This window comes from Mesorhizobium sp. M1A.F.Ca.IN.020.03.2.1, from assembly GCF_004023205.1.
GTDB lineage: Bacteria > Pseudomonadota > Alphaproteobacteria > Rhizobiales > Rhizobiaceae > Mesorhizobium.
In genome coordinates, this window is the sequence record NZ_RZSV01000008.1 from 1 (window position 1) to 55,279 (window position 55,279).

The following is a 55,279-nucleotide window of genomic DNA, read 5'->3' on the forward strand; positions in this document are numbered from 1 at the left end:
TCTCAAGATGCGGGTGCTGAACGGCGCCCAGACGACGCTCAGCTATCTTGGCGTTTTGGGCAGCTTCGAGCACACATCGGACGCCATGGCCGACCCGTTGCTTGCCACCTTCGTCCGCCGCATGCTGACGGAAGAGACGCTGCCGACGCTGATGCCCGTGCCCGGCATCTCGCCGTCGGCCTATGTCGAGCAAAGCCTTTCGCGCCTCGCCAACACGGCGATCCGCCACCGCAATCACCAGATTGCTACCGACGGCTCGCAGAAGATCGTCCAGCGCCTGCTCAACCCGGTCAGTGATCGCCTGGCTAAGGGCCAAAGCAGCGCGCTGCTGTCGGTTCCGATCGCGGGCTGGATGGCCTATCTGATCAAGGCGTCGTCGCGCTTCGGCCGCGCCTGGCAGGTGTCCGATCCTTTTGCCGAAAAGATTGCGGCCATCGCCGACCGCGTTGGTTCGGACAGCAAGGCCCTTGCCAATGCAATCCTTGCCATCGAAGCCATCTTTCATCCGTCACTTGCCGCCAGCGACATGTTCCATGCAAATGTCGTCACCAGCCTCGATGGTTTGCTGTCAGATGATCCGATGGCCTTTGTCAGACATGTGTGCGCTGACCCAACAGACGGACGGTTGAAGCGACCAGCACGATCTGCATAGTACGAAGCGGGAGGCATCATGAAGCTTGGACTGCTCACGGCACCATTTCCGGATATTGCTCTCGGCGATGTCGCCGACTGGGCGAACTCGGCCGGCTTCGAAGCGCTCGAGATCGCCTGCTGGCCGAAGACTTCGGGCGCCAGCCGCCGCTATGCCGGCACCAGCCATATCGACGCCGCCGGCACCTCCCCCGCGCAAGCCAAGGACATTGCCGCTGAGCTCGCCGGCAAGGGCCTGACGATCTCCGGTCTCGGTTTCTATCCCAATCCGTTGCATCCCGATCAGGCGCATCGCGATGCGGTGATCGATCACCTGAAGAAGGTGATCGTGCTGGCAAGCCGAATCGGTGTCTCGCTCGTCAACACCTTCTGCGGCGGCGACGCCTCGAAGACTGTCGACGACAACTGGCAGGCCGCGCAGAAAATCTGGCCCGCGATCATCGCCCACGCGCGCGAGCACGGCGTCAAGCTCGCCTTCGAGAACTGCCCGATGATCTTCAGCTATGACGAATGGCCGGGCGGACACAACATCGCCTATTCGCCCTATGTCTGGCGCCGGATTCTCGAGGCCTGGGGCGGCGACGTCGGCATGAATTTCGACCCCTCGCATCTCGTCTGGCAGATGATCGACAAGGAACGCTTCATCCGCGAGTTCGGCCCGCACATGCTGCATGTGCATGCCAAGGACCTGATGATCGATCATGATGGTTTGTATGAGCGCGGGATCCTTTCCGCAGGCATAGGCTGGCAGGTGCCACGCATGCCGGGGCTTGGCGACATCAACTGGAGCAGCATCTTTTCGGGCCTTTACCGGGCTGGATATGACGGGCCGGTGGTCATCGAGCATGAGGACCGCCGGTTCGAGGGAAGCGACGAGAAGGTCAAGCGCGGTTTCCTGCTGGCTCGCGACGTGCTGCGCCCCTTCGTCAAATGAGGGGACAAACGGCTAGGCTTCGATCGCTTCGGAGCCCAGGAACTGAAATCAATGTGGAGGAGTACTGAAATGAAGAAATACTTGACCATGGCCCCACTGCTTGCCGGCGCTGCCTTGCTTGCCTCGGTGGGCGTGTCGTCCGCCGAAGGCAAATACACGATCGGCATCTCCAACACCGTGCAGGGCAATGGCTGGCGTGAGGAAATGATCTGCGCCATGAAGGCCCAGGCGCTCGCCTCCGGCGAAGTGGCGAAGCTCAACATCGCCCACCGCAACACCGACGCCGCCGGCCAGCTCGAGGACATCCGCAATCTGATCAGCGCCAAGGTAAACGCCATCGTCGTCAACCCGGCCGATCCGGCCGGCATCAAGGCCGGTCTGGAGGAAGCCACCAAGGCCGGTATCGTCGTCGTCGCTGTCGACCAGGCGGTGACTGAGCCGTCCGCATACATCATCTCCAACAACCAGGAACAGTATGCCTATCTCGGCGCCAAGTGGCTGTTCCAGCAGATGGGCGGCAAGGGCGAGGTGCTGTACATGCGCGGCGCCGCCGGTGCTTCCGCCGACAGCGACCGCGACAAGGGCTTCAAGAAGGCGCTGGCCGAATTCCCCGACGTGAAGGTCGCGCAGGAAGTCTTCACCGGCTGGCAGCAGGACCAGGCCAAGCAGCAGATCCTGTCCTTCCTCGCCACCGGAACGCCGATCAACGGCATTTGGACCTCCGGCATCGACAACGTCATCGTCGACGCTCTGGTCGAGCAGCAGGCGCCGATGGTGCCGGTTGTCGGCGCCGACAATGCCGGCTTCGTCGGTCAGTTGAACACGGTCAAGGGTCTGGTCGGCGCTGCCGTCACCAATCCCGGCTCGATCGGCGGCGCCGGCGTCACGCTCGCACTGCAGATCCTCGACGGCAAGAAGCCGGCGCAGCAAACCGTTCTGGTCGAGCCGCAGCTCTGGGAAAATGTCACGGAGGAAGGCAAGGCCAAGCTGAAGGCGGCCGCCGACCCGTCGCTCAGCCCCGAATGGCCGGTCTCGATCTCTATCCCGGACTGGACCACCTACACCAAGGAGCAGATCGTCGCCTGCAAGGGTCCGGGCGAATAGTCGCCTGAGCGACTTCAACTTCGCAGATTTCGCAAAAAGCATCCGACGGTTTTTGCGATAAGGAGCTGCGACAGATAAGGTCGCCGGGACGGCAGGTGCGAACCTGCCGTCCTTGGCGCTTGATGCGAGAACGCTGGTTTTGACGACGAACGAATTGCCGAACAATACATTGCTGGACGCCACCGGCGTGGCGAAGAATTACGGCGCGGTGTCGGCGCTGCGTGACGCATCATTATCGGTGCTGGCGGGCGAAGTGCATGCGCTGATGGGCGCCAACGGCGCCGGCAAGTCGACCCTTGTTAAGATCCTGACCGGTGCGATCCCGGCGGATGCCGGCCGCATCCTGATCCGCGGCGAAGCTCGCGATGTCCGCTCTCCGGCCGCCGCGCGTCGCGCCGGCCTGCTGCCGGTCTACCAGGAACCGGCGCTGATCCCTGACCTCGATGTGCTTTCCAATCTCAGGCTCACTGGCACGCCGGTCGAGCTGTTCCGCGCCTGGGTGCGCGAGCTCGGCATTCCGAACCTCGACATACGCGAGACCGCGCGCGACATTCCGCTGGCCGTCCTGCGTGTGCTCGACCTAGCGCGCGCGCTCGCCGCCGAGCCCGACGTTCTGCTGCTCGATGAGATGACGGCCGCGCTGCCCGCCAACCTTGCCGAAAAAGTGCTGGAAGTCGTGCGCCGCCAGGGCGACAGCGGCCGCTCGGTCATCTTCATCTCGCACCGTTTCGTCGAGATCTCGGCGCTGTGCGACCGAGCCACAGTGCTGCGCGACGGCGCAACCGTCGGCGTGGTCGACATCGAGCCCGGCGTCGAGGAAAAGATCGTCGAGATGATGCTTGGCGCCCGTATCGAGAAGACCAGCGTCGCCGCGGCGCGCACGGCAAGCGAAGCGCCGGTCGTGAAGGACAGCCACCCTCGGCTTTCGGTCCGCAACCTGCAGCTCGGCACGAAGCTGCATGACGTCTCTTTCGATCTCGCCAATGGCGAGGTGGCCGGCGTCGTCGCCCTCGAGGGCCAGGGCCAGGACGAGCTCTTCGCCGCCCTTGCCGGCTCGATCCGCCCGGCCGGCGGCACGATCGCCGTCGATGGCGCGCCGGTGAAGTTCTTCCATCCAAGCGATGCCATCCAGACCGGCCTCGCTTACGTGCCGGGTGACCGCACGGAGGCTTTAGCCATGCAGCGTTCGGTGCGCGAGAACATCGCGCTGCCTTTCAGCGCTGCGCTGCGCAAATGGGGACCGATCAAGGTGCGCCGGGAGCATATGGTGGTTTCAAGCGCTATCGCCCGGCTGCAGATCGACACCCGCGCACAGGGCGAGGTCCAGCGCCTTTCCGGCGGCAACCAGCAGAAGGTGACGATTGCCCGCTGGATCGCGGCAGATGCCCGCACCATCCTCTGCTTCGACCCGACGCGCGGCATCGATGTCGGCACCAAGCAGGAAATTTACAAATTGCTGCGCGAGCTCGCCGGCCTCGGCAAATCGGTCCTCTTCTACACATCCGAGCTGGAGGAAGTGCAGCGTGTCTGCGACCGCGTCATCGTCATCTTCGGCGGCCGTGTCGTCGACACCTTCCCGGTCGAGCTCGCCGACGAGCCGGCTCTGATGCGGGCCGCCTACGGCCTGCCGCGCGGCGCCAGGGCCGATGTCGGCATCCTTGCCGATGTCAGGCCAACGTCCGACGCGGAGACCACGCCATGATGCGCTTTCTGCGCCGCCAGGGCTGGGTCGCCGGCCTGCTCGCCCTGCTCGTATTCCTGTTCGTCGTCACCAAGCTGATCCAGCCGGGCTACGGCAGCGGCGACTTCGGCTCGCTGGCGCGGGCGGTTCTCCCCTACGCCTTCGCCGTCGCCGCGCAGACTGTGGTGGTCATCGCCGGCGGCATCGACCTGTCGGTGGCCGCCATGATGGCGCTGACCAGCGTCACCGCCGCCTCGATGATGAACGGCGCCAGCGAGGAATATGCGTACTTCGTCGTGCCCTTCGTGCTGGCCATGGGCCTTGTGCTCGGCGCGCTGAACGGCCTCCTGATCGTGGTGACCCGAGTGCCGGATATCGTGGTTACTTTAGCCACGCTCTTCGTTCTGCAAGGCGCGGCGCTTCTGGTGCTTGACGCGCCCGGCGGCGCAGCCGCCGAGTGGCTGAAGGCCACCGTCGTCGGCACCATGCCGATCCCCGGCCTGCCCGATTGGGCCGATGCCTGGGTCCCGAAGGCGCTGGTGCTGCTGCTTGTCTGCCTCTTCGTCATCTGGATCCCGCTCAGGCGCTCGCGGCTTGGCCTCTCCATCTACGCCATCGGCAGCAACGAGCTCGCCGCCTTCCGCAGCGGCGTGCCGGTGGCCCGCACCAGGATCGTCGCTTACGCGCTCTCCGGCCTGTTCGCAGCACTTGGCGGGCTGTCGCTCACCATCAGCACCGGCATCGGCGCGCCGATCCCCGGTCCCTATCTGCTGGCCAGCGTCGCGGCGGTGGTGCTGGGCGGCGTCGCGCTCGGTGGCGGCAAGGGTGGGCTGCTCGGGCCGATCATCGCCGTCTTCGTGCTCAGGCTGGTGCGCACCGACCTGACGCTTCTGGCCATCGATCCCAACGTCACGGCCATCATCGAGGGCGCGATCATGGTCGCCGTGGTGATGTTCGGCGCCTTCATCACCATCCGGGGCCGCCCGGCAGGAGCAACACCATGACGAACAGCGCGACCATGCCCCAGCCGGTCTCGCTCGGCCGCCGCCTGAAGCGCTTCATGGCGGACCGGCCGCTCATTCCCCTGATCATCCTGCTCGTCATACTGGTGCTGATCCTGCAGGTTCTTCGCCCCGGGATCGTCAACGAGCGCTGGATCGCCAACACCGCCAAGTTCGCCATTCCGCTGGCAATCCTCGCCGGTTGTCAGACCATGACGATGCTCACCGGCGGCATCGACCTCTCGGTCGGCACGGTGGCGACGATGAGCGCCTTCATCATGGCGACGCAAATCGTCAACCAGGATCCGACGGTGGCTTTCATCCTCGCCATGCTGCCGGCGGTGCTAATCGGCCTCGTCAACGGCGTCGGCGTCGGCGTCTTCCGCGTCCATCCGCTGATCATGACGCTCGGCACCAGCCTGATCGGCACCGGCTTCCTGCAGGTCTACCAGCGCACCGTGATCGCCTCCGGCGCCAAGATTCCGGATTTCCTCAACTGGCTCGGCACCGGTCTCACCTACGGCTTCCCCAACGCGCTCTTCCTGTTCGTGCCGGTGGCGGTGCTGATCGTCTTCACCTTGAACCGTACAGGCTTCGGCCGCCTGCTCTACGCCGTCGGCGACAATGAGCGCGCTGCACGGCTTTCGGGCGTCCGCTACTGGCAGGTGATCACGGCGCTCTATGTCATCTCCAGCCTGCTCGCCGGCATCACCGGCCTGCTCTATATCGGCCTGATCAAGGCGCCCTCGCTGTCGCTCGCCGAGCCGCTGGTGCTACCTTCGGTGGCTGCCGCCGTCATCGGCGGCACCTCGATCTTCGGCGGCCGCGGCGGCTATATGGGAACCATTGTCGGCGCGCTGATCCTGACCGTGCTGACGACGCTGCTCACCATCCTGCATATGCCCGAAGGCGGCCGCCGCATCCTCTTCGGTTCCATCGTGCTGTTCGTGACCGCGGCCTATTTGAGGATCATCGAGGACAGGTAACAGGGGAAGCTATGCCGAGGCGTTGATTAGCTTGCCGCGCGCTGCGGCATGTATGGCCACAACAAGGTCTTTTTCGTCGAACGGCTTGCCGACGAGCGCGACATCGAGGGGGCGCTCCACGATTTTCTCCGCATCCGCATAGCCGGTGATCATAACCGCGGGCCAGCCGGCACGCAGATTGCGGGCAAACCGGATCACGTCTATGCCCGAGATAAGGGGCATGGCAAAGTCGGTGACGATCACGTCGAATCGATCCGGCTCTCTCTCAATGGCCGCAAGCGCTTCGGCTCCGCCGGAGGCCCCTACGACCTCGAAGCCGGACTGCCTGAGCGACATGGCCGTCATTTCTCTCAAGGAGTGGCTGTCATCGATGAGCAGAACGGTCAGTGATCGTTCGCCAACCGCCGTGGCGCGCTCCGCGTCGACGGCCTCGACAGCCTCTGCGCCGGCAACAGCGATAGCCTCGGTGACATCCTGCGGCTGATTGGATCGGGGCAGCCACAGTTCTATGATGGTGCCGCGGTCCACCTCGCTCTCTATCCTGAGCGTGCCGCCCGACTGCTTGGCGAAACCATAGACGGTGCTGAGACCCAGCCCCGTGCCCTTCCCGATCGGCTTGGTTGTGAAAAACGGCTCGACCACCTTGCTTATCATGTCGCCGGCAATTCCGGTCCCGGTGTCCTCGACAGCGACCACCACATAGTCGCCGGCCGGCAGTTCGTCGCCCGCGTGGCCGACGCTGCGGTTGCTCGTCCGGACGAGAACCGTGCCTCCCGAAGGCATTGCGTCTCGCGCATTGAAGATGAGGTTCATCAAGGCGAGCTCGAGCTGCGCCGCATCCACATATACGGGCCATGTGTCGTCACTCACCAGCCACTTGAAGCGCACGAGGCCTCCAAGGACAGGGGCAACCAACCCGTTCATCGTATCCCCAAGGCTCGACAAGGGTACTGCCACGGGCTTCAGGTCCTGGCGTCGCGAAAAAGCGAGCATGCGCTGGACGAGATCCCTGCCTTGCCCGGCGGAGCGGCGTGTCATGTCGAGGATCTTGGTAGCGTTGCCGTCCAGCGTCAGCTGTCGCTCGAGCAGGCTTAGGCCGGAAAGGATCGCCGCGAGGAGATTGTTGAAGTCATGGGCGAGTCCGCCGGTCAGTTTGCCGATCGCATCGAGCCGCTGCGACTGCAGCAGCTGGCTCTCCAGGCGGCGTTGCTCTGTTATGTCTTGCATGGTGCCAAGCAACTCGAGCCCAGCGTCATCTTTGGAAACCACGCCCCGATCGAAGAAGATGCGATATTCATCATTGGCGCACCGCCAGCGAAATTCGCAGCCATAGGACCCCGTCTCGCATGCCGCCGAAAGCGACCTGGTTACCTCCTCGCGATCGTCGGGGTGAACCCGGCTGAGCCCGAAATCCGGATGCGACAGGAAACGGCTCGGCGGGAACCCTGTCAGCCGCTCGACGCCTTTCGAGACGTAGCTTGGGGCGAAAGGCGCCTCAGCCGAGCGGGCATGAAAACAGATCGGAAGCGAGGCAAGAATCGCCTCCTGCCTTGCTTCCGAATGGCGCAGCGCCCGCTCGGCATCGAGTTTGTCCGACTTGGCCTTCAGCGCCTGTTCGAGCAGCCGCTGCTCCCGCGCCGCGTTTCGCTCGATCTCGCGCGTCTTCTCATGAAGATCGACGAAGACCATAACCTTGGAGCGAAGCATCACCGGGTCGAACGGCTTGAACAGGTAGTCGACAGCGCCGACGTCATAGCCGCGCAGCATATGCGCCTCTTCCTTGCTGATCGCAGTAAGGAAGATGATCGGCGTGTTTTTCGATCGTTCACGCCGGCGGATCAGCGTGGCCGTCTCGTAGCCGTCGAGGTTCGGCATGAGCACGTCGAGCAGGATGACGGCGAAATCTTCCTTGAGCAGGAAGCGCAGCGCTTCCTCACCCGACTGGGCGCAGACGACCTCGCCGACTTCGCCAAGCACCTCCGCGATGGCAAGCAGATTGCGTTCGTCATCATCGACCGCGAGAACGCGTGCCCGCAATCCTTCGACCGGTTCGCTTCTTTCTGCCTCGATCGCGGCCATTCCTTTTACCTGCCGGAGCGCTTTCAGATGGCGGTCATCAATGCCGGCGCGAAGGGCTCAGCCCGCGCTCGCGCGCGACCGATCCAAACCCGCAGCAACGCAAGCAGCAGATCGAGGTCGACCGGTTTGGCGATGTAGTCGGATGCGCCGGCGTCCAGGCATTTCTGACGGTCGCCTTTCATCGCCTTGGCGGTAACCGCGATCAATGGGATGTGGGCTATCGCCGGCATGGCCCGAATCCGACGCATGGTCTCGTAGCCGTCCATTTCCGGCATCATGATGTCGATCAAGGCGACATCGACGTCGGGTGTTTCTTCGAGCAACGCGATGCCGTCCCGGCCCCGTTCGGCATGCTGCACATCAATGTCGTAAGTCTCCAGCACGCTGGTCAACGAGTAGATGTTGCGAATGTCGTCGTCGACGATCAGAACCTTGGCGCCGGCGAGATCGGCATTGTCGACCTGCTCGGTGGCCAAGATCTGTTCGCTCTGCGTGTCGCTTGGCAGTGCCGCCGAGATCAGGAGCCCGAGTTGGCCGAAGTTGTCGGCACGTGGGACATCGCCTAGTGCCGGATGCAGCGCGACCTGCTGCAGAAACGCGTCCGGGTGCGGCGTGAAGAACAGCAGGCGCGGTAGAGCGTCGCTGAACTGAGACACGATTTCGTCGAGCATCTGGGCGTTGTCCTTGGCCGAACGCCCAAACCCGAAAACAATCGCGTCATACGCGGCGGCGCCCACCTCGTCCGCGTTGGCGGCGACACGACCGACCGCGGTGACCGAGGTGATGCCATCGCGGATGGCTTCCACCAGGGCCAGGCGGCGCTCGGGGTCGGGATCGGCGATCAGCACGTTGCGCTGCACCCTCAGGTTCCGCGAATGGATTTCCTCGAAAACGCGGGCGAGCTCGCCGGCCGAAACCGGCTTGCTCGAAACGCTTGCAGCGCCCCTGCGCGTCAGCACTTCGAGATCTTCGGCGCCGGAGATGACATGGATCGGAATGTTCCTGGTCTTCTGGTCATGCCGCAGAAGGTCGAAAAGCACCCAGCCGTCGATGTCTGAAAGGCCGAGATCGAGCGTGATCGCATCGGGCATGAGCTTGCGGGTGAGTGCCAGCGTGCCGGAGCCGGCCGTTGAAAGCACCCCCTTCAGCCCGGCGGATCGAGCAAGACCGAGCAGCAGCCCTCCGAAGGTCGGATCGTCCTCGACAATAAGCACCACCCTGTCCGAGGGGTTGATCGAGTCACGATCGTCGGCCAGTTCTGGGGTACCCGAAGTATCTGCTGGCTGGACGCCCGCCGCGATGACGTCGGCAGGCGAAAGCTCGATCGGCGCCGCCAGGCTGCTGCTGCGCGGGCCGTCGAAGGGGATGACCAGGGTGAAGGTCGATCCCTTGCCTGGCTCGCTTTCGACGCGTAGCTCACCGCCGAGCAGCCGGGCGATTTCCCGGCTGATGGAAAGGCCGAGGCCAGTGCCGCCATATTTGCGGCTGGTCGTGCCGTCGGCCTGCTGAAAGGCCTCGAAGATAAGCTTTTGCTTGTCTTCCGGAATGCCGATCCCGGTATCGGTAACGGCGATCGCCAGCGCCCGGGGGCCCGCACCGTTCTTGCGGCCGGTTCTCTCGGCATGGATGTTCAGGATCACCTCGCCGTTGGAAGTGAATTTGAAGGCATTGGACAGCAGATTGAGCACGATCTGCTGCAGCCGCTTTTCGTCCGTGCGGATCGTCTCAGGCAGGGCTTGCTCGATCTTGATGGTGAAGCCGAGCCCCTTGTCAGCCGCAAGCTGTCTGAAAGTCCGCTCCATATGCTGGCGCAGGTGTGCGAGCGGCATGTCGTTGATTTCGATCGACACCGTGCCGGACTCGATCTTGGAAAGATCCAGTATGTCGTTGATGAGGCTGAGCAGGTCGGTACCTGCCGAGTTGATCGTACGCGCGAAATCGATCTGCTTGTCGTTCAGATTCCCCTGCTGGTTTGTCGCAAGCAGATTGGACAGGATCAAAAGCGAATTTAGCGGCGTCCTCAGCTCGTGACTCATGTTCGCCAGGAATTCGGATTTGTATTTGGAGGTCAGCGCCAGCTGCTCGGCCTTCTCCTCCAGAGCCCGCCTGGCCATCTCGATCTCGAGATTCTTGTTTTCCACCTGCTTCTTTTCATTCTCGAGCAGTTGCGCCTTTTCCTGCAGCTCCTCATTGGTGGCGTGAAGCTCTTCCTGCTTCTTGGTGAGCTCGGTCTGACGCGACTGCAGTTCGGACGTCAGAAGCTGCGATTGCTTGAGAAGCCCTTCCGTGCGCATGGTCGCGGCGATCGTGTTGAGCACGATACCGACCGATTCCATGAGCTGCTCCAGGAAAAGGCGGTGCGTATCGCTGAACCGGCTGAACGAAGCCAGTTCGATAACCGCCTTGACCTCGTCCTCGAACAATGCCGGCAGGACGATGGCGCTCGCCGGCGGGGCCTCGCCCAGGCCGGAGGTGATGCGCAGGAAGCTCGATGGGACGTCATCGAGCATGATTGCCCGTTTGTCGGCGGCGCACTGCCCGATCAGGCCTTCGCGGAAGTCGACCCGTTGGCGGACGGTGGCCTTGCCTTCGGCGGCGTAGGACGCGGCCAGTTCCAGATAGGATTCTTCCTCGTCGCGATTGGTGACGTAGAACAGGCCATATTGCGCGTTCACCAGCGGCGCGAGCTCGGAAATGATCATCCGCGAAACCGTGGCAAGGTCCCGCTCGCCCTGCAGCATGCGCGAGAAACGGGCGAGATTGGTCTTCAGCCAATCCTGCTCGGCATTCTTCAAGGTCTGGTCCTTGAGGTTGCGGATCATCTCGTTGATGTTGTCCTTCAGCGCCGCGACCTCGCCGGAGGCCTGCACGCTGATCGAGCGGGTGAGGTCGCCCTTGGTCACCGCGGTCGACACTTCGGCGATGGCCCGGACCTGGGTCGTCAGGTTCGCCGCCAGCTGATTGACGTTGTCGGTCAGGTCGCGCCACAGGCCGGCGGCGCCCGGCACCCTGGCCTGGCCGCCGAGCTTGCCCTCGATGCCGACCTCGCGAGCCACGTTGGTCACCTGATCCGCGAAGGTCGCCAGCGTCTCGATCATGCCGTTGATCGTGTCCGCCAGAGAAGCGATCTCGCCCTTGGCATCGACCGCAAGCTTGCGCTTCAGATTGCCCTGGGCAACCGCGGTGACGACGTCGGCAATGCCGCGCACCTGGTTGGTCAGATTGGTCGCCATCAGATTGACGTTGTCGGTCAAGTCCTTCCAGGTACCGGCCACACCCTCCACCCGAGCCTGACCGCCGAGCTTGCCTTCGGTGCCGACTTCGCGCGCCACGCGCGTCACCTCGCCGGCGAACGAGTTGAGCTGGTCGACCATGGTGTTGATGGTCGACTTCAGCTCCAGGATCTCGCCTTTCACATCGACGGTGATCTTCTTGGACAGGTCGCCTCGCGCCACCGCTGTGGTAACTTCTGCGATGTTGCGAACCTGACCGGTGAGGTTCTCGGCCATCGAGTTGACGTTGTCGGTCAGGTCCTTCCAGGTGCCGGCGACGCCGCGCACCTGTGCCTGACCGCCGAGCTTGCCTTCGGTGCCGACCTCGCGCGCCACGCGCGTCACTTCCGAGGCAAAGGAGTTCAATTGGTCCACCATCGTGTTGATGGTGTCCTTGAGCTCCAGGATTTCACCGCGCACATCGACCGTGATCTTTTTCGACAGATCACCGAGTGCGACGGCGGTCGTCACCTCCGCAATGTTGCGCACTTGGCCCGTGAGATTGGCGGCCATGGCGTTGACGTTGTCGGTGAGGTCCTTCCAGGTGCCGGCAACACCGCGCACCTGCGCCTGTCCGCCGAGCTTGCCGTCGGAACCCACTTCGCGGGCGACGCGCGTCACCTCCGAGGCGAAGGAGTTCAACTGATCCACCATCGTATTGATGACGTCCTTGATCTGCAGGATTTCGCCCAAGGCGTCGACGGTGATCTTCTGGGTCAGGTCGCCGGTGGCGATTGCGGTCGCGACCTTGGAGACGTCGCGCAACTGCACGGTCAAATTGCCGGCCATCGCGTTGACATTGTCGGTCAGATCCTTCCAGGTGCCGCCGACGCCCTCGACATGCGCCTGACCTCCCAGTTTGCCTTCCGAGCCCACTTCGCGCGCCACGCGGGTGACCTCCGACGCGAATGAATTGAGCTGGTCCACCATGGTGTTGACGGTGTTCTTCAGTTCGAGGATTTCGCCCTTCACATCGACGGTGATCTTTTTCGAAAGATCGCCCCTGGCAACGGCCGTGGTCACATCGGCGATATTGCGCACCTGCCCGGTCAAATTGGCGGCCATCAGGTTGACGTTGTCCGTCAGGTCCTTCCACGTGCCGCCGACTCCACGGACTTCAGCTTGGCCGCCCAGCTTTCCCTCGGTGCCGACCTCGCGTGCCACGCGGGTGACTTCCGAGGCGAAGGAGTTCAGCTGGTCCACCATCGTGTTGATGGTGTTCTTCAGCTCCAGGATCTCGCCCTTTACATCGACGGTGATCTTCTTCGAGAGGTCACCCAGTGCCACCGCGGTAGTCACTTCGGCGATGTTGCGCACCTGACCGGTAAGATTCGCCGCCATGGAATTGACGTTGTCGGTCAGGTCCTTCCAGGTGCCGGCGACACCGCGCACCTGTGCTTGGCCGCCGAGCTTGCCTTCCGTGCCGACCTCGCGCGCCACGCGCGTCACCTCGCCGGCAAATGAGTTGAGCTGATCGACCATGGTGTTGATGGTCGATTTCAGTTCCAGAATTTCGCCTTTCACGTCGACGGTAATCTTCTTGGAGAGGTCGCCCAAAGCCACCGCCGTCGTCACATCGGCGATGTTGCGCACCTGGCCGGTCAGGTTGGCGGCCATCAGGTTGACGCTGTCGGTTAGGTCCTTCCAAGTACCGCCAACGCCCTCGACACGGGCTTGGCCTCCGAGTTTGCCCTCGGTGCCGACCTCACGCGCGACGCGGGTCACCTCCGAGGCGAAGGAGTTGAGCTGGTCCACCATCGTGTTGATGGTGTTCTTCAGTTCGAGGATCTCGCCCTTCACGTCGACGGTGATCTTCTTCGACAAGTCGCCAGATGCGACAGCCGTGGTCACCTCCGCAATGTTGCGCACCTGGCTGGTCAGGTTGGTCGCCATCGCGTTGACATTGTCGGTCAGGTCCTTCCAAGTGCCGGCCGCCCCCCTGACGCGTGCCTGACCGCCCAGCTTGCCTTCGGTGCCGACCTCGCGCGCCACACGCGTCACCTCCGACGTGAAGGACGCGAGCTGCTCAACCATGGTGTTGACGATTTTACCGATGCGCAGGAATTCGCCACGAAGCGGCCTGCCGTCAATTTCCACCATCATGGATTGGGACAGATCGCCCTTGGCGACCGCGCCGATGACGCGGGCAACTTCCGCGGTGGGCTGCACCATGTCCTCGATCAGGTCGTTGACCGAACGGACGCTCGATTCCCAGCTGCCTTTGGCGTTCCTCACATGGCCGCGTTCGCCGATGCGGCCGTCCTTGCCGACGACCCTGCTCAGCCGCGCAAATTCTCGCGCCATCTGGTCGTTCAACTCGACGATCTGATTGAATGTGTCGGCGATCTCGCCGTTCAACCCTTCATAAGAATTCTCGATGCGGACGGAGAAGTCACCGTTTCGAAAGGCTTTGAGGGCGTTGAGTATCTGACGGGAATCGAATTGTTCCTTTGACGAACGAGAAACGCCCACACTCCCCTCCGCGCCTGCCCCGACAGCTATATTAAGCCGAGGGCCAGAACGCATCGCGGCCTGTTTGGTTCCGTGCCTGTTTGAACAGGTGGTTAATCAGATGTGGCGAAGCTTGCCGCAGAGACGCTCAGGCCGGATTCTTATGCAGCCGAACTGCCCGGCTCTTCTTCTCCGGCATTCGGATCGCCCGGGGCCGTTGCCCAGGCGAGCTCGACCAGCGTCACCGTGCGGCGGCCAGCACCGTCGATCTGGCACACGATCAGCCCCTGCTCCTCGATGTAATCGAGCAGGCGCCGGGCGCGACGCAGCGAATGCGAGCCATAAGCGCGGGCGATCGCCGCGTCGCTCGGACAGGGCCAGCCTTCCTTCGCCGCCCTCGCGATCATCATGAACACGCCCTGCATGTCCTCCGGCAGAAGCGATGCGCGCACGGAGACGTCGCGCCACGCGTCGTCCTCGGCGATGTCCGAGCCGACGCCGGCGCGGGCGCGCGTCAGCATGCGTCGGAATTCCGAAAGGTCGGGCACCACCGAAGCGAGTCCTTCGATCCGGCAGCGGACCACGAACTCCTGATAGAGCACGCCGATGACGCGGAATCCGGCATCGGGCTCAGCCAGGATGGCGCGCAGGATACGGTCCATCCGTCCGCGCCGCTCGGCGAGGTCCTCGGCGCTCGGCTGCGTCTCGGCCGGCTCGGGGCGGATGTCGAGCGGCGCGGCCTTGGCAGCCATAAACTGATCGAGCAGGTCGGGCGACGGCCGGCGCTGCGGCCGGATCGCCTCCGGCGGCGGTGCCGCGAGGATGATGGCGCGCGCATCTTCGAGCGTCGCTTCGGGCAGCGGCATCAGCCGCGGCGTGCCGTTGCGCGGGCTCGTCTCGGTCGATCCGATCCGCACGCTGAGCGGGCGGCGCGACAGCGCCGGACCGAGCGCCATGAAATGCCCGCGCTCGAGGTCGCGGAAGGCTTCCGCCTGCCGCCGCTCCATGCCGAGCAGGTCGGCGGCGCGCGCCATGTCGATGTCCAGAAAGGTGCGGCCCATCAGGAAGTTGGAGGCCTCCGCCGCGACGTTCTTGGCGAGTTTCGCCAGCCGCTGCGTGGCGATGATGCCGGCGAGCCCGCGCTTGCGGCCGCGGCACATCAGATTGGTCATGGCGCCGAGCGAAAGCTTGCGCGCCTCATCCGAGACCTCGCCTGCAGCAGCCGGCGCGAAGAGCTGCGCCTCGTCCACCACCACCAGCATCGGATACCAATGGTCGCGCGCGACCTCGAACAGCCCGCCAAGGAAAGCTGCGGCGCGCCGCATCTGGTTCTCGGCATCGAGCCCTTCGAGGTTTAGCACCGTCGAGACGCGGTGGATGCGCGCTCGCTCGCCGGCCGCCTGCAGGCCGCGCTCGGTATGATCCTCGGCGTCGATCACCAGATGGCCGTAGCGCTCACCGAGCGAGACGAAGTCGCCTTCGGGATCGACGATGGTCTGCTGCACCCAGGGCGCGCTCTGCTCCAGCAGCCGACGCAGCAGATGCGACTTGCCCGAGCCCGAGTTGCCCTGCACCAGCAGGCGGGTCGCCAGCAGCTCCTCAAGGTCGAGGGCCGCCGGCGCGCCTGCCGACGTCTGCCCCATCTCGATCGCAACCGTCATATTCTCGACTCGGATAGTCTCCCTGCGCGGGAGGGACTTAGCAACCGGCGTGCGGTGCGTCGAGCATGGCCCAGGGCCTCGGCGCGGTGTTCCACATCTAACGGCAGGCCATCGACAGCTGAACTGGTCCGACCACCATTTCGCTGGCGCAATCCCCCGATCAGCGTATCATCCCTTGAGGGAGGGGTTCATGGCAGGAGGAGGCTTATGAACGTCGCTGCGGGGGTGCCCGTCATAGACCTGACGGTGCAAGACATTGTTTCGTCTGCTCTTTCGAAATTTCGCGCCGGCGACACTGTTTCGACCCGGGCAATGCTCGATGCCATCCGCCAATCGGACCCCGCCTGCGGAGACAGCGACGACCATCTGGTCGAACTGATCGTCATGGCCGCTGTTGGTAAGACCATGGGCGTCGTCTTCGATCACCGCTCGCCCGACGAGCGGTTGCCGCGCCTGTCCTAAACCTCGTTGCGCTGAAAAGGATTAGGCGAGGCGCTGTAAATCCTTGTTTGGGGCATGTCGGTGTCCCAGAACGTGCGCACGTCCGGGCGACATGCATTAGCTTCCCAGCGGATGCGGCATATAACCGACGAAGCCGGTGATCTTCCAGCGCCCGCCGACCTTGCGGCAGAAGTAGAGCGTCTGCCATTTCAGGCGGTCGACGCTGCCGTCGGCCTTGGCGATCGAGCCGTCGAACTTCTTGTGCAGCACAGCACGATCGCCGTCGACGTCGATGTCGCGCAGATTGGTGACGCGGAAAATCGCCTCGCGTAGCGGCTCGGCGAATTCCGTCGCGGCTGTTTCCTTGGCCTGCCGCAGCCATTCGTCGCGATAGATTTCCAGCTTGGGAAACTGCAGCCGCCAGGCGTCGGCATTGGGCAGGAAATGCGCATGCATGCCGAAGAAGCTCTCGGCGATGAAGTCGTCCTCGACCAACGACCAATCCTGGCCGAGGAAGGCGTCGATGTCGCGCCGCACCAGCATTTCCCACAGCGCATGGCGATCGGCATCGCCTTCCGGAAACGGATTCTTGTCAAAGGTCATGCTGGCTCTTCCCCTTGCGTTCGATCAGCAACCCACCGGTCGCATCGCCGGTTCGGGGTGCAGGATGCTCACGATTTGTAATAAAGCAACATGAATTTCCGAAAAATGTTGCTTTCCGACATTGCCTCTTGGAGGATCACCTCTACAAGCGTAGACGGCTGCAAGAACGGTCCTTACGCTCGACAACAGGAGATTCATTTGCCCAAGCAGTGCTTCGGAAAGTCGCATGTCCCGCTCTCGCCTGCCGTCCGCGCCGGCGATTTCGTCTATGTCTCCGGCCAGGTGCCGGTGGGCAGCGACGGCCTGGTAGTCAAGGGCGGCATAACTGACCAAGCCGAGCAGGTGCTGCAAAACGTCAAGGCTGCGCTGGCGCTGGCCGGATGCACCATGGACGACGTGGTGAAGACCACCGTCTGGCTCGAGGACGCCCGCGATTTCGGCGCCTTCAATACGGTTTATGCCAGGCACTTCCCGAATGACCCACCGGCGCGCACCACCGTCGAGTCGCGCCTGATGATCGACATCAAGATCGAGATCGAGGCCGTCGCCTACCGGCCGGTCTGATCGCGGCCAGACAGCAACGGAGGCGCGGAATGCAGTTCGATCTGTTGATCAAGGGCGGCCGTGTGATCGACCCGGCTTCCGGGTTGGATGCGCCGCGCGACATCGCTGTCGCCGATGGCCGAATCGCCGCCATCGAAGCGACCATCGATAGCGAGACCGCCGGTGAGGTCGTCGACGCCAGCGGCTGCATCGTCACCCCCGGCCTCGTCGATCTGCACAGCCACGTCTACTGGGGCGGCACCTCGCTCGGTGTCGACGCTGACCGGCTCGCCGCCAAGAGTGGCACCACCACCTTCATCGATGCCGGCAGCGCCGGCGCCGGCAATTTCCTGGGGTTTCGCCGCCATGTCATCGAGCGTTCGAAGGTCCGCATCCTTGCCTACGTCAACATCTCGTTTGCCGGCATATTCGGCTTCGCCGAGACGGTATCCGTCGGCGAATGCAGCGATCTCAGGCTCTGCGAGCCGCGCGAGACGGTGGCCGCGGTGCGCGAGCATGCCGCTGTCGTCGTCGGCGTAAAAGTCCGTTCCGGGAAGCACGCCGGCGGCACCAGCGGCATCGCGCCGGTCGACCTCGCGCTCGAAGCCGCGGACCGAGCCGGCCTGCCGCTGATGGCGCACATCGACGAGCCGCCGCCCGGCCGCTCGGAAGTGCTGCCCAGGCTCCGCCGCGGCGACATCCTCACTCACTGCTTCCGGCCGTTCCCCAACGCGCCGGTCTTCGCTTCGGGCGCGGTGCGGCCGGATATGCGGCAGGCGCGCGAGCGCGGCGTCATCTTCGACATCGGCCACGGCATGGGCTCCTTCGACTTCGAGGTGGCGAAGGCGATGCTGGCGGAAGGGCTGGCGCCGGACGTCATCTCGAGCGATGTGCATCTCTACTGCGTCGACGGCCCTGCCTTCGATATTCTCGTCTGCATGTCGAAGCTCATGGCGCTCGGCATGCCGCTGGTCGAGGTCGTGCGCGCGGCAACGCAGCGCCCGGCCGATGCGATCGCCAGGCCCGAGCTCGGGGCGCTTAAAGTCGGCGGCATCGGCGATGTCGCGGTGCTGAGGCTGCAGCCTGGCCGCTTCACCTTTGTCGATGCGGTCGGTGCGTCACTCATCGCGGACCAGCGGCTGGTCTCGAAAGGCATCGTGATAGGCGGCAAATGGTGGCGGAACGAGGCGCCCGACCATAATGAGACCGAGCGCTTCGAGGCCCATGCGCACCATACGCATGTCGAGGTTGCGGCCAGGCACTTCGGGCGCTGATTGGCTCACCGTCGCCAATTGCTCGGCTCGCCATAGACAGGCGTCGCAATCCCCTCCATCCGCGCCTTGAGCTGCAGCGCCACGAATTTCGAATAGAAGCGCGACAGCGCGAGATTGCCGCCGTGTAACCATAGCGCCTCCTGGGCCGTCGGCTTCCACATGTTGCGCAACTCGCCCTGCCACGGGCCGGGGTCGCCCTTAACGCCGGAGCCGAGACCCCAGCACGGGCCGACCTTGTCGGCGACCTCGCGAGAAACGATCACTGCCACCGTCTCGTTCATCGACTGGTAGCCGGTGCAGGAGACGATCGCGTCGACCGCCAGCTCGCTGCCGTCCTCAAACAGGATGCCGGTCGGCGTCAGCGATTTGATGCCGACGCCGCTCTTCACCGCGATCTCGCCGTTCAGGATCAGCTCGCAGGCGCCGACATCGATGTAGTAGCCGGAGCCGGTGCGATAGGCTTTCATAAGCAGTCCGGTCTCGTCCTCGCCGAAGTCGATGGCAAAGCCGCTGTCGCTGAGGCGCTTGTAGAAATCCGCGTCGCGCTCGCGGATGACGTCATAGAGCGCCCGCTGGCCTTTTGGGACCAGCGCGAAGGGTGTCGAAGCCACGATCATGTCGGCCTTGTCGGTGGTGATGCCCCGCGCCAGCGCCTTTTCCGAAAAGATCTCGAAGCCGACCTCCATCAGCGTGTCCGACTTCACCACCGTCGTCGGCGAGCGCTGCACCATGGTGACCTTGGCGCCGGCTTCCCAGAGGTCGACGCTGACATCGTGGCCGGAGCTCGCCGCGCCGATCACCGCGACGTGCTTGCCGCGGAATTTCTCGCCGGTCGAGTACTGGCTGGAATGCAAAAGCTCGCCTTTGAAGCTGTCCGCGCCAGGCAGATCGATCTGCCGCGGCGGCCCGTAGGCGCCGGTGGCGAACACGATGTGCTTCGGCTTCAGCGTGATGCGCTCGCCGGCGCGATCGACCACCACCGTCCAGAGCTTTTCGGGCTCGTCATAGGCCGCACTGATGCATTTGGTGGCGACCCAGTAGTTCAGCTCCATGACGCGGGCATACATTTCGAGCCAATCGCCCATCTTGTCCTTGGGCGTGAACACCGGCCAGTTTTCCGGGAACGGAATGTAAGGCAGATGGTCGTACCAGACCGGGTCGTGCAGCACGAGCGAGCGGTAGCGGTTGCGCCAGGAATCGCCGGCGCGCGCGTTCTTCTCGACGATGAGGGTGGGAACGCCGAGCTGCCGCAGACGGGCGCCGAGCATGATGCCGCCCTGGCCGCCGCCGATCACCAGGCAATAGGGCTGCTCGTGCACGCCGAGCTCACGCGCCTCGCGCGCTCTTGCTGCCGCCCAGGTCTCGCGTTCGGGATCGGCCTTGTGGCGGATGCCGAGCGGCCGGGCAGGCCCCTTCTGCTCCTCGAAACCCTTGAGCTCGCTCATCGCCGTGAACAGCGTCCGGCAGCGGCCGTCCTTGAGCCGCAGGATGCCCTCGCCTCGCGCCACGGCCGTCTCGAAGCTGAACCAGGCCTCGATGACGCCGTCGGCGACGCTTGACTCCCCGGACAGGCGCCAGTGCGATGGTTGCGTCGAGGAAAGCGTCGCCTTGAGCATCTCGCGGACCGCCGGTTGGCCCTCCATGGTCTTGATGTTCCATGTGAAGGTCAGCAGATCGCGCCAGTAGCAATCGTCCACGAAAAGGTTCGTCGCCGCCTCGATGTCACCCGCCTCGAGCGCGCGGCCGAATGTGCCGAGCCAGGTTGCCGCCTGTTGCGATGGTGCGATGTCGAGCATTGATGTTCGTTTCCCCTGAATTGCGCAGATCATAGCCGCGTTGCGGCTTTTCTCAGTCGCCGAGCGGCTCCATCTCCTTCCCCGTCCGATGGATCTGGGCGTTATATTTGATGCGGCGCACCGTCTCGCGCGCCGGGCCGTCGAGCTTGTAGGCGGACGCGACCGCGAGCAGGTCGATGGCCACAAGAAAGGCGTAGCGCGAAGCTGTCGGCTTCAGTGTGTCGGGATATTCGGGAACCGCCATCGTCAGCTGGACATCGCAGACGCGTGTCAGCTCCGTGTCCGGCGCGGTCACGCAGATCGCGTCGGCGCGATAGTGCTTGGCAAGCTCCACCGCCTCGATCACCTCCCGGGTACGGCCGGTCGCCGATATCGCGATCACCACATCGCCCGGCTTCAGCGTCGAAGCCGTCATGCGCATCAGATACGGATCGCATTGCGCGCTGATGGTGATGCCATAGCGAAACAGGCGATACTGCGTCTCTTGCGCCAGCGCCGATGAGCTGCCGCCAAGTCCGAATACCGTCACTTGCCTGGCCTTGGCGATCAGCTCCGCCGCTTTCTGCAACTGCCCTGGATCGATCTGCCGTTCGGCCTCCTGCAGCGCGCGGCGCGCTTCGCCGAACACGGCGTTCCAGAACGGCATGCCGCTGTCGCCGTTCGTGGGTTGCGGCTTGGTGCTAAGATAAAGCGCGCCGACGACGAGGCTCTGCGCCAGCTTCAGCTTGAAGTCGCGCACGCCGTCGCATCCGATGGCGCGGCAGAAACGGGTGACCGTCGGCTCGCTGACCTGGGCGCGCTGCGCCAGCGCGGCATTCGATGCATCGACGGCATATTTGACGTCGTCGAGCACGACGTCGGCGACGCGACGCTCCGCCGGCCGCAAGTCCGTGTAGCTGTCCTTCACCTGCGAAATGATGTCGGGGAAGCGCCTGACATGATCATGCCGGCCGTCATCCGCGTCGGAAATCCGCAGCGCCTGGCTGTCAGCTTCGGTCATTGGCCGTCCTTCTCTGCCGTTTCTGGACCACCATATTTGTGATTATCCGCCGGCTGGCCATAGGCAATCAACCGAAGTGAGTATGTAGGAAAGTAACACACACTGCAAGCGCATCAAAACACAGGGGAAATCAGACGCTTATACAAGCTTTGGTCGATTTCGACAGCACCAGATCTTTGCCCGCCGCTTGACAGTAAAGTAGGATAGTTACAGACTGATTTCGCGGACAGAGGGGGCTCCGGCAACCCAATCACGCAGTCTCCGAGGGGAGCATGAATACCGGCAGCGCAAGAACGCCGAAGCTCGGCGTGCAGGCAGCGAGCAAGGTTTATACCACGGCCTCCGGCGATCTTCTCGCCCTGGACCGCTGCAGCCTCGACGTGCACGCCAACGAGATCGTCTCCATCGTCGGCCCCTCCGGCTGCGGCAAGACCACGCTCTTGTGGTCGATGTCGGGTCTGCATCGTCTGACCAGCGGCGCGATACTGCTTGACGGCAAGGAGGTCACTGGCCCGCGTCCCGAGATCGGTATCGTCTTCCAGGAAGCGAACCTTCTGCCCTGGCGCAATCTCGACGCCAACATCAACTTCCCTTTCGAGATCAAGGGCGAGAAGCCCGATCGCGCCTGGATCGCGCATCTGCTTCATCGCGTCGGGCTCGACGGCTTCGGCGGCAAGTTCCCGCGCGAGCTTTCCGGCGGCATGCAGCAGCGCGCGGCGATCGTCCGCGCGCTGGCGCTGAAGCCTTCCGTGCTCTTGATGGATGAGCCCTTCGGTGCGTTGGACAGCTTCACCCGCGAGGAGATGAACCGCCTCGTCGAGGAGATCTGGCTCGATACTAAGACGACCATTGTTTTCATCACCCACAGCATCGAGGAAGCGATCTTCCTCTCCGACCGGGTCGTGGTGCTAACCGCGCGGCCGGGACGCGTCGCCAAGGTCTACGACGTGCCGTTCCCGCGCCCGCGCTCGCTGGAGATCATGGCCACCAAGGAGGTCTTCGACCTCACCAACCGCATCAAGATGGACATCGTCGGCGAGCGCCGTCCGAGGGCGCAGGAGCAGTTGCAACACAAGAGCGCTGAAATCGTGAGGATCAGGCCGTGAGCGGGGGCGACGCCATTCCGGAATTCTCCAAGGCCAAGTCCGGCGACGGCCAGGATGTCAGCCTCACCAACCTCTCCGCCTTCGCCGGCGGCCCGGGCGTCAAGTCCGGTGCCGAGGTGGCCGCGATTCTCGTCGTCGCGGCGGTGATCATCGGCGGCATCGAGCTGGCGCTGCGCATCTTCCACGTGCCGCAATACATCATGCCGCCGCCGAGTGCGATCGTTTACGCTTTGTTCGACGAGTTCCCGCTGATCGCGCCGCATCTCGGCTACACGCTGGTCGAGCTCTTCTCCGGCTTTGCCATCGGCGCCGTCGTCGGGCTGGTGATGGCGGCGGTGATCACGCAGTTTCCCTTCGCCGAGAAGATCGTCGCGCCTTACATCTTGATCCTCGTCACCACGCCGATGCTGGCGCTGGTGCCGCTTCTCATCCTGCGCTTCGGCTTCGGCTACACGCCGCGCATTATCGCGGTAGCTTTAGCCGCCGGACCGATGGTGATGATCAATGCCGCGACCGGGTTCCGGCGCGTGGACAGCGCCAAGATCGCGCTCGCTCGCTCCTATGGCGCGAGCACCTTGCAGATCTTTTGGAAGATCCGCGCGCCGATGGCGCTGCCGATGATCCTGGTCGGGCTGATGATCGGCGCGATCTTCGGGCTCCTCACTGCGGTAGGTGCCGAGATGGTCGGCGGCGGCTTCGGCCTCGGCAACCGGCTTACCTCGTATTCGTCGATGATCCAGATGCCGCAATTCTTCGCGGTGGTGCTGATCCTGTCGACGCTCGGCATCCTGATCTACGTGCTCTTCTTCCTGATCGGCAAGAAATGGGCGAGCTGGGAGGCATGAGCGCGGACGGATGAGATCGCCCGGGAGACGGGCGAAGGCAAGGGCAAGCGATCGATAACGGCAATCAACAAAAGGGGAATGCCATGACCAACGAAAGCTTATTCAGTACGGCGACAAGAGCGGGCATCAGCCGCCGCTACTTCCTGCAAGTGACGGCCGCCGGCGTCGTGACCGCCACCGCGCTCGGCGCATCGGGTCTGAAAGCCAGCGCGGCGGCTTATGAAAAATTCACCTGGATTTCGCCGCGCGGCACGCTCGAAGTGCTGGACGACTATCCCTACTGGTCGGCCAAGAAGGCCGGCTATTTCGGCGACCTCGCCACCGACATGCAGCCGGGTCCGTCTGACGGCACCGCGACGGTCAAGTTCGTCGATGTCGGCCAGGCCGACATGGGCTTCCCCTCGCCCGGCGTCTTCTCCTTCGCCATCCAGAACGGCATGAAGCTGAAGTCGGTGTTCCACATGGGCGCGCGCGACACCTTCAGCATCGCCTTCCGCAAGGGCCAGGGCACCAAGAACCTGAAGGACCTCGAAGGCAAGACGATCCTGCTCGGCTCCGCCGCTTGGCAGGCGATCGTCGATCCGCTGCTTGCCGCGCAGGGTGTCGACATCAAGAAGGTGAAATATGTCGAGGCCGGGTGGCCGACCTGGGGCACCGCGCTCGCCGGCGGCCAAGGCGATGCCGCACTCTCCTGGGAAGGTCTGCGCGCCGAATGGATCGCCAAGGACCTCGACTTCGAATATTGGCTCGGCGTCCAGAATTCCAAGCTTCCGGCCAACACCTTCGTCGTGCGCGCCGCCGATCTCGAGGATCCCGACAAGAAGGCCTTCCTCGAAAAATATCTGCGCGGCTGGGCGATGGGCCTCGAATTCGGCTACCAGAACCCGCGCGCGGCCGTCGAAACCGTGTTCGAGCAATTCCCGACCTTGGCCAAGAACCTTGGCCCTGAGCTCGGCACCACCTCGATCCTGCAGCAGATCAACGTCTTCCGCGGTGACATGGACAAGCGCAGTGGCTGGGGCTCGCACGACATGGCGAGCTGGCAGGGCTTTTTCGACGAGATCCTGAAGATCGGCCAGATCACCGCGCCGGTGAAGGCCGAAGACGTCTGCACCAACGACCTGATTCCGACCGCCAACGACTTCGACAAGGCGAAGGTCAAGGCCGATGCCGACGGCGTGAAACTGTCGGAAGGCTTTGCCGCGCTCGACGTCGAGAAGATCAAGGCGCACCTGTTCGATTCCGCCGTCAAGTAAGGCGGGCGCATTGACCATCGGGCGGCGCCTGATGCCGCCCGAGCTACTGTTCAAAGAGCATTGGGGAGGCTGACATGGCCGACAAAGTAAAAATCCTGGTGGTTGGTCTGGGCAATATGGGCGCTTCGCATGCGAGCGCCTATCACCGCTCCGACGGCTTCGAGATCGTCGGCATCATGAGCCGCACCATCAAGAGCAACAAGAAGATCCCGAAGGAGCTCGCCGGCTATCCGCTCTATGAGGATTTCGACTTGGCGCTGAAGGAGACCAAGCCGGACGCGGTCTCGATCAACAGTTGGCCGAACACGCATGCCGAATACGCGCTGAAGGCGATCGCCGCCAACTGCCATGTGTTCATGGAAAAGCCCCTCGCCACCAACATCGCCGACGCCGAGAAGGTGGTGGCCGCCGCGCGGGCCAAGAACCGGAAGCTGGTTCTGGGCTACATCCTGCGCGTCCACCCGTCCTGGATCAAATTCATCGAGGTCGGCAAGACGCTCGGCAAGCCCCTGGTGATGCGCCTCAACCTCAACCAGCAGAGCAGCGGCAGCGCCTGGCACTGGCACAAGAACCTGATCGACTCGCTGATCCCGATCGTCGACTGTGGCGTGCACTATGTCGACGTCATGTGCCAGCTGACCGGCGCCAAGCCGGTGCGCGTGCACGGCATCGGCGCCAAACTCTGGGCCGAGGCCGACAAGCAGAACTATGGCCATCTGCACGTCACTTTCGATGATGGCTCGGTCGGCTGGTATGAAGCCGGCTGGGGCCCGATGATGAGCGAGACCGCCTATTTCGTGAAGGATGTGGTCGGCCCGAAAGGCGCCGTTTCGATCGTCGCCGGCCAGTCCGCAAGCAGCGCCAAGGAAGCCGAGGAGGTATCGGATTCCGCCGACATCGACCGCCACACCAAGACCGACGCGCTGAAGATCCACTACGCGCAGGTCGATGGCGACAAGAACTTCTCGAAGCCCGACGAGATCGTCAGCATGGAGGACGAGCCCGGCCATCAGGAGCTTTGCGACCGCGAGCAGGCCTTCTTCCTGCGCGCCATCCGTGAGGACCTCGATCTGACCGAGCAAATGGATGCCGCCGTCAACAGCCTGCGCATCGTTTTAGCCGCCGAGCAGAGCATCGCGGAGAAGCGGACCGTCGAGCTGACCTGAAGCTTCCGGTCAGCCTGCCGCGCAACCTCACATCTAGCCGCTTCGCGGCTGGGCAGTCCGCCGGCGGCGTGCCGATCGGCATGCAGCCAGTCGGCCGCTATGTAGCGCTCTCCACGCAGTTGGAAGAGGAGATGCCGTGCAGGGACCGGCGGCCGGCCAACCAGCTTCCGGATCTTTGGAACAGCACGTTGCCGCCGCCTTCATCCCGTGGCGTCAATTTCCTATAAGATTCCTATTTCTTTGGTCCCCGCCTCGTCTCGAACCCTTATGGCGGTCGGGTCCATATTCCCCTCGAAAAACACTTTCATCGCCGTCGCCGCCAAGGTGACGGGCGGTCCTGTGCAATTTTGAACTCGACCGTGTCGGGGTGCAAAAACAAGCCGAAACAAGGAATGCCTGCAATGGACCTCGTTGTTCTCGGGATGGGGATTTTGTTCTTCGTCCTGTCCTTAGCTTACGTCAAAGCCTGCGACAGAATCTGATCGAAGGGTCTTACAATGCTTTTCGACTACGTCCTCGGCGGCGCGGTGACCTTGTTCTTGCTTGCCTACCTCACCTACGCCCTCATCCGCCCAGAGCGCTTCTGATCGGCATACGGAAAGTCAGTTCATGACACTCAACGGCTGGATACAGATCCTCGTCTATTGCGGGATCCTGCTTTTGCTCGTGAAGCCGCTCGGCGGCTACATGCACCGCGTCTTCAAAGGCGATCGTACGTTGCTGTCGCCCGTGCTTGTCCCGATCGAGCGCGGCCTCTATCGCCTCGCCGGGACAAGCGAGAAGGAAGAACAGCACTGGGCCGCCTACGCCACCGGCATGCTGCTTTTCAACCTCGCCGGTTTCCTCGTGCTTTATGCCTTGCAGCGGCTGCAGGGCGCGCTGCCCTACAATCCCGCCGGGATGGCTGCGGTCGAACCGGAGCTCGCCTTCAACACCGCGGCGAGCTTCGTCACCAATACCAACTGGCAGAACTACGGCGGCGAAAGCACGATGTCCTACCTCGTGCAGATGGCCGGCCTCACCGTCCAGAACTTTGTTTCGGCCGCCACCGGCATTGCCATTGCGATCGCGCTGATCCGCGGCTTTGCCCGCGCCTCGGGCAAGTCGATCGGCAGTTTCTGGGTCGACCTGACCCGCTGCACGCTTTACGTGCTCCTGCCGGCCTGCATCGTGCTGACGCTCGTCTATGTGTGGCTCGGCATCCCGCAGACGCTTGGACCCTATGTCGACGCCACCACGCTGGAAGGCGCCAAGCAGACGATCGCGCTCGGCCCAGTCGCCTCTCAGGTCGCCATCAAGATGCTTGGCACCAATGGCGGCGGCTTCTTCAACGCCAATGCCGCGCATCCTTTTGAGAATCCGGACGCCATCTCGAACCTGATCCAGATGCTGTCGATCTTCGCGCTCGGCGCCGGTCTCACCAACGTCTTCGGGCGGATGGTCGGCAGTGAGCGCCAGGGTTGGGCCATCCTTGCCTCGATGGGCGTGCTGTTTCTCGTCGGCGTCATCGTCTGCTACTGGGCCGAGGCCGCCGGCAGTCCGCTGGTGCATGCGCTCGGCATCGACGGCGGCAACATGGAAGGCAAGGAGACGCGCTTCGGAATTGCGTTGTCGGCGCTGTTCGCGGTCATCACCACGGCCGCCTCGTGCGGCGCCGTGAATGCCATGCACGATTCGTTCACCGCGCTTGGCGGCATGATCCCGCTGATCAACATGCAGCTTGGCGAGGTCATCGTCGGCGGCGTCGGCGCCGGCTTCTACGGCATCCTGATGTTTGTCGTCATCGCCGTCTTCGTCGCCGGCCTGATGGTCGGCCGCACACCGGAATATCTCGGCAAGAAGATCGAGGCCAAGGAGGTCAAGATGGCGATGCTTGCCATCCTCTGCCTGCCGCTGGCGATGCTGATCTTCACGGCTATCGCCGTGGTCCTGCCGAGCGCGGTGGCCTCGATGGCCAATGGCGGCCCGCACGGCTTCACCGAGGTGCTCTATGCCTATACGTCGGCGGCCGCGAACAACGGCTCGGCCTACGGCGGACTGACCGGCAACACGCCCTGGTACAACATCACCATCGCGATCGGCATGCTGATGGGCCGCTTCCTGGTCATCATCCCGGCTTTGGCCATCGCCGGCTCGCTGGCCACGAAGAAGACCCTGCCTGCTTCCGCCGGCACCTTCCCGACCGACGGCATGCTGTTCGTCGGTCTCCTGGTCGGCGTGATCGTCATCGTCGGCGGCCTCACCTTCTTCCCGTCGCTCGCCGTCGGCCCGATCGTCGAGCATCTGGCGATGATCCTCGGACAGACTTTCTGAGATGACCATGCCCTGGTTCAACAACATACGTCGGCACGATCGTCACCAATCCGGTGACGGAACGCCCGATGACGGAGGGGACGAGAAGCCTCGTCCTTTCCCGACGCTCTCCACCTTCCTCGGCATGGCGGCCGTGCTGTTCGTGCTGTGGCTGCTGGCCTCGGGCCTTCCGCATCTGTTGCCGAAGACCGAACACCCGGCGCCATCCAACATCACCGATACCGGAGTCCTGAAATGAGCCAGTCCAAATCCGCGAGCATTCTGGATGCCAGCATCCTGATGCCCGCCATTGGCGGCGCTTTCCGCAAGCTCGATCCGCGCACGCTGATCAAGAACCCGGTGATGTTCGTCGTCGCCATCGTCTCAGCACTCACCACCGTCCTGTTCGTCAAGGATGTCATCACCGGCGGCGGCGATCTCGGCTTCACCTTGCAGATTATCATCTGGCTGTGGTTCACCGTGCTGTTCGCCAACTTTGCCGAGGCGGTGGCCGAGGGACGCGGCAAGGCGCAGGCGGACTCGCTGCGCAAGGCGCGCACCGAGACCCAGGCCAAGCTGCTCGTCAACGCCGAGGATCGCGGCAAGTTCAAGTTGGTGCCTGGCACCCGCCTGAAGGTCGGCGACATCGTGCTGATCGAAGCCGGCGACATCATCCCTTCCGACGGCGAGGTGATCGAAGGCGTGGCTTCCGTCAACGAGGCGGCAATCACCGGCGAATCCGCGCCTGTGATCCGCGAATCCGGCGGCGACCGCTCGGCCGTCACCGGCGGCACGCAGGTGCTGTCCGATTGGATCCGCGTGCGCATTTCCGCCGCCTCCGGCCAGACCTTCCTCGACCGCATGATCTCGCTGGTCGAAGGTGCGGAGCGCCAGAAGACCCCGAACGAGATCGCGCTTAACATCTTGCTTGTAGGCATGACGCTGATCTTCGTCCTGGCCACCGCGACCATCCCGAGCTTCGCCTCTTATTCCGGCGGCTATATCCCGGTGACGATCCTCGTCGCTTTGTTCGTGACGCTGATCCCGACCACGATCGGCGCGCTGCTTTCGGCCATCGGCATTGCCGGCATGGATCGCCTGGTGCGTTTCAACGTGCTTGCCATGTCCGGCCGCGCCGTCGAGGCTGCCGGCGACGTGGACACGTTGCTCCTCGACAAGACCGGCACCATTACGCTCGGCAATCGCCAGGCGACCGAGTTCCATCCGGTGAAGGGTGTGTCCGAACAGGAACTGGCCGATGCTGCTCAATTGGCCTCGCTGGCTGACGAGACGCCGGAAGGCCGCTCGATCGTGGTGCTGGCGAAGGAAAAATACGGCATCCGCGCCCGCGATATGGCGACCTTGCATGCCACTTTCGTGCCCTTCACCGCGCAGACCCGTATGAGCGGCGTCGACATCGACGGCTCGTCGGTGCGCAAAGGCGCGGTCGATGCCGTGCTAGCCCATGTCAATCAAGCAACAGTCGCAAGCCATGGCACGCGTCCGACAAGCGACACCATGCGCGACCTGCAGGCCAGGGCCGACGAGATCGCCCAGGCCGGCGGCACGCCGCTGGCGGTCGAGCGCGACGGGCGCCTGCTCGGCGTCGTCCACCTCAAGGACATCGTCAAGGGCGGCATTCGCGAGCGTTTCGCCGAGTTGCGCAAGATGGGCATCCGCACGGTGATGATCACCGGCGACAATCCGCTGACCGCAGCGGCCATCGCGGCCGAAGCCGGCGTCGACGACTTCCTGGCCCAGGCGACGCCTGAAAACAAGCTGTCGCTGATCCGCGAGGAACAGGCCAAGGGCAAGCTTGTCGCGATGTGCGGCGACGGCACCAACGATGCGCCGGCGCTCGCCCAGGCCGATGTCGGCGTCGCCATGAACACCGGCACGGTCGCCGCGCGCGAGGCCGGCAACATGGTCGACCTCGACAGCGATCCGACCAAGCTGATCGAGATCGTCGAGATCGGCAAGGCGCTGCTGATGACGCGCGGTTCGCTGACCACCTTCTCGATCGCCAACGACGTCGCCAAGTATTTCGCCATCATCCCGGCCATGTTCGCCGTGTTCTACGTCGCGCCCGGCCAGTCGGTAGGCCCGCTGCAGGCGCTCAACATTATGCATCTGGCGACGCCGCAGAGCGCCATTCTGTCGGCGATCATCTTCAACGCGCTGATCATCGTCGCGCTGATCCCGCTGTCGCTGAAGGGGGTGAAATACCGCGCCATCGGCGCCGGCGCGCTGCTCACCCGCAATCTTCTCGTCTACGGCCTTGGCGGCATCATCGTGCCGTTCGCCGGCATCAAGGCGATCGACCTGATCGTCACGGCTCTTGGCCTGGCATAGGAACCCATTCCGATGTTCAAGCAACTCAGACCCGCTATCGTCATGATCGTTTTCTTCACGGTGCTGACCGGCCTCATCTATCCGATCGGCATGATCGGCATCGCGCAGGCGCTGTTTCCCAGGCAGGCCAATGGCAGCCTGATCGAAAAGGATGGTAAGGTTATCGGCTCCGAACTGATCGGCCAGGCCTTCGCCAGCGACCGCTATTTCCACGGGCGGCCCTCGGCCGCCGGCGACGGCTACAACGCCGCCTCCTCCGGCGGCTCGAATCTCGGGCCGACCAATGCGAAGCTGATCGAACGTATCAAGGCCGACGCCGACAGGCTGAAGGCTGAGAACCCGAACGCACCGGTTCCGATGGATCTCGTCACCACGTCTGGCAGCGGCCTCGATCCCGACATCAGCCCGGAGGCGGCCTATTTCCAGGTGCCGCGGATTGCCAAGGCCAGGGGCATCGATGAAGCCAAGGTGAAATCGCTTGTCGACGGCCATGTCGAGGATCGCGAGCTGGGCTTCATGGGTGAGCCGGTGGTCAATGTGCTGGCCCTCAACATGGGGCTCGACGATCTCAAATAATCAGCACTCGCAGCGGGGATCGACACGATCCCCGGTGCAATCCATGATTGGACTTGATGCCGGACGACAGGACCAACTTCGAGAACAGACCTTCTCCCGACGCGCTGCTCGAGCACGCGGAGCGGGAGGGCCGCGGCCGTCTGCGCATCTTCCTTGGCGCGGCGCCCGGCGTCGGCAAGACCTACGAGATGCTGTTGGCAGGCCGCGCCCGGCGCGCCGACGGCATCGACGTCGCGATCGGCGTCGTTGAAACGCATGGCCGCAAGGAAACCCAAGCGCTGGTCGAAGGCTATGAGGTGATCCCGCGCCGCGAGGTCGAATACAGGGGCCGGGTCCTTGACGAGATGGACATCGACGCCATCCTGAAACGGCGGCCGGAGCTGGTTCTGATCGACGAGCTCGCGCACACCAACGGGCCCGGCAGCCGTCATCCCAAGCGCTATCTCGATGTTCAGGAAATCCTGTCGCAGGGCATCGACGTCTACACCACGCTCAACATCCAGCATGTCGAAAGCCTGAATGACGTCGTGGCGCAGATCACCCGCGTCAGGGTGCGTGAAACCGTTCCGGATTCCATCATCGACGAGGCCGACGACATCGAGGTCATCGACCTCACCCCGGACGACCTGATCAAGCGGCTGCATGAAGGCAAGGTCTATTTCCCGCAAACCGCTCAGCGCGCGATCGAGAACTATTTTTCGCCTGGCAATCTGACGGCGCTTCGCGAGTTGGCGCTGCGACGCACCGCGCAGCGCGTCGATGAACAGCTCCTCAGCCATATGCAGTCCCACGCCATTCCGGGACCGTGGGCGGCCGGCGAGCGGGTCCTTGTCTGCGTCGACTCGCGTCCGGACGGGAGCGCTCGTATCCGCTACGCGCGCCGGCTCGCCGATCGCCTGCGGGCGCCATGGACGGCGCTGCATGTCGACACGCCTCGCCTGGCCGGCATGTCCGAAGAGGACAAGGACCGGCTGGCAACAAATCTGCGCCTTGCCGAACAGCTCGGCGCCGAGGTCGTGACCATCCCGGGCCAGAACGTCGCCCAGGATATCGTGCGCCATGCGACGGCGAACAACTTCACCCATATCGTCATCGGCAGGCCGACCCGCTCGCGCTGGCGGGAATTGATCGAGGGCTCGCTCACCTATGACCTGATCCGCAATGCCGGCGACATCAGCGTCCATGTCATTTCGGGCAAGGAGCGCGATGCCGACATGCCGTCGGCACGGGTGAAGGCCGCGTCCGAGCAGAAGCCCTTCCAGATCTGGCCCTATCTGTTCTCGACGGCCTATGTCGCCGGCGCGGTGGCCGTCAGCTCGATTCTCGATCAGTTCCTCGATGTCCGCAATCTGGCCAGCGTCCTGCTGCTGGCGGTGCTGACTTCTGCGGTGACGTTCGGACTCTGGCCGGCGCTCTACGCTTGTTTCCTGAGCGCGCTCGCCTTCAACTATTTCTTTCTCGAGCCGCGCTATACGTTCACGATCAGGGATCCGGAGAGCATCGTTGCCTTCGCGGTCTTTCTCGTTGTCGCAGTCATCGCCAGCAATCTGACGGCGCGCGTCCAGCGCCAGGCGGTCGCCGCCCGCTCACGCGCGCGAGCCACGCAGGACATCTACTCGTTCTCGAAGAAGCTCGCCGGCGCCGGCACGCTTGACGACGTGCTGTGGGCCACCGCCTTCCAGATCGCCTCGATGCTGAAAGTGCGCGTGGTGCTGCTTCTGCCCGAGAATGGAACGATCACCGTCAAGGCCGGCTATCCGCCGGACGATACGCTCGCCGAGGCTGACATCGCGGCGGCCCGCTGGGCCTGGGAACATGATCGCCCCGCCGGCCGCGGCGCCGATACGCTGCCCGGCGCCAAGCGCCTCTATCTGCCCTTGCGAACAGGCCGGACAGCGGTCGGCGTCGTCGGCCTCGACAACGACAAACAGGGCCCTTTGCTGACCCCCGAGCAGCAGCGCCTTCTCGACGCGCTTGCCGATCAGGCGGCGGTCGCCATCGAACGCATCCAGCTTGTCGCCGATGTCGACCGCGCCAGGCTGGCGGCGGAAGCGGACCGGCTGCGCACGGCGCTGCTTACCTCGATCTCGCATGACCTGAAGACGCCGCTGGCCGCCATCATGGGTGCCGCCGGCACGCTGCGGGAATACGCGGCCGCCCTTCCCGAAGAGGACCGCGCGGAACTCCTGTCGACGGTGGTCGACGAATCGGAGCGGCTCAACCGCTTCATCGCCAATCTGCTCGACATGACCAAGATCGAGTCCGGCGCCATGGAGCCGAACTACGCCCTCCATTATGTCGGCGATATCGTCGGCTCGGCGCTCGATCGCGCTCGCAAGATCACCGGCGAGCACCGCATTAACACCGACATTCCGCCGGACCTGCCGATGCTGCGCCTCGACCCGGTGCTGTTCGAGCAGGCGCTGTTCAACCTCCTCGACAATGCCGCCAAGTATTCCGCGCCCGGCTCGACCATCCGCCTGCAAGGCTGGGTCGACAACGGCTCCGTCATCCTGCAGGCCATGGACGAGGGACCAGGCATCCCGCCCAACGACCTCGAACGGATCTTCGACACCTTCTATCGGGTGCGCAAGCGCGACCAGGTCCGCGCCGGCACGGGTCTCGGCCTGTCGATCAGTCGCGGTTTCGTCGAGGCCATGGGCGGCAGGATCTCGGCGACGAACCGTACCGACCGGCCCGGCGCGATCTTCACCATCCGCATGCCGGTGCCGCAGGAAATTCCGGACCTTGCCGTGGCCAAAACGGATGACGCCGCATGACCGGTCAGAACGTCAGCATCCTGGTCGTCGACGACGAACCGCCGATCCGCAGGCTGCTTCGGGTCGGCCTCGGCAGCCAGGGCTATGCCGTATCGGAGGCACCGAACGCCAAGGCAGCGATCGAGCTCATGCAGGCGCAGCGGCCCGACCTGATCCTGCTCGATCTCGGCCTCCCGGGGATGACGGGCCTCGAACTGCTCGGCAAATGGCGTGACGACGGCCTCGACATTCCGGTCGTCATCCTGTCGAGCCGCACCGACGAGGCCGGCATCGTCCAGGCGCTCGAGATGGGCGCCGACGACTATGTGACGAAACCCTTCGGCATGAACGAGCTCGTCGCCCGCGTCCGCGTGGCGCTGCGCCACAAGTTCCAGCAGCAGGGCGAGAAGCCGGTGTTCCAGGCCGGAGACCTTTCGGTCGACCTGGTGAAGCGCATCGTCAAGGTAGAGGGTAAGGAAGTAAAACTGTCGCCGAAGGAATACGATATCCTGCGCATGCTCGTGCAGTATGCCGGCAAGGTTCTGACCCATCAGTTCCTGCTGAAGCAGATCTGGAACGAGTCGACGGACGTGCAATATCTCAGGGTCTATGTCCGCCAATTGAGGCAGAAGATCGAGAAGACACCGGACCAGCCGCGCTACATCATCACCGAGACCGGCGTCGGCTACCGTTTGCGCGAGGTCGATTGAAGGAACCGGCGGGCATCATCAAACCGATCGAGGCTGTGCCGAGATCGGTCGCTTGAACCATGGTAGATCCGCACAAACATCCTATATTACGGCAAGGTTTCTGTTTTTCGTGCGGGAAGGAAGCGATGTCGCATCCTCGGCTATCGGCGGCTTTGATTGCCGCGGCTTTGTCGACTGCCGCCCTTTTGGGCGCGGCTTCATATGCCTCCGCGCAGGTCGTCATCCCCACAGACCGCAACGCCCTGATCCAACATAACGAGCTGCAGGCGCTCCGGAACCAGCTGCAGCGACGACAGTTCCAGCAACAGCAGCAGCTTTACCGCGAGCAGGACCGGCAGATCGTTCCGAAGGCTCGCCCTGAAGTGCCGATCGTCAAGCAGAATTGCCAGTCTCGGGTGATCGGCACCACGATTTCGCGCGTCTGCCGCTGACATTTTTCTTTTTTGGGTTTACTTAGCCGACTTACTGTCGGCAGCGAGCCGCCTTGCATGGGCGGCGGTTTTGGGATTTGCAGGAGCGAGATTTTTGCCGTGCGGATAGCGTACGGCAGGAATGCGCTTTGATCGGATTTTGGGATGGCAGCAGCCAAGAAGAAAGCAGTACGCAGGGCAAAGAAGGGAGAGCGGATCCGCCAGGTGGCGGCCATCCCCTTTCGCCTACGCGGCGACGGCCAGCTTGAAGTCTTGCTGGTCACCTCGCGCACGACCAAACGTTTCATTGTGCCCAAGGGCTGGCCCATGAAAGGCAAGAGCGGGCGCAAGGCGGCCGCGATCGAGGCCCAGGAAGAGGCGGGCGTGCTGGGCAAGGCGCTGAAGCAGCCTGCCGGCGGCTACTCCTATTGGAAGCGCATGGCCAGCCGTTTCGTCCGTGTCGACGTGGTCGTCTACCTGCTCGAGGTCAGCGAGGAGATGGCCGACTGGCGGGAGGCCGTGAACCGTCAGCGGGCTTGGCTGCCGGCGGCCGATGCGGCCCTGCTGATCGACGAGCCCGAGCTTTCCACGCTGCTGAGGGATTTGACGGCCTTGGTGACCGATCCGGCGTAAGACGATGGCCTGGCGCAATTCCACGAAAGTGTGACACGGCATCCGTCAGGAATTCCGTCACAACAAAATGGATGGAATGGTTCGCCGTTTTCCGTGGAACGGTGAAACGCTCTAATCGGAGTCGCCAGGAAACGGCCGTGCCGGGGTGCCGCTATAAGCCCACAGCCATTCTTTGGGCAGAGGTCCCTTGTTGCGGTCGCTCTCCTGTGATTGCTCCCAGGCATGCGCCAGTATGCCTACCGAGCGCGACAGCACGAAGAGGCCGCGCGTCAGTGGCGGCGGGAAGCCAAGCTCGCCATAGATGACGGCCGTGGCGCCATCGATGTTGAGCGGGATCGTCTTGCCCTTGCGTGTCGCCACCTCCGCCTCGATCGCCTCGGCAATGTCGGCAAAGCGCCCGCTGACGACGCCGCGACCGGCGAAGTCGCGCGTCAGTTCGATGAGGCGTGGCGCCCGCGGATCGATCGGGTGGAAGCGATGCCCGAGGCCGGGCACGTAGCCCTTTTCCTCGGCGAAGAACCGGTCGAGCCGCGCACTCACCGCTTCGGCGAGGCTCGCGCCACCATCGATTGCGGCGGCGATGTTGCCATAGAAGGAAAGCGCCTGCTCGCCGGCCCCGCCATGCACGTCCCCCAGCACATTGATGGCGGAGGCCATGGCGTTGTTGATGCCGACGCCGCAGGTCGCCGCCATGCGCGCGATCGCGATCGACGGCGCCTGCGGGCCGTGGTCGACGGCGGCCCCGAGCGCGATGCCGAGCAGCGCCGCCTGATCGTCGCCCGGCAATTCGCCGCGCAGCATAAGCCAGATCATCGCCGGAAAGCTGACCCGGCCGATCAGATCCTGGATCTGGTAGCCGCGCAGCCGGATCACGCCGGGCTGCATCTCGATGATGCCGGTCCGCCACCACTCCTCGCCGCGGTCGCGGCCGGTCTTTTTGTCCGCGCTCATGCCCGCGCCCTCCCCTTGCCGCGCGCCGGCAAGCTGGCGAACACGTCGTCCATATGCGCGCCAAGACGTGGCGGAGGGCCGGCTGGCACGGGAGCCGCACCGTCGACCATAAAGCCGCCGCGCACCACCGTGAGCGGGTTGTCCATTCCCGGTATCTCCTGGAAGCGCGTCGTCATGCGGCGCTCGATGACCTGGCGTTCCTGCAGCACTTGCGGGATCGTCAGCACCCGCCCGGCCGGCACGCCGGCGCGGTTGAGCTTTTCTTCCCAGACCGCCGCAGGAGCGCCGGCAAGCGCGTCCTCGATGAGCGGCTTCAGCGCTGCCCGGTTCCCTTTGCGCGTCTCGCGTTCGGCGAAGCGCGGATCCGAAGCCAAGTCTGGGCGGCCGATCAAGCCGCAAAGGATCACGAACTGCTCCTGCTTGTTGGCGGCGATGTTGAGCAGGCCCTCGCCGGTGCGGAACGCGCCGGAGGGCGCGGCCGTCATGTTCTCGTTGCCCATGGCTTGAGGCTGGACGCCCGCCGTCAGATAGTTCGACACCGGCCATCCCAAGGCCGACAGCGTGCATTCGAGCATCGACACGTCGAGGAAGGCGCCTTCGCCGCTGGTCTTCTGCCGCACCAGCGCCGCAGCGATGGCGAAGGCCCCGACCAGTCCGCCCAGCGTGTCGGCGACCGGATAGCCGACGCGCAGGGGCGCCGTTTCCGGCGTGCCGGTGATGCTCATGATCCCGGACAGCCCCTGGATGATCTGATCATAGGCCGGGTTGCCACGCATCGGGCCGGTCTGGCCGAAACCCGATATCGCGCAATAGACGAGGCTTGGCCTAACCTCCTTCAGCTTCTCGTGGCCGAGGCCGAGCCGATCCATCACGCCCGGCCGGAAATTCTCGACCAATGCGTCCGCCGTTGCGACCAGGTCGAGGAAGCGCTCGCGGTCGGCCTCCTGCTTCAGGTCGAGCACCACCGATCGTTTGCCGGCGTTCTGCGCCAGGAAGGATGCACCCATGCCGGCTTTGTTGAGCTCCGGCGAGGCGCCAAGCTGGCGCGCGAGATCGCCGCCCGGCGGCGCCTCGACCTTGATGACGTCGGCGCCGAGCAGCGCCAGCTGGTAGGCGCAGTAAGGACCTGCCAGCACATTGGTGAGGTCGAGGACGCGTATGCCTGAAAGCAGGTCTGTCATGATGCTCCAGATCGGTCAGGCATCGCCCGGCACATGCTCTGGTCCGCGCGTGCGCCGGCGTTCGATCCAGGCCCAGATATGCGGGCCGACCAGACCGATGAAGGCGAGCGTTAAAAGCGTCAGCGAGAGCGGGTGCCGGTAGAACACCGTCCAGTCGCCATTGGCGATCGTCATCGCCCGGCGGAACTGCGTCTCGGCGAGCGGCCCGAGGATCATGCCGATGATGACCGGCGCCGTCGGAAAATCGAAGCGGCGCATCAGGAAGCCCGCCGCGCCCAGCAGATAGAGGATGATGAGATCGATCGGCGACTGCGAGATGCCGTAGGTGCCGACGGTGGCGAACACCAGAATGCCGGCATAGAGCTGCGGCGCCGGGATCTTGAGCAATCGTACCCACAGGCCGATCAGCGGCAGGTTGAGGATGACGAGGATGACGTTGGCGATGAAGAGACTGGCGATGAGGCCCCAGACGAGATTGGCCTGCGTCGTCAACAGCAGCGGTCCGGGATTGATGCCGTAGCTCTGGAAGGCCGACAGCATGATCGCCGCCGTTGCCGAGGTCGGGAGGCCAAGCGTCAGCATCGGCACCAGCACGCCGGCAGCCGACGCGTTGTTGGCAGCCTCCGGCCCGGCGACGCCTTCGATGGCGCCGACCGTGCCGAACTCCTCCTTGTGCTTGGAAAGCTTCTTTTCGATGGCATAGGACAGGAAGGTCGGGATCTCGGCCCCGCCGGCGGGCAGGGCGCCGATCGGGAAGCCGATTGCCGCGCCCCTGAGCCACGGCTTCCACGAGCGCGCCCATTCGGAAGCAGTCATGTAGAGCGAGCCCCTCAGCGGCACGATCTCGTCCTTCCCGGCATAGCGGCGCGAGGCCACGTAGAGAGTCTCGCCGACCGCAAAGAGGCCGACCGCGACGATGATGACGTCGACGCCGTCGAGCAACTCGCCCATGCCGAAGGTGAAGCGCGGCTGCCCGGTCTGCAGGTCGACGCCGATCATGCCGATGACGAAGCCGACGAACAGGCTGGTAAGCCCACGCACAGAGGACGAGCCGAGCACCGCCGAAACGGTGATGAAGGCGAGCACCATCAGCGAGAAATATTCCGCCGGCCCGAAAGCCAGCGCCAGCTTGACCACGATCGGCGCCAGGAAGGCGACGCCCAGCGTGCCGAGGGTCCCGGCGACGAACGAGCCGATCGCGGAAGTCGCGAGCGCCGCGCCGCCGCGGCCCGAACGCGCCATCCGGTTGCCCTCGAGCGCGGTGACGATGGTGGCACTTTCGCCCGGTGTATTGAGCAGGATCGACGTCGTCGAGCCGCCATACATGGCCCCGTAATAGATGCCGGCAAACAGGATGAAGGAAGCTTCCGGCGCCACCTGGTAGGTGATCGGCAAAAGCAGCGCGATGGTCAGCGCCGGCCCGAGCCCGGGCAGCACGCCGATCGCGGTTCCGAGCGTCGTGCCGAGCAGGCACCACAAGAGATTGGTCGGCGTGAAGGCGACCGCAAATCCGTGCGCGAGATAACCGAGCGTGTCCATCGTCCTCAGCCCCTTCCCATGCCGACGAGGGCGCTGATCAACGCGTTGAGCTGGTTCTCGATCAGGCCGGCCCCGATGTTGACGCCGAGCGCTCTGGCGAATCCGAAATAGGCAGCCAGCGCCAAGATCAGGCCGAGCAGCGCATCGCGCAGCGGATGCCGGCTGCCGAAGCCGAAGCAGACCAGCACGAACATGATCACCGAGGCGGCTGTGAAGCCGAGCGGCTGGATCAGCACGAGATTGGCAACGAGCCCCGCGACCACGAAACCCATCGCCTTCCAATCGGTCGGCGTCTCCTTTTCCTCGTCCGGCTGCCAGCCGCCACGCAGGGCGGCAACGATGAGCAGCAGCGACAGGATCACCATGCCGGCCATGGTCATGTAGGGGAAGACCTTCGGGCCGACCTTGGAATAGAGCGGCGAAACCGGGATCGCCAGGGTCTGCCAGGCAACGGCCCCGGCGCAGGCAAGAAGCCCGACGCCGATCAGCAATTCGGGTATGGCAAGGCGCGGCGGTGACGCCTGCTGGTCGCTGGTGCTCATGATCTCCTCCCCGGAAGCCGGCCTTACACTGCCGGCTTCGCCGCAGTTTCATTGAACCGTCGCATGTCCGCTGTCTCGAAGAAGGCGATGCAGCCTCCTTCGAGATCAGGCAGGAGGCGATCAGGCGAGGCCGAGATCCTTGAGGATCGCGCCGATGCGTGTCGTGTCCTCGGCGACGAACTTGGCATAATCGTCGCCGGTCAGCAGAATCGGCGTCCAGTTGCGGTTCTTGCACTCGGTCGCCCAGGCCTCGCTCTTGGCCATGGTCTCGACCATCTTGATCATCGCCGCCTTGTCTTCGTCGGAAACGCCGGGAGGTGCAAAGACGCCGCGCCAGTTGAACAATTCGACGTCGATGCCGGCCTCTTTCAATGTCGGCGCGTCGATGCCTTCCTGGCGCTTGTCCGACGAGATCGCCAGCAGCCGGAGCGCGCCCGCCTTGACCTGCTCGGAGAATTCGCCGTAGCCGGAAATGCCGGCCGCGACCTGGTTGCCGAGCAGCGCCGACAGTGCCTCGCCGCCGCCGGCGAACGGCACATAGGACAGGTTGGCGGCAGGCACGCCGGCCGTCTTGGCGATCAGGCCGAAAAGGATGTGGTCGGAACCGCCGGCCGAACCGCCGGCCACCGGAACCTTCGTCGGATCCGCCTTCAGCGCCGCGACGAAATCATTGGCCGTCTTGAACGGCGAGGCTGCCGGCACCACCAGCGCCTCGAACTCGCCGGTGAGGCGCGCGATCGGCGTCACTTCGGTGAGATTGTTGGCGGCCTTGTTGGCGATGATGGCGCCAACCATGACCATGCCGGCAACCATCAGCGCGTTGCCCTTGCCCTTCCACTGGTTGACGAATTGCGGCAGGCCGACCGTGCCGCCGGCGCCGCCGACATTGGTGATCTGCGAGCCGGAGATCAGCTTTTCGGAGCGCAGCACCTGATCGATCGTGCGCGCGGTCTGGTCCCAGCCGCCGCCGGGGGCCGCCGGCACGAAGATTTGGATTTGCGGGGCGTCCTGCGCAAAGGCGGGTCCGAAATGCAAAGCCGCGAAGCCGGCGGCGGTGGTCGACAAGAATCTGCGTCTGTTCAGCATGGGATTCCTCCAAATCACGACACCTCCTCCGGTGCCTGCCAAGACGTGGCCTGAATTAAGACCCGCATTCGAGTTCAAGCATTTGTTACCGCGTTCTGTCAACGGGAATGCCATTCTGCTGGACAGAACGCATAGGATCGGACTAAATCCGCATGTCCAGGGTCATTCCCGGATGGGCGACCACGATGAAATCGTCACCGCAATGACAGACCTCCCTCCAAGCCAGGCTCCGGCCGACGGCGTTGCCGCGCTCGACCGGGCAATCGCCATCCTCGACGCGTTCACCATTGCCGACCGGTCGCTCGGCCTCGCCGAAATCGCGGCCCGAACCGGTCTCTACAAGAGCACGATCCTCAGATTGGCCAACTCGCTGATGCGCGGGCAATTGCTGGAGCGCCTGGAGGACGGACGCTATCGCATCGGACCGGCGACCTTCAGGCTTGGCGCGCTTTACCAGCGCTCGCTCGTGGCGATGGATATCCTGTTGCCGATCATGCGCGATCTCTCCGAGCGGAGCTGGGAAAGCGTCGCCTTCTATGTCCGCTCGGGCGACGTGCGCACCTGTCTCTACCGAGTCGAGTCCAAGCACCCGATCCGTTACACGATACGGGAAGGTGACGTGCTGCCCTTGCTGGTTGGTTCCGGCGGCCGGGTGCTGGCCGCTTTCTCGGGAGAGCAGGGCGAGCCTTACGAGACGATCCGGAAAACCTATAGTTACATTTCAATCGGTGACCGCGATCCGCAGACTGCCGGCATCTCCGCCCCTGTCTTCGGGCCGGGACGGACACTGCTCGGCGTGCTCACGCTCGCCGGTCCGAACACGCGGGTCGACGCGGCCTTCCTCACCCGCATGAAGCGGCCGCTGCTCGAAGCTGCCGCCCGCGCCACCCGCGCTTTTGGCGAAGATGCATCCATGCTGGATGCGGCAAGCCTCGACACGCCGCCGGAGCCCACAACGGATCCGGGTTTTGGCGAGCATCAAATTCGAGTTTCCGGCACGCAGCAGGCCAATGTCGCCGAGCTTCGGGCAGGTGGACGCTCAAGCGACGGTTAGCTCTTGCCAATCGCGTCCCTTGGCACCAATCTCGGCTCGAAGGGCCGCTCATCGGGTGGATGGCGGCGCGATAGGTTTTGCCATGACCCGCGATCAGATGCTCGCCCATCTCCGATCCGCCGACGCCGCGGCGCGCGAGGCGGCGGCGCACGGTCATCATCCATTCGGTGCGGTGCTGGTCGGCCCCGACGACGCCATCCTCATGCGCCAAGGCAATATCGACACCGTCCATCACGCCGAAACCGAACTTGCGCGACGCGCGGCGACTGCCTATTCGCCGGAGTTTCTCTGGACCTGCACGCTCGTCTCAACCGGCGAGCCCTGCGCGATGTGCACCGGAACGCTCTACTGGGCCAATATCGGCCGGCTGGTTTACGGCTTCGAGGAGACCCAGCTTCTGGCGCTCACCGGCGATCACGCGGAGAATCCGACGATGAGCCTTTCTTCGCGCGCCGTGCTCGACTCCGGGCAGAAAAAGATCGAGGTGTTTGGCCCCTTCCCCGAAGTCGCGGACGAGCTGCTCGCACCACACCGCGAGTTCTGGAAGCGCTGACGCGGAAGCGGATGTTGGGGACGGGTCCGCAAGGATAGGGTGACCCAGTCCGCCCTAAGCTTCCGCCCTCTAGGCTCTGCTTGACTCACACATATCTCACTGGTTATACGTCAATCAATAGCCATTGAGTTATCAGTCCAGATGACGAACGCACACGATATGCTGTTCCGGACGCTTGCCGATCCGACAAGGCGCGCCATCTTCGAGCGTCTGTGCCGGCAAGGCGAGCAGACGGTCGGCGCGCTGACGGCTGAGGCCGGTGTCTCGCAGCCGGCGGTGTCGAAACATCTCGGCCTGCTCAAGCAAGCCGGACTGGTGCGCGACCGCCACGAGGGTCGCCAGACCCATTACAGCGCACAGCTTGGCGCGCTGGCGCCGCTAATGGATTGGACTCGCGATATGGCCGGGTTCTGGGAGAGCCGGTTCGACGATCTCGAGGATCTGCTGCAGAGGATGGATTAATGAACGATATGCCGGCCGGAACGCGCTCCGTTATCGTCGAGCGCGAGATTCCCTATCCGCCGGAAAAGATCTGGCGGGCACTGACCCAGCCGCATCTCATCGAGGAGTGGCTGATGAAGAACAACTTCAAGCCGGTCGTAGACCACCGTTTCGAACTGAGCGCGGACTGGGGCGGTGTCGAGTGCCAGGTCCAGACAGTCGAGCCAAACAAAACGCTTTCCTACACATGGGACACCAAGGATCTAGAGAGCGTCGTCACATGGACGCTCACCCCGACCAGCGCCGGCACTCGCCTGCGCATGGAGCAGACGGGCTTCCGGACTGACCAGGAGCCGTATTTCCGAGGTGCGACCGTTGGCTGGCCGAGGTTCTTTTCGGCCTTGGAGCAGGTGCTTTCGCGGATCGAGTGAGGGCGGCAATCTCATCCAGATGACGCAGCCTGGCGCGCTGGTAAGCCCAGCGTTCATTGGATCTTTCAGAGGAGGAAGCATTGGACTGGAGCAAGTGGATCAGGCAGTTGCATCGCTGGCTGTCGATCATCTTTACCGTGACCGTCATCGCCAACTTCATCGCCATGGCCTTGGGCGAGCCGCCCGCCTGGGTGGTCTATTCGCCGTTCCTGCCGCTTTTCCTGCTGTTGTTCAGCGGCCTCTACATGTTCGTGCTGCCCCATGCCGCAAGGTGGCGCGGTGAGCCGGCGCGCGAGCGCGCCGGACCGGCCTGATGGCAAAAGCGAAATCGGCAAAGGTTGCAGCCAGGCCGTCGGGGGAAAAACCCGTCCTGCTTTCGGGCGGCAACCCGCAGATCGCCAAGGGGTATGGTGACGCTCCCGTGCAGGCCTATATCGCGGCGATGCCGGGTTGGAAGAGCGAGCTAGGCCGCCGGCTCGACCAACTCATCATGCAGGCCGTCCCCAACGCGCAGAAGGCCGTCAAATGGAACTCGCCGTTTTACGGCATGGACGGCGAAGGCTGGTTTCTCGGCATTCATTGTTTCACCAGATACGTCAAAGTGGCCTTCTTTCGCGGCATGTCGCTGACGCCGGTGCCGCCCGGCGAATCCAAGAGCAAGGACACGCGCTATTTTCACATCCATGAGGACGACCAGCTCGACGAAGCGCAATTCGTCTCCTGGGTGAAACAGGCAAGTCAATTGCCTGGCGAACGAATGTAAGCGCATTATCGGTCACTCACGGTCCGCCCGACGAGGCATCATGGCGATCCGTCTAGCGGGTGTTGAAGGAGGACACATATGGAGAAAATCGGCGTGCAGGAAAGCAAGTCTCCTTCCGAGCTGATCGATGGCCGTATCGCGGAATTGGGCGATTGGCGGGGCGAGATGCTCGGCCGATTGCGCGCCCTGATTAAGGATGCCGATCCGGACGTCACCGAGGAATGGAAGTGGCGCGGCGTGCCGGTCTGGGAGGACGCCGGAATGATCTGCACCGGCGAGACCTACAAGGCCGTCGTCAAGCTGACCTTCGCCAAGGGCGCCGCGCTGCCGGACCCCTCACGCCTCTTCAACTCCAGCCTCGAAGGCAACACAAGGCGCGCCATCGATTTTCGCGAAGGCGAGGAGATCGACCAGGAAGCGTTCAAGGCTCTCGTGCGAGCAGCGGTGGCCCTGAACAGGTCCAAGGCCAAACGCTGATCCGAGAAGCGCGTCAGCACCGGAGGCGGACGAGCCCGGCATTGCCCTCTAGGCTGTTGCCCCTCCGGCCCACCGCTCCAGCAGGATCGTCGGCTTGTCGTGATAGGTGGTCCGCAGGATTTCGCGATAGCCGTTCTTATCTGCAACCTTGAGCGAGGCGCCATTTTCGGGATCGATGATGCAGACGGTTCTGGCTCGCCCGAACGCCTCGTCACCCCAGGCGACGATGCGCCCGACGACTTCGCTTGCAAGCCCCTGGCCATGCGCACCCGAAGCTAAAGCCCAGCCGGCTTCCGGCACGCCTTCGATCGAGGGCTCGATCTCGCGCTTCAGATCATGGAAGCCGGCCTCGCCGAGGAAGCGGCCAGTCGCCTTGTCCTCGATCGCCCAGAACCCATAGCCAAGCAGCGACCACAGCCCGGCATGGCGCAGGAAACGCATCCAGCTTTCCTCGCGGGTGCGCGGCTTGCCGCCGATGAAGCGGGTGACCCCCGGGTCCGCCCACATCGCGACATAGGTCTCGAAATCGTCGAGCCGGTGCGGCCGCAGGATGGTCCGCGCCGTCTCGAGGATCGGCACCCCGGCTTCCCTTGCAACGCTCATCGCAGTCCTCTCCTTTGAGCGGCAGCGCTTAGCAAACCTGCACGTTCGAACAAGGGCCAGGATCGCCCGGGGCATCCTCCAGCGACGCAAGTAGATGAGCGCGGTCATTGACCGGCTGACATTTCGGCGTGTGGGATTCTCGACAGGCGATGCTAGTCTTGGGACGAAGCTGATTCAGCGATATCGCGGCGCCGTCTGAAAACGAGGAAAGATAATGGACACCACCGACCTTCTGCTGGCGATCGCCCATCATCTTCTGGTGTTCTCGCTGGCCGGCATCATTGGCGCCGAGTTCGTGCTGGTGCGCGGCGGGTTGGGGGCGACGACGCTCAAGCGCGTTGTCGGCATCGACCGCCACTACGGCATCATCGCCGCGCTGATCGTCATCATCGGCATCTGCCGGGTGTTCTTCGGCCTGAAAGGCTGGGAGTTCTACGTCTTCAACTGGGTGTTCTGGGCAAAGATGATGGCCTTCATCATCGTCGGCCTGCTGTCGATCATCCCGACCGTGCGCTTCATCTCCTGGAGCAGGCAGGCGAGCGGCAATCCATCCTTCTCGGTTCCGGCGGCGGAGCTCGCCTCGGTGAAGAACTATGTCCGCGCCGAGGGCTTCATCTTCCTGCTCATCCCGGTCTTTGCGGCGGCGATGGCGCGCGGCTACGGTTATTAGAATAGAACCGAGGAAGAGCAGGGATCGGGCAGCAACCGGCATCCGCCAACGTACCGTCGTCAGATGTCGACATCCCGCGATCCATCATCCGACCCAGATCTTTTCCATCCATCTTGCGGGTGATTTGTAGATAATCGCGGTTTGCCGTTTGAGTCCGATTGCAATCTGCTAGCCTGCACTAGTTGCTATTGCATCCACAGCCGTCGCCGAGAGGAATTTCGCGCGGTGGCTGGAGGTTCATACTCTGGGAGGAAGTCACAATGAGAAAATTTGTTGCCGCTCTGGCTGCCGCAGCGGCCGTCACGCTTTATCCGTTCGCCGCGGGCGCGCAGACCTATCCGGAACGCACCATCACCGTTGTGGTGCCGTTTGCGGCCGGCGGCCCGACCGACACGGTCACACGCCTCATCGCCGAAGCCATGTCGAAGGATCTCGGCCAGCAGGTCATCGTCGAAAATGTCGGCGGTGCCGGCGGCACACTGGGCGCGGGGCGCGTCGCGAAGGCTGACCCGGACGGTTATACGCTGCTCCTCCACCACATCGGCATGGCGACCAGCGCGACGCTGTACAGAAAGCTCGCATACGACACGCTCAGCGCCTTCGAATATGTCGGCCTCGTCACCGAGGTGCCAATGACCGTCGTCGGCCGCAAGGACCTTGAGCCGACCGATCTGAAGGGACTGGTCGAGTACGCCAAGGCCAACAAGGATACTGTCACCGTCGCCAATGCCGGGATCGGTGCGGCCTCGCATTTGTGCGGCATGCTGTTCATGAGCGCCATCGGTACGCCGCTGGTCACCGTGCCCTACAAGGGCACCGGCCCGGCCATGACCGATCTTCTTGGCGGCCAGGTCGACATGATGTGCGACCAGACGACCAACACCACCAAGCAGATCCAGGGCGGCACGATCAAGGCCTATGCCGTCACCTCGCCGGAACGCCTCGATGTGCTGCCGGACGTCCCGACGACGACGGAAGGCGGCCTTCCCGAGGTGCAGGTCAGCATCTGGCACGGCCTCTACGCACCAAAGGGTACGCCGGCCGAGATCACCGGACGCCTGTCGAAATCGCTGCAGGTCGCGCTGAAGGATCAGAACGTCGCCGCCCGCTTCGCCGAACTCGGCACCAAGCCGTCGCCCGAAGCCGACGCGACACCGGTGGCGCTGAAGGCCAAGCTAGAAAGCGAGATCGGGCGCTGGAAGCCGATCATCGAAGCCGCCGGCCAGTACGCCGACTGAGGTTTTGGACGGGGCGCGATCGGCGCCCCGTTTTTGCTTCGGCCCCGTTTTGCGTTGCAACGGCGCGCCCGGGGTGCGCACCTGAGAGGAACGTGATGAAGCCCTTCGCAATCGACACGACCAACGGCATATGCGCCGCGCTGTTCATCGCCTTCGGCGCATTTTTCGCGCTGCAGTCGCTCGGCCTCGAAATCGGCAGCGCCTTCCGCATGGGACCGGGCTATTTCCCGCTGGTCCTGGCGATTGTGCTGCTTCTGCTCGGCGTTATCATCCTCGTCCAGGCAGTGCGCTTCGAGAGCGAGGCGATCGGCCACATTGCGTGGCGCGGCATGCTGCTCATCCTCCCCGCTCCGATCTTCTTCGGCCTGACGGTGCGCGGTCTCGGCTTCATCCCGTCGATCTTCCTGACGGCGCTGATCGCATCCTTTGCCAGCGCCCGCATGAAACCGCTGACCGCGCTCGTGTTGTCGGCCGGCCTGACGCTGTTTGCCTCACTCGTCTTCAGCTACGCACTCGGCCTGCCGTTTCGACGCTTTGGCCCGTGGCTGCCATTGTGAGGAGACGACCATGGAGCTCCTCGCCAACTTGGTGCTCGGCTTTTCGACGGCGACATCGCTGACAAATCTCGGTTTCTGTCTGATCGGCGTCCTTCTCGGCACGCTGATCGGCGTCCTGCCCGGCATCGGCGCCACCGCAACCATCGCCATGCTCTTGCCGATTACGTTCCAGATAGGCGACCCGGTTTCCTCTCTCATCATGCTCGCCGGCATCTATTACGGCGCGCAATATGGCGGCTCCACCACCGCCATTCTCATCAATATGCCCGGCGAATCCTCGTCAGCCGTCACCGCAATCGACGGCTACCAGATGGCAAAGAACGGCCGCGCCGGGGCGGCACTCGCGATCGCTGCGATAGGCTCGTTCTTTGCCGGCACGGTGTCGACCTTCCTGGTCGCCATCTTTGCTCCGCCGCTGACGGCGATGGCGCTGGAATTCGGCGCGGCCGAGTATTTTTCGCTGATGGTCGTCGGCCTCGTCTCGTCCGTCGCGCTCGCCCACGGCTCGATAGTCAAGGCGCTAGCCATGGTTGTGCTCGGCCTGCTGCTCGGCATTGTCGGAACCGACATCTATACCGGCACGCCGCGCTTCACGCTCGGCATCACGCAATATGCCGACGGGCTGAATTTCGTCGCGGTAGCGGTCGGCGTCTTCGGCGTTGCCGAGATCCTGCGCAACCTCGAGAACGAGCATGAGCGCTCCGTGCTGATCCGAAGAGTCTCCGGCCTCATGCCCACCAGCGAGGATTTTCGGCGCATGGCCGCGCCTATCATGCGCGGAACGATCATTGGTTCGGCGCTCGGCATCCTGCCGGGAGGCGGCGCGATCCTTGCAGCCTTTGCCTCCTACACGGTCGAAAAGCGCGTATCGAAAAACCCGGGGGAGTTCGGCAAGGGCGCCATCGAAGGGGTCGCCGGGCCGGAATCGGCCAACAATGCCGGCGCGCAGACCTCCTTCATCCCCATGCTGACGCTTGGCATTCCGGCCAATCCGGTAATGGCGCTGATGATCGGCGCGATGATCATCCAGGGCATCGTGCCCGGCCCCAATGTCGCGACCGAACAGCCGGAGCTGTTTTGGGGCATCATCGCCTCAATGTGGATCGGCAACCTGATGCTGATCATCCTCAACCTGCCGCTGATAGGGCTTTGGGTGAAGCTCCTTACGATCCCCTATTACGTGCTGTTTCCGATCATCATGGCGTTCTGCTCGATCGGCGTCTACAGCGTCAACACCAATGTTTACGACCTCTACGCCGTCGCCTTCTTTGGATTGCTCGGCTACCTCCTGACCAAGCTGCGCTGCGAACCCGCGCCACTGCTGCTCGGCTTCGTGCTCGGCCCGTTGCTTGAGGAAAACTTGCGTCGCGCCATGATTCTGTCGCGCGGCGACCCGAGCACCTTCGTGACGAGACCGATCAGCGCCAGCCTGCTCTTCATCGCGCTCGCCGTGCTCGTCATCGTCTTCCTGCCCGCGGTCAAGAAGAAGCGTGAAGAGGTGTTTGTGGAGGAAAATTAAGTCATTGAATTTGCGTTGCGATTTTTGAATTCGGCGTTTTGGCCGCAGGCGCCGTCGGCTGGCGCTATCCGCTACACTCTGCCTAGCTGACACCAATCGCTCGGTCCTCAGTTTCGTCGAGCGGCGCGAGCTCGATCAGCGGCGCCGGCAGGTCGGTGGTCTTTTCCTTGGACTTGCAGATATCGGCGATGACACAGACCGGGCAGTCGGGCTTGCGCGCCTTGCAGACATAGCGGCCATGCAGGATCAGCCAGTGATGGCCGTGCCGCATGTATTCGGCGGGGATGACTTTTAAGAGCCCCTGCTCAACCTGTTCGGGCGTTTTGCCGGGCGCCAATCCAATACGATTGCCGATGCGAAAGATATGCGTGTCCACCGCCATCGTGTGCTGGCCGAAGGCGACGTTGAGCACGACATTGGCGGTCTTGCGTCCCACGCCCGGAAGCTTGACCAGCTCGTCCCGATCTTCGGGCACGTTGCCGGCATAGTCGTCGATCAGTGCCTTCGAGAGCGCGACCACGTTCTTGGCCTTGTTGCGCCACAGGCCTATGGTGCGGATGTAGTCGCCGACCTTGGCCTCACCGAGCGCCAGCATCTTCTGCGGTGTATCGGCGACCGAAAACAGCGGCTTCGTTGCCTTGTTGACGCCGGCATCGGTCGCCTGCGCCGACAGCACCACCGCGATCAGCAGCGTGAAGGGATTGACATAGTCGAGCTCGCCCTTCGGCTCGGGCCGCTGCACGGAAAAACGCCGGAAGATCTCATGCACCTCGGCGGGCGTGTAGAGCGAGCGCAGCCCGCCCTTCCGGGACGGCGTCTTTGCTTTCGCACTGCCGCCTGAGGCGGAGGCTGACGGCTTTTTGACGAGGAAGGAGTTTTTGGACTTGGGCGGCGCCATTCCCTTCCTATAATATTTCCCTATGAGCGACACAAACGCCTCGTTCGAAGCCGACAAGCCATTCTTCCAGGCCCTGCTGACGCCGCATCGCTCCCTCGGTCGGACCGGCTTTCTGATATTGATGGGCGCGCTGATGTTCGGCTGGGCGATCACCGGCGCGATCTTCCTGGCACATGGCGCATGGCCGGTCTTCGGCTTCTTGGGGCTGGACGTGGTCGCCGTCTACATCGCCTTTCGCGTCAATTACCGGGCGGCCCGCGCCCGTGAGGAAATATCGGTCTCGCGCACCAGGCTTGACATCCGCAAAACGGCGCCGTCGGGCCGCTTCGAGGATCATCGCTTCAACCCGTTCTGGGCCCGCTTTTCGATCGCCCGCCATGCCGAGATCGGCATCACCAACATGGCCGTCGAGGCGCAAGGCGAAAGCGTTTCGATCGGGTCTTTCCTGGATCCCGGTTCCCGCGAAAGCTTTGCTGCTGCCTTTTCGCGCGCACTGGCGACCGCCAGGGCGCGTTGAACTGGCACGGCGCTCCGGCGCCTCGCCGTAGAGCGTCATCAGCAAGGTCTGCCTTACCCCGGTCAAATCTATCTTTTCGCCGGCCGTCATCGCCCTTCGGCTCGAAGCCTGCTCGATCTGGGTAGGGGCCGGAGGAAGGCAAGTTTCGGGTGGTGGCAATGCGCGGGAAGACCGATATTCGCGGCCGAGCAGATAGCCATGGGAGATATTGCCATGAACGCCCAGATGACCATGAATACCCGGATGGAACCGTCAGCGATCCTGCAGAACGACATCACGCCCGTGGGCAGCGACTACGAAATCGTGCGCCGCGCCATCGAGAAGATCAGCCTCGACTATCGCGACCAGCCCTCGCTGGAGGTTCTGGCCGAGGCGGTCGGCGAGACGCCGACGGGCCTGCAGAAACTGTTCACGCGCTGGGCCGGCCTGTCGCCCAAGGCCTTTCTGCAGGCGGTGACGCTCGACCATGCGCGCAGGCTGCTTGATTCCGGCATGCCGCTGCTCGAAACCTCGTTCGAGCTCGGCATGTCGGGCCCCGGCCGGCTGCACGACCTCTTCGTCACGCACGAAGCGATGTCACCCGGCGACTACAAGACCCGTGGCGCCGGCCTGACCATCCGCTACGGCTATCATATCTCGCCCTTCGGCATTGCGTTGATCATGGTCACCGATCGCGGGCTGGCCGGCCTGGCCTTCTGCGACGCCGGCGGCGAGCGGGCCGCCTTCGCCGATATGTCCGGCCGCTGGCCGAACGCAGCTTACGTCGAGGACATGTCGGCCACCCAGCCCTATGCCGCGCGCGTCTTCGATCCGACAAAATGGCGTGCGGACCAGCCGCTGCGCGTGGTGATGATCGGCACCGATTTCCAGCTGCGCGTCTGGGAGGCGCTGCTGCGAATTCCGATGGGCAGGGCCTGCACCTATTCCTCGATTGCGGCAAGCATCGGCGCGCCGAGCGCCAGCCGGGCCGTCGGTGCGGCGGTGGGCGCCAATCCGATGTCCTTCGTGGTTCCTTGCCATCGTGCGCTCGGCAAGTCCGGCGCCCTCACCGGCTACCACTGGGGACTGACGCGCAAGCGCGCCATCCTCGGCTGGGAGGCGGGACAAATGGCGTCCTGAAACTTCGTTTTTTCCGCGCGCCATTGCGAAAACCGTGGATCTGAATATAGGTAAGTATAATCGAAAACAATACATCCGAAATATCGGGAAATGCAACCGGAGACAACCTCAGGTTTCGCCGGTTGTATTTTGAATTGTTTGCAGTCGTTATCTTGTTTAACACTAAATTAACCACGATAAACGGATGATACCTCTGTATTGAGCCGCATTTGCTAAGGGCACAGATATGCGGAAAGTTCGTCGGGCATCGCAGGTTCTGACGCTTGCAGACGGGCTTCACCTTGCCCGGCGTCACCCTGCCCCAGGGCCGAGGACGAGGTTCAGCTTCCGACGGCACGACCTGCCGCTCGGCCGTTTCCGGCAGCGGCGCCTATCTGGACGTCGGCGTCATCCGCGTCAACAGCAACCACCAGTCGAACAGCAACCTCGCCACTTACGGCGGCGTAGTGGTCCCGATCGGGCGGACGCCGAAGCGCGTCGATTGCGGCCGCCTCTACGAACTCGAGGTCGAGCGCCTGCAGCTTGAATTGAAGCTGCTCAAGATGGGTCTCGGCGCCGACGGCCAGACGGGAAGCGTGGCTGTTCCCGATCCCGCGACCGCCTCCGCCGCCGCATCGACTGGATGGGCTAACGAAGGCTGGAGCATCAGAGGCACAAACCGGCAATGACAAGAAAAAGAAAAAGAAATAGCCACGCGCTGATCGCCGCGGTGGCTGCGCTTGCAAGCTTCTCGCTCCCGGCTTCGGCGGCTATCATCGGCACTTGCACCATCATGATCGGCGCCCGGGAACGATGAAATCGAACCCCGCCATCAATATCTTCGGCTCCAGGCAGGCGGGCGGGTCGAGCGCCGGCGCCACCATCACCGCGAATGCGACGCTATGCACGATCCTCAACCTGCTCGACTGCTATTCCGTCTCGGCACCGGCGCCGACTGCCTTCACGTCCGCGCCGAGCGGCGGCGACACCGACGTCACCTTCGCCACCGTCTTCCGCCTCGATGGCTCAGGCTCGGACATCCCGGGCAGTTCGCCGCAGCGGGTGACCAACGGCACTCACACCATCCAGGTCGATCTCACGGCCACGAAATCGCCGGGCATCTTCCCAGCCGGCAACTACCAGGGCACGGTGACGGTGCGCTGCGAATGATGCTGTGGGCCGGTGCGGCGCACAACCGGCTTGATCTGGCAATAGACGGTCTTTGCGGCTAGCCTCCCGCGCAAGCAACTGCGTAAATGCAAGGACTTGCGGCATCGGCCTTCGATCGAAGGCTCGCCCGCTCATGCAGGAGGCCTTTCTTGATCATCATCGTCGGCTCGATCAACCTCGACCTGATCGCCAATGTCGACCGTTTGCCTGAACCCGGCGAGACGGTCCGCGGCTCCGGCTTTGCCACCGCTCCCGGCGGCAAAGGCGCCAACCAGGCGCTGGCCGCGGCCCGCGCAGGCGCTGAGGTGCGCATGGTCGGCGCCGTCGGCAAGGACAGCTTTGCCGCCGAAGCGCTGGCGCTGCTGAAGGCCAGCGGTGTCGATCTTTCCGGCGTCGGCGAGAGCTTCGCCTCCACCGGCACAGCGCTCATCCTGGTCGGTGCCGACGGCGAGAATGTGATCGCCGTCGTGCCGGGCGCTAACGATTCTGTACTGCCCGGCGACATCGCCAAGGCGTATCTGAAGAAGGGCGATGTCGTGCTTTTGCAGCACGAGATCCCGCTGCCCACGGTCGAAGCGGCGCTTGATGCAACCCGCGCGGCGGGTGCCGTCAGCGTGCTCAACACCGCGCCTTTCCGCCCCGAGGCGGCCGGCTTTCTCGGCAAGGCCGACTACGCCGTCGCCAACGAGACCGAGTTCGACCTCTATGGCGAGGCGCTGGTGCTCACCGGCCGCGACCGGGAGGCGCGGATGCGCGACTATGCCGAAAAGACAGGCCGCGCCATCGTCGTGACGCTCGGCGGCGACGGCGTGCTGGCTGCCACTCCCGACCATTTCATCACCGTCCCGGCACTGAAGATAACTCCGGTCGACACGGTCGGCGCGGGCGACACCTTTTGCGGCTATTTGGGCGCCGGCCTGTCGTCCGGCCTCTCGCTCGAACAGGCGCTCACGCGCGCCGCGGCGGCAGGCTCGCTCGCATGCTTGAAGCCGGGTGCGCAGCCGGCGATTCCGCTGGCGAAGGATGTCGACGCGGCCTTGGCCGCGCGGTGACGGCGATGCGCCCGTCGACGAAACACGCCGTGCCGCCGGCAAGCGACATCTGTCGCTTGTCCGCCGTAGAACTTACCGACACGATCAGGCAGCGCCGTCTGTCGGCGCGCGAGGTCGTCAGCGCCTTTCTCGACCGCATCGATGCTGTGAACCCGCTGGTCAACGCCATCGTGTCGCTGCGCGAGCGCGCCGATATCCTGGCGGAAGCCGACGGGGCGGACGCCCATGTGGCACGGGGCGCCGCGGCCGGATCGCTGTTCGGCCTGCCGATCGCCATCAAGGACCTGGCCCTGACCAAGGGCTTAAGAACAACCTTCGGCTCGCCGATCTTCGCCGATTTCGTCCCGCAAGAGGACGATTTCTTCGTCGAGCGCCTGCGCAAGGCCGGCGCCATCATCATCGGCAAGACCAATGTTCCGGAATTCGGGCTGGGCTCCAACACCTACAATCCGGTCTTCGGTCCGACGCTCAATGCCTTCGATCCGACGCTCACCGCCGGCGGCTCGAGCGGCGGCGCTGCGGTGGCGCTGGCGCTCGACATGGTGCCGGTCGCCGACGGCAGCGATTTCGGCGGCTCGCTGCGCAATCCGGCGGCCTACAACAACGTCTATGGCTTCCGCCCCTCGCAAGGGCTGGTGCCGGCCGGCCCCGACATCGATGTCTTCCACGCCCAGATGGGCGTCGAAGGGCCGATGGGCCGGAATGTGCGCGACATCGCGCTGCTGCTCGATGAGCAGGCCGGCTATCATCCGCGGGCGCCATTGTCGCATGACAAGCAGGGCTCGTTTCTCGAAGGCCTGCGGGAGAAAGCCACCGGCGGCCGCATCGCCTGGCTCGGCGATTTCGGCGGCCATCTGCCGATGGAGCCAGGCATTCTCGACCTGTGCGAGACTGCCCTCGCCCGCTTCGCGGACGCCGCGTTCCACAGCGAAACGCTGGTGCCGGATGCCGACTTCGAAGCGCTCTGGCAGGCCTTTGTGACGTTGCGCCAGGCGAGCAGCGGCTGCGGACTGAAGGCGCATTATGACGATCCGGAAAAGCGCAGGCTGCTGAAGCCGGAGGCCGTTTGGGAAGTTGAGCAGGCGATGCGCCTTACCGCGCCCCAGATCCATGCCGCCTCGGTCCGGCGCACCTCATGGCACCGCACGCTGCTGTCGCTGTTCGAGCGCTTCGACCTTATCGTGCTGCCGACCGCCCAGGTCTTCCCCTTCGAGGTCTCGACGCATTGGCCGCGCGAGATCGCCGGGCGGCCGATGGACAGCTATCACCGCTGGATGCAGGTCTCCGCCTTTGCCACGCTCGGCGGTTGTCCGGCGCTCAATGTGCCGGTCGGCTTCGACGGCAAGGGCCGGCCGCT

51 protein-coding genes and 1 pseudogene are annotated in these 55,279 nt (G+C 63.9%); 39 read left to right on the forward strand and 13 right to left on the reverse strand.

Annotated features, from left to right (window positions below; genetic code table 11):
• The 6 genes and pseudogenes from EOA79_RS02630 to EOA79_RS02655 all read left to right on the forward strand — a co-directional run.
• Positions 1-652 (forward strand): annotated as a pseudogene (locus tag EOA79_RS02630) (mannitol dehydrogenase family protein); the annotation flags it as partial.
• Positions 653-670: 18 nt separating this feature from the next.
• Positions 671-1,585, forward strand: a complete 915-nt coding sequence (locus tag EOA79_RS02635; protein WP_095783498.1) for a sugar phosphate isomerase/epimerase — start codon at positions 671-673, stop codon at positions 1,583-1,585.
• Between the two features lie 69 nt (positions 1,586-1,654).
• Positions 1,655-2,689 carry an ABC transporter substrate-binding protein gene (locus EOA79_RS02640; RefSeq protein WP_067003942.1) on the forward strand — a complete coding sequence of 345 codons (1,035 nt, stop codon included), beginning with the start codon at positions 1,655-1,657 and terminating at the stop codon, positions 2,687-2,689.
• A gap of 154 nt (positions 2,690-2,843) precedes the next feature.
• Positions 2,844-4,391, forward strand: a complete 1,548-nt coding sequence (locus tag EOA79_RS02645) for a sugar ABC transporter ATP-binding protein (RefSeq protein WP_095823595.1) — start codon at positions 2,844-2,846, stop codon at positions 4,389-4,391.
• The gene (locus EOA79_RS02650) at positions 4,388-5,374 is read left to right on the forward strand and encodes an ABC transporter permease (protein WP_067003944.1); all 987 of its coding nucleotides are present in this window, start codon (positions 4,388-4,390) and stop codon (positions 5,372-5,374) included. The genes EOA79_RS02645 and EOA79_RS02650 overlap by 4 nt, the downstream gene beginning before the upstream one ends.
• Complete coding sequence (locus EOA79_RS02655; protein ID WP_095823473.1) at positions 5,371-6,357, forward strand: ABC transporter permease; 987 nt, start codon at positions 5,371-5,373, stop codon at positions 6,355-6,357. Before EOA79_RS02650 ends, EOA79_RS02655 begins: the two co-directional genes overlap by 4 nt.
• A gap of 9 nt (positions 6,358-6,366) precedes the next feature.
• Here EOA79_RS02655 and EOA79_RS02660 read toward each other — a convergent pair whose 3' ends face one another.
• The 3 genes from EOA79_RS02660 to EOA79_RS02670 all read right to left on the reverse strand — a co-directional run bounded on the left by EOA79_RS02660 (position 6,367) and on the right by EOA79_RS02670 (position 15,820).
• Positions 6,367-8,436 carry a response regulator gene (locus EOA79_RS02660; RefSeq protein WP_095823474.1) on the reverse strand — a complete coding sequence of 690 codons (2,070 nt, stop codon included), beginning with the start codon at positions 8,434-8,436 and terminating at the stop codon, positions 6,367-6,369.
• A 23-nt stretch (positions 8,437-8,459) separates the two neighbouring features.
• Complete coding sequence (locus EOA79_RS02665; RefSeq protein ID WP_245322271.1) at positions 8,460-14,180, reverse strand: HAMP domain-containing protein; 5,721 nt, start codon at positions 14,178-14,180, stop codon at positions 8,460-8,462.
• Between the two features lie 140 nt (positions 14,181-14,320).
• Positions 14,321-15,820 carry an ATP-binding protein gene (locus tag EOA79_RS02670; RefSeq protein WP_095823476.1) on the reverse strand — a complete coding sequence of 500 codons (1,500 nt, stop codon included), beginning with the start codon at positions 15,818-15,820 and terminating at the stop codon, positions 14,321-14,323.
• Positions 15,821-16,027: 207 nt separating this feature from the next.
• Here EOA79_RS02670 and EOA79_RS02675 point away from each other — a divergent pair, with 207 nt between their 5' ends.
• A complete protein-coding gene (locus EOA79_RS02675; RefSeq protein WP_095823477.1) occupies positions 16,028-16,282 on the forward strand; it encodes a hypothetical protein in 255 nt (84 codons plus the stop codon).
• A gap of 96 nt (positions 16,283-16,378) precedes the next feature.
• Here the strand turns inward: EOA79_RS02675 and EOA79_RS02680 are convergent, their stop codons facing one another.
• Positions 16,379-16,864 carry a hypothetical protein gene (locus tag EOA79_RS02680; RefSeq protein ID WP_095823478.1) on the reverse strand — a complete coding sequence of 162 codons (486 nt, stop codon included), beginning with the start codon at positions 16,862-16,864 and terminating at the stop codon, positions 16,379-16,381.
• A gap of 198 nt (positions 16,865-17,062) precedes the next feature.
• Between EOA79_RS02680 and EOA79_RS02685 the strand changes: the two genes are divergently transcribed.
• Positions 17,063-17,428 (forward strand): RidA family protein, encoded by a 366-nt coding sequence (locus EOA79_RS02685; RefSeq protein WP_067318812.1) that lies wholly within the window; start codon positions 17,063-17,065, stop codon positions 17,426-17,428.
• Positions 17,429-17,457: 29 nt separating this feature from the next.
• Positions 17,458-18,681, forward strand: a complete 1,224-nt coding sequence (locus EOA79_RS02690; RefSeq protein ID WP_095823479.1) for an amidohydrolase/deacetylase family metallohydrolase — start codon at positions 17,458-17,460, stop codon at positions 18,679-18,681.
• 5 nt (positions 18,682-18,686) lie between these two features.
• Here EOA79_RS02690 and EOA79_RS02695 read toward each other — a convergent pair whose 3' ends face one another.
• Both EOA79_RS02695 and EOA79_RS02700 read right to left on the reverse strand, forming a co-directional pair.
• On the reverse strand, positions 18,687-20,477 hold the full coding sequence (locus tag EOA79_RS02695; RefSeq protein ID WP_128292851.1) for an NAD(P)/FAD-dependent oxidoreductase: 1,791 nt from the start codon (positions 20,475-20,477) through the stop codon (positions 18,687-18,689).
• 52 nt (positions 20,478-20,529) lie between these two features.
• Positions 20,530-21,477, reverse strand: a complete 948-nt coding sequence (locus EOA79_RS02700; protein WP_095823481.1) for a MurR/RpiR family transcriptional regulator — start codon at positions 21,475-21,477, stop codon at positions 20,530-20,532.
• A gap of 272 nt (positions 21,478-21,749) precedes the next feature.
• Between EOA79_RS02700 and EOA79_RS02705 the strand changes: the two genes are divergently transcribed.
• The 13 genes from EOA79_RS02705 (at position 21,750) to EOA79_RS02765 (ending at position 35,582) form a co-directional block, all read left to right on the forward strand.
• The gene (locus tag EOA79_RS02705; protein WP_095823482.1) at positions 21,750-22,583 is read left to right on the forward strand and encodes an ABC transporter ATP-binding protein; all 834 of its coding nucleotides are present in this window, start codon (positions 21,750-21,752) and stop codon (positions 22,581-22,583) included.
• Positions 22,580-23,428 (forward strand): ABC transporter permease, encoded by an 849-nt coding sequence (locus tag EOA79_RS02710; protein ID WP_095823483.1) that lies wholly within the window; start codon positions 22,580-22,582, stop codon positions 23,426-23,428. The genes EOA79_RS02705 and EOA79_RS02710 overlap by 4 nt, the downstream gene beginning before the upstream one ends.
• Positions 23,429-23,511: 83 nt before the next feature.
• Positions 23,512-24,684, forward strand: a complete 1,173-nt coding sequence (locus EOA79_RS02715; protein WP_095823484.1) for an ABC transporter substrate-binding protein — start codon at positions 23,512-23,514, stop codon at positions 24,682-24,684.
• 74 nt (positions 24,685-24,758) lie between these two features.
• The gene (locus EOA79_RS02720; RefSeq protein WP_067003969.1) at positions 24,759-25,850 is read left to right on the forward strand and encodes a Gfo/Idh/MocA family oxidoreductase; all 1,092 of its coding nucleotides are present in this window, start codon (positions 24,759-24,761) and stop codon (positions 25,848-25,850) included.
• 497 nt (positions 25,851-26,347) lie between these two features.
• Positions 26,348-26,437, forward strand: coding sequence for a K(+)-transporting ATPase subunit F (locus tag EOA79_RS02725; RefSeq protein ID WP_067003971.1), 90 nt, complete (start codon positions 26,348-26,350; stop codon positions 26,435-26,437).
• 22 nt (positions 26,438-26,459) lie between these two features.
• Entirely contained in the window at positions 26,460-28,163 is a 1,704-nt protein-coding gene (gene kdpA, locus EOA79_RS02730; RefSeq protein ID WP_095823485.1) for a potassium-transporting ATPase subunit KdpA, read from the forward strand.
• 1 nt (position 28,164) lies between these two features.
• Positions 28,165-28,401 (forward strand): hypothetical protein, encoded by a 237-nt coding sequence (locus tag EOA79_RS02735; protein WP_245322272.1) that lies wholly within the window; start codon positions 28,165-28,167, stop codon positions 28,399-28,401.
• Positions 28,398-30,494 (forward strand): potassium-transporting ATPase subunit KdpB, encoded by a 2,097-nt coding sequence (gene kdpB / locus EOA79_RS02740; protein WP_127335632.1) that lies wholly within the window; start codon positions 28,398-28,400, stop codon positions 30,492-30,494. Before EOA79_RS02735 ends, kdpB begins: the two co-directional genes overlap by 4 nt.
• Before the next feature lie 12 nt (positions 30,495-30,506).
• The gene (gene kdpC / locus EOA79_RS02745) at positions 30,507-31,070 is read left to right on the forward strand and encodes a potassium-transporting ATPase subunit KdpC (protein ID WP_095823487.1); all 564 of its coding nucleotides are present in this window, start codon (positions 30,507-30,509) and stop codon (positions 31,068-31,070) included.
• A 56-nt stretch (positions 31,071-31,126) separates the two neighbouring features.
• Positions 31,127-33,850 carry a sensor histidine kinase KdpD gene (locus EOA79_RS02750; protein WP_095823488.1) on the forward strand — a complete coding sequence of 908 codons (2,724 nt, stop codon included), beginning with the start codon at positions 31,127-31,129 and terminating at the stop codon, positions 33,848-33,850.
• Entirely contained in the window at positions 33,847-34,539 is a 693-nt protein-coding gene (locus EOA79_RS02755) for a response regulator transcription factor (protein ID WP_067318833.1), read from the forward strand. The genes EOA79_RS02750 and EOA79_RS02755 overlap by 4 nt, the downstream gene beginning before the upstream one ends.
• Positions 34,540-34,598: 59 nt before the next feature.
• Positions 34,599-34,970, forward strand: a complete 372-nt coding sequence (locus EOA79_RS02760) for a hypothetical protein (protein WP_245322273.1) — start codon at positions 34,599-34,601, stop codon at positions 34,968-34,970.
• Positions 34,971-35,114: 144 nt separating this feature from the next.
• Positions 35,115-35,582, forward strand: coding sequence for an NUDIX hydrolase (locus EOA79_RS02765; RefSeq protein ID WP_095800551.1), 468 nt, complete (start codon positions 35,115-35,117; stop codon positions 35,580-35,582).
• 111 nt (positions 35,583-35,693) lie between these two features.
• On the opposite strand, the gene EOA79_RS02770 is transcribed toward EOA79_RS02765, so the two are convergent.
• The 5 genes from EOA79_RS02770 to EOA79_RS02790 all read right to left on the reverse strand — a co-directional run bounded on the left by EOA79_RS02770 (position 35,694) and on the right by EOA79_RS02790 (position 40,881).
• A complete protein-coding gene (locus EOA79_RS02770; RefSeq protein ID WP_095800552.1) occupies positions 35,694-36,533 on the reverse strand; it encodes a citryl-CoA lyase in 840 nt (279 codons plus the stop codon).
• Positions 36,530-37,714, reverse strand: coding sequence for a CoA transferase (locus tag EOA79_RS02775; protein WP_067318839.1), 1,185 nt, complete (start codon positions 37,712-37,714; stop codon positions 36,530-36,532). Before EOA79_RS02775 ends, EOA79_RS02770 begins: the two co-directional genes overlap by 4 nt.
• Positions 37,715-37,729: 15 nt before the next feature.
• Positions 37,730-39,253, reverse strand: coding sequence for a tripartite tricarboxylate transporter permease (locus tag EOA79_RS02780; protein ID WP_067318840.1), 1,524 nt, complete (start codon positions 39,251-39,253; stop codon positions 37,730-37,732).
• A 5-nt stretch (positions 39,254-39,258) separates the two neighbouring features.
• On the reverse strand, positions 39,259-39,795 hold the full coding sequence (locus EOA79_RS02785; protein WP_067318841.1) for a tripartite tricarboxylate transporter TctB family protein: 537 nt from the start codon (positions 39,793-39,795) through the stop codon (positions 39,259-39,261).
• 120 nt (positions 39,796-39,915) lie between these two features.
• A complete protein-coding gene (locus tag EOA79_RS02790) occupies positions 39,916-40,881 on the reverse strand; it encodes a tripartite tricarboxylate transporter substrate-binding protein (RefSeq protein ID WP_067318842.1) in 966 nt (321 codons plus the stop codon).
• 202 nt (positions 40,882-41,083) lie between these two features.
• On the opposite strand from EOA79_RS02790, the gene EOA79_RS02795 reads away from it, so the two are divergent.
• The 7 genes from EOA79_RS02795 to EOA79_RS02825 all read left to right on the forward strand — a co-directional run bounded on the left by EOA79_RS02795 (position 41,084) and on the right by EOA79_RS02825 (position 44,600).
• A complete protein-coding gene (locus tag EOA79_RS02795; protein ID WP_082980771.1) occupies positions 41,084-41,935 on the forward strand; it encodes an IclR family transcriptional regulator in 852 nt (283 codons plus the stop codon).
• An 82-nt stretch (positions 41,936-42,017) separates the two neighbouring features.
• The gene (locus tag EOA79_RS02800; RefSeq protein WP_067318844.1) at positions 42,018-42,488 is read left to right on the forward strand and encodes a nucleoside deaminase; all 471 of its coding nucleotides are present in this window, start codon (positions 42,018-42,020) and stop codon (positions 42,486-42,488) included.
• 141 nt (positions 42,489-42,629) lie between these two features.
• Positions 42,630-42,950 carry a metalloregulator ArsR/SmtB family transcription factor gene (locus EOA79_RS02805; protein ID WP_127335444.1) on the forward strand — a complete coding sequence of 107 codons (321 nt, stop codon included), beginning with the start codon at positions 42,630-42,632 and terminating at the stop codon, positions 42,948-42,950.
• Positions 42,950-43,360 (forward strand): SRPBCC domain-containing protein, encoded by a 411-nt coding sequence (locus EOA79_RS02810; RefSeq protein ID WP_095823491.1) that lies wholly within the window; start codon positions 42,950-42,952, stop codon positions 43,358-43,360. The genes EOA79_RS02805 and EOA79_RS02810 overlap by 1 nt, the downstream gene beginning before the upstream one ends.
• A gap of 80 nt (positions 43,361-43,440) precedes the next feature.
• Positions 43,441-43,674: a hypothetical protein gene (locus tag EOA79_RS02815; protein WP_095823492.1), complete on the forward strand. Its 234-nt coding sequence runs from the start codon at positions 43,441-43,443 to the stop codon at positions 43,672-43,674.
• Positions 43,674-44,123, forward strand: coding sequence for a DUF1801 domain-containing protein (locus tag EOA79_RS02820; protein ID WP_095823493.1), 450 nt, complete (start codon positions 43,674-43,676; stop codon positions 44,121-44,123). Before EOA79_RS02815 ends, EOA79_RS02820 begins: the two co-directional genes overlap by 1 nt.
• Positions 44,124-44,201: 78 nt before the next feature.
• A complete protein-coding gene (locus tag EOA79_RS02825; protein ID WP_067318850.1) occupies positions 44,202-44,600 on the forward strand; it encodes a DUF1801 domain-containing protein in 399 nt (132 codons plus the stop codon).
• Positions 44,601-44,648: 48 nt separating this feature from the next.
• Here EOA79_RS02825 and EOA79_RS02830 read toward each other — a convergent pair whose 3' ends face one another.
• Positions 44,649-45,203: a GNAT family N-acetyltransferase gene (locus EOA79_RS02830; RefSeq protein WP_095823494.1), complete on the reverse strand. Its 555-nt coding sequence runs from the start codon at positions 45,201-45,203 to the stop codon at positions 44,649-44,651.
• A gap of 214 nt (positions 45,204-45,417) precedes the next feature.
• Between EOA79_RS02830 and EOA79_RS02835 the strand changes: the two genes are divergently transcribed.
• The 4 genes from EOA79_RS02835 (at position 45,418) to EOA79_RS02850 (ending at position 49,187) form a co-directional block, all read left to right on the forward strand.
• A complete protein-coding gene (locus EOA79_RS02835) occupies positions 45,418-45,873 on the forward strand; it encodes a DUF2214 family protein (protein WP_095823495.1) in 456 nt (151 codons plus the stop codon).
• A 260-nt stretch (positions 45,874-46,133) separates the two neighbouring features.
• On the forward strand, positions 46,134-47,111 hold the full coding sequence (locus EOA79_RS02840; RefSeq protein WP_095823496.1) for a tripartite tricarboxylate transporter substrate-binding protein: 978 nt from the start codon (positions 46,134-46,136) through the stop codon (positions 47,109-47,111).
• Positions 47,112-47,206: 95 nt separating this feature from the next.
• Entirely contained in the window at positions 47,207-47,668 is a 462-nt protein-coding gene (locus tag EOA79_RS02845) for a tripartite tricarboxylate transporter TctB family protein (protein WP_067318859.1), read from the forward strand.
• 10 nt (positions 47,669-47,678) lie between these two features.
• Positions 47,679-49,187, forward strand: a complete 1,509-nt coding sequence (locus EOA79_RS02850; RefSeq protein WP_095823497.1) for a tripartite tricarboxylate transporter permease — start codon at positions 47,679-47,681, stop codon at positions 49,185-49,187.
• 82 nt (positions 49,188-49,269) lie between these two features.
• On the opposite strand, the gene nth is transcribed toward EOA79_RS02850, so the two are convergent.
• Complete coding sequence (gene nth, locus EOA79_RS02855) at positions 49,270-50,085, reverse strand: endonuclease III (RefSeq protein ID WP_127335445.1); 816 nt, start codon at positions 50,083-50,085, stop codon at positions 49,270-49,272.
• 22 nt (positions 50,086-50,107) lie between these two features.
• Here nth and EOA79_RS02860 point away from each other — a divergent pair, with 22 nt between their 5' ends.
• From EOA79_RS02860 to EOA79_RS02885, 6 genes are all read left to right on the forward strand, one after another.
• Positions 50,108-50,602 (forward strand): DUF2244 domain-containing protein, encoded by a 495-nt coding sequence (locus EOA79_RS02860; protein ID WP_095800560.1) that lies wholly within the window; start codon positions 50,108-50,110, stop codon positions 50,600-50,602.
• Between the two features lie 213 nt (positions 50,603-50,815).
• A complete protein-coding gene (locus EOA79_RS02865) occupies positions 50,816-51,721 on the forward strand; it encodes a methylated-DNA--[protein]-cysteine S-methyltransferase (RefSeq protein WP_164746661.1) in 906 nt (301 codons plus the stop codon).
• Between the two features lie 263 nt (positions 51,722-51,984).
• Complete coding sequence (locus EOA79_RS02870; RefSeq protein WP_245322274.1) at positions 51,985-52,389, forward strand: hypothetical protein; 405 nt, start codon at positions 51,985-51,987, stop codon at positions 52,387-52,389.
• A 124-nt stretch (positions 52,390-52,513) separates the two neighbouring features.
• Positions 52,514-52,870, forward strand: a complete 357-nt coding sequence (locus EOA79_RS02875) for a hypothetical protein (protein ID WP_348627462.1) — start codon at positions 52,514-52,516, stop codon at positions 52,868-52,870.
• A gap of 149 nt (positions 52,871-53,019) precedes the next feature.
• Positions 53,020-53,922, forward strand: a complete 903-nt coding sequence (locus tag EOA79_RS02880) for a ribokinase (RefSeq protein ID WP_095823499.1) — start codon at positions 53,020-53,022, stop codon at positions 53,920-53,922.
• Between the two features lie 5 nt (positions 53,923-53,927).
• Positions 53,928-55,279 (forward strand): amidase (locus EOA79_RS02885; protein WP_164893813.1); only part of this gene is annotated, 1,352 nt, incomplete at its 3' end.

What these genes read in the sequence shown, in the direction of transcription:
- EOA79_RS02635 (WP_095783498.1), top strand. Translation starts at nt 671, where the DNA reads ATGAAGCTTGGACTGCTCACGGCACCATTTCCGGATATTGCTCTCGGC.
- EOA79_RS02640 (WP_067003942.1), top strand. Translation starts at nt 1,655, where the DNA reads ATGAAGAAATACTTGACCATGGCCCCACTGCTTGCCGGCGCTGCCTTG.
- EOA79_RS02650 (WP_067003944.1), top strand. Translation starts at nt 4,388, where the DNA reads ATGATGCGCTTTCTGCGCCGCCAGGGCTGGGTCGCCGGCCTGCTCGCC.
- EOA79_RS02655 (WP_095823473.1), top strand. Translation starts at nt 5,371, where the DNA reads ATGACGAACAGCGCGACCATGCCCCAGCCGGTCTCGCTCGGCCGCCGC.
- EOA79_RS02660 (WP_095823474.1), bottom strand. Translation starts at nt 8,436, where the DNA reads ATGGCCGCGATCGAGGCAGAAAGAAGCGAACCGGTCGAAGGATTGCGG.
- EOA79_RS02670 (WP_095823476.1), bottom strand. Translation starts at nt 15,820, where the DNA reads ATGACGGTTGCGATCGAGATGGGGCAGACGTCGGCAGGCGCGCCGGCG.
- EOA79_RS02675 (WP_095823477.1), top strand. Translation starts at nt 16,028, where the DNA reads ATGAACGTCGCTGCGGGGGTGCCCGTCATAGACCTGACGGTGCAAGAC.
- EOA79_RS02680 (WP_095823478.1), bottom strand. Translation starts at nt 16,864, where the DNA reads ATGACCTTTGACAAGAATCCGTTTCCGGAAGGCGATGCCGATCGCCAT.
- EOA79_RS02690 (WP_095823479.1), top strand. Translation starts at nt 17,458, where the DNA reads ATGCAGTTCGATCTGTTGATCAAGGGCGGCCGTGTGATCGACCCGGCT.
- EOA79_RS02695 (WP_128292851.1), bottom strand. Translation starts at nt 20,477, where the DNA reads ATGCTCGACATCGCACCATCGCAACAGGCGGCAACCTGGCTCGGCACA.
- EOA79_RS02700 (WP_095823481.1), bottom strand. Translation starts at nt 21,477, where the DNA reads ATGACCGAAGCTGACAGCCAGGCGCTGCGGATTTCCGACGCGGATGAC.
- EOA79_RS02705 (WP_095823482.1), top strand. Translation starts at nt 21,750, where the DNA reads ATGAATACCGGCAGCGCAAGAACGCCGAAGCTCGGCGTGCAGGCAGCG.
- EOA79_RS02715 (WP_095823484.1), top strand. Translation starts at nt 23,512, where the DNA reads ATGACCAACGAAAGCTTATTCAGTACGGCGACAAGAGCGGGCATCAGC.
- EOA79_RS02720 (WP_067003969.1), top strand. Translation starts at nt 24,759, where the DNA reads ATGGCCGACAAAGTAAAAATCCTGGTGGTTGGTCTGGGCAATATGGGC.
- EOA79_RS02725 (WP_067003971.1), top strand. Translation starts at nt 26,348, where the DNA reads ATGCTTTTCGACTACGTCCTCGGCGGCGCGGTGACCTTGTTCTTGCTT.
- kdpA (WP_095823485.1), top strand. Translation starts at nt 26,460, where the DNA reads ATGACACTCAACGGCTGGATACAGATCCTCGTCTATTGCGGGATCCTG.
- EOA79_RS02735 (WP_245322272.1), top strand. Translation starts at nt 28,165, where the DNA reads ATGACCATGCCCTGGTTCAACAACATACGTCGGCACGATCGTCACCAA.
- kdpB (WP_127335632.1), top strand. Translation starts at nt 28,398, where the DNA reads ATGAGCCAGTCCAAATCCGCGAGCATTCTGGATGCCAGCATCCTGATG.
- kdpC (WP_095823487.1), top strand. Translation starts at nt 30,507, where the DNA reads ATGTTCAAGCAACTCAGACCCGCTATCGTCATGATCGTTTTCTTCACG.
- EOA79_RS02750 (WP_095823488.1), top strand. Translation starts at nt 31,127, where the DNA reads ATGCCGGACGACAGGACCAACTTCGAGAACAGACCTTCTCCCGACGCG.
- EOA79_RS02755 (WP_067318833.1), top strand. Translation starts at nt 33,847, where the DNA reads ATGACCGGTCAGAACGTCAGCATCCTGGTCGTCGACGACGAACCGCCG.
- EOA79_RS02760 (WP_245322273.1), top strand. Translation starts at nt 34,599, where the DNA reads ATGGTAGATCCGCACAAACATCCTATATTACGGCAAGGTTTCTGTTTT.
- EOA79_RS02765 (WP_095800551.1), top strand. Translation starts at nt 35,115, where the DNA reads ATGGCAGCAGCCAAGAAGAAAGCAGTACGCAGGGCAAAGAAGGGAGAG.
- EOA79_RS02770 (WP_095800552.1), bottom strand. Translation starts at nt 36,533, where the DNA reads ATGAGCGCGGACAAAAAGACCGGCCGCGACCGCGGCGAGGAGTGGTGG.
- EOA79_RS02775 (WP_067318839.1), bottom strand. Translation starts at nt 37,714, where the DNA reads ATGACAGACCTGCTTTCAGGCATACGCGTCCTCGACCTCACCAATGTG.
- EOA79_RS02780 (WP_067318840.1), bottom strand. Translation starts at nt 39,253, where the DNA reads ATGGACACGCTCGGTTATCTCGCGCACGGATTTGCGGTCGCCTTCACG.
- EOA79_RS02785 (WP_067318841.1), bottom strand. Translation starts at nt 39,795, where the DNA reads ATGAGCACCAGCGACCAGCAGGCGTCACCGCCGCGCCTTGCCATACCC.
- EOA79_RS02790 (WP_067318842.1), bottom strand. Translation starts at nt 40,881, where the DNA reads ATGCTGAACAGACGCAGATTCTTGTCGACCACCGCCGCCGGCTTCGCG.
- EOA79_RS02795 (WP_082980771.1), top strand. Translation starts at nt 41,084, where the DNA reads ATGACAGACCTCCCTCCAAGCCAGGCTCCGGCCGACGGCGTTGCCGCG.
- EOA79_RS02800 (WP_067318844.1), top strand. Translation starts at nt 42,018, where the DNA reads ATGACCCGCGATCAGATGCTCGCCCATCTCCGATCCGCCGACGCCGCG.
- EOA79_RS02805 (WP_127335444.1), top strand. Translation starts at nt 42,630, where the DNA reads ATGACGAACGCACACGATATGCTGTTCCGGACGCTTGCCGATCCGACA.
- EOA79_RS02810 (WP_095823491.1), top strand. Translation starts at nt 42,950, where the DNA reads ATGAACGATATGCCGGCCGGAACGCGCTCCGTTATCGTCGAGCGCGAG.
- EOA79_RS02820 (WP_095823493.1), top strand. Translation starts at nt 43,674, where the DNA reads ATGGCAAAAGCGAAATCGGCAAAGGTTGCAGCCAGGCCGTCGGGGGAA.
- EOA79_RS02825 (WP_067318850.1), top strand. Translation starts at nt 44,202, where the DNA reads ATGGAGAAAATCGGCGTGCAGGAAAGCAAGTCTCCTTCCGAGCTGATC.
- EOA79_RS02830 (WP_095823494.1), bottom strand. Translation starts at nt 45,203, where the DNA reads ATGAGCGTTGCAAGGGAAGCCGGGGTGCCGATCCTCGAGACGGCGCGG.
- EOA79_RS02835 (WP_095823495.1), top strand. Translation starts at nt 45,418, where the DNA reads ATGGACACCACCGACCTTCTGCTGGCGATCGCCCATCATCTTCTGGTG.
- EOA79_RS02840 (WP_095823496.1), top strand. Translation starts at nt 46,134, where the DNA reads ATGAGAAAATTTGTTGCCGCTCTGGCTGCCGCAGCGGCCGTCACGCTT.
- EOA79_RS02845 (WP_067318859.1), top strand. Translation starts at nt 47,207, where the DNA reads ATGAAGCCCTTCGCAATCGACACGACCAACGGCATATGCGCCGCGCTG.
- EOA79_RS02850 (WP_095823497.1), top strand. Translation starts at nt 47,679, where the DNA reads ATGGAGCTCCTCGCCAACTTGGTGCTCGGCTTTTCGACGGCGACATCG.
- nth (WP_127335445.1), bottom strand. Translation starts at nt 50,085, where the DNA reads ATGGCGCCGCCCAAGTCCAAAAACTCCTTCCTCGTCAAAAAGCCGTCA.
- EOA79_RS02860 (WP_095800560.1), top strand. Translation starts at nt 50,108, where the DNA reads ATGAGCGACACAAACGCCTCGTTCGAAGCCGACAAGCCATTCTTCCAG.
- EOA79_RS02865 (WP_164746661.1), top strand. Translation starts at nt 50,816, where the DNA reads ATGAACGCCCAGATGACCATGAATACCCGGATGGAACCGTCAGCGATC.
- EOA79_RS02875 (WP_348627462.1), top strand. Translation starts at nt 52,514, where the DNA reads ATGAAATCGAACCCCGCCATCAATATCTTCGGCTCCAGGCAGGCGGGC.